This window comes from Vibrio sp. 10N.261.51.F11 (assembly GCF_041471665.1).
Lineage (GTDB): Bacteria > Pseudomonadota > Gammaproteobacteria > Enterobacterales > Vibrionaceae > Vibrio > Vibrio crassostreae_C.
Window position 1 is genome coordinate 1 of record NZ_JBFROW010000006.1, and the last position, 57,671, is coordinate 57,671.

At 45.8% G+C, this 57,671-nt stretch carries 55 protein-coding genes (1 of these 55 running past the window's edge); 16 read left to right on the plus strand and 39 right to left on the minus strand.

Annotated elements, in window-relative coordinates; genetic code table 11:
• The 9 genes from AB4351_RS03110 to fkpA all read right to left on the minus strand — a co-directional run.
• The coding region (locus tag AB4351_RS03110; RefSeq protein WP_240698606.1) for a GTP-binding protein at positions 1 to 233 on the minus strand (233 nt) is incomplete at its 3' end.
• 147 nt (positions 234 to 380) lie between these two features.
• Complete coding sequence (fusA, locus tag AB4351_RS03115) at positions 381 to 2,477, minus strand: elongation factor G (protein ID WP_017061101.1); 2,097 nt, start codon at positions 2,475 to 2,477, stop codon at positions 381 to 383.
• 166 nt (positions 2,478 to 2,643) lie between these two features.
• On the minus strand, positions 2,644 to 3,114 hold the full coding sequence (gene rpsG, locus AB4351_RS03120; RefSeq protein ID WP_010435163.1) for a 30S ribosomal protein S7: 471 nt from the start codon (positions 3,112 to 3,114) through the stop codon (positions 2,644 to 2,646).
• 107 nt (positions 3,115 to 3,221) lie between these two features.
• Positions 3,222 to 3,596: a 30S ribosomal protein S12 gene (gene rpsL / locus AB4351_RS03125; RefSeq protein WP_004737194.1), complete on the minus strand. Its 375-nt coding sequence runs from the start codon at positions 3,594 to 3,596 to the stop codon at positions 3,222 to 3,224.
• A 182-nt stretch (positions 3,597 to 3,778) separates the two neighbouring features.
• On the minus strand, positions 3,779 to 4,054 hold the full coding sequence (tusB, locus tag AB4351_RS03130; protein WP_372125044.1) for a sulfurtransferase complex subunit TusB: 276 nt from the start codon (positions 4,052 to 4,054) through the stop codon (positions 3,779 to 3,781).
• 8 nt (positions 4,055 to 4,062) lie between these two features.
• Positions 4,063 to 4,419, minus strand: coding sequence for a sulfurtransferase complex subunit TusC (gene tusC, locus AB4351_RS03135; RefSeq protein ID WP_017063710.1), 357 nt, complete (start codon positions 4,417 to 4,419; stop codon positions 4,063 to 4,065).
• Positions 4,416 to 4,805: a sulfurtransferase complex subunit TusD gene (gene tusD / locus AB4351_RS03140; RefSeq protein WP_017063709.1), complete on the minus strand. Its 390-nt coding sequence runs from the start codon at positions 4,803 to 4,805 to the stop codon at positions 4,416 to 4,418. Before tusD ends, tusC begins: the two co-directional genes overlap by 4 nt.
• Positions 4,799 to 5,524 carry a transcriptional regulator gene (locus AB4351_RS03145; RefSeq protein WP_004729851.1) on the minus strand — a complete coding sequence of 242 codons (726 nt, stop codon included), beginning with the start codon at positions 5,522 to 5,524 and terminating at the stop codon, positions 4,799 to 4,801. The genes tusD and AB4351_RS03145 overlap by 7 nt, the downstream gene beginning before the upstream one ends.
• A gap of 205 nt (positions 5,525 to 5,729) precedes the next feature.
• Entirely contained in the window at positions 5,730 to 6,506 is a 777-nt protein-coding gene (fkpA, locus tag AB4351_RS03150) for an FKBP-type peptidyl-prolyl cis-trans isomerase (RefSeq protein ID WP_102393029.1), read from the minus strand.
• Positions 6,507 to 6,637: 131 nt separating this feature from the next.
• On the opposite strand from fkpA, the gene AB4351_RS03155 reads away from it, so the two are divergent.
• Together AB4351_RS03155 and AB4351_RS03160 are read left to right on the plus strand one after the other, a co-directional pair.
• A complete protein-coding gene (locus AB4351_RS03155) occupies positions 6,638 to 7,615 on the plus strand; it encodes a WD40 repeat domain-containing protein (protein WP_372125092.1) in 978 nt (325 codons plus the stop codon).
• A gap of 5 nt (positions 7,616 to 7,620) precedes the next feature.
• Positions 7,621 to 7,848, plus strand: a complete 228-nt coding sequence (locus tag AB4351_RS03160) for a SlyX family protein (RefSeq protein WP_009848930.1) — start codon at positions 7,621 to 7,623, stop codon at positions 7,846 to 7,848.
• Between the two features lie 180 nt (positions 7,849 to 8,028).
• On the opposite strand, the gene AB4351_RS03165 is transcribed toward AB4351_RS03160, so the two are convergent.
• From AB4351_RS03165 to kefG, 5 genes are all read right to left on the minus strand, one after another.
• Positions 8,029 to 8,994, minus strand: coding sequence for an isoaspartyl peptidase/L-asparaginase family protein (locus AB4351_RS03165; RefSeq protein ID WP_372125046.1), 966 nt, complete (start codon positions 8,992 to 8,994; stop codon positions 8,029 to 8,031).
• Between the two features lie 217 nt (positions 8,995 to 9,211).
• Complete coding sequence (gene slyD, locus AB4351_RS03170; RefSeq protein ID WP_017061108.1) at positions 9,212 to 9,802, minus strand: peptidylprolyl isomerase; 591 nt, start codon at positions 9,800 to 9,802, stop codon at positions 9,212 to 9,214.
• A 94-nt stretch (positions 9,803 to 9,896) separates the two neighbouring features.
• Positions 9,897 to 10,097 carry a YheV family putative zinc ribbon protein gene (locus AB4351_RS03175; RefSeq protein WP_029235422.1) on the minus strand — a complete coding sequence of 67 codons (201 nt, stop codon included), beginning with the start codon at positions 10,095 to 10,097 and terminating at the stop codon, positions 9,897 to 9,899.
• A gap of 156 nt (positions 10,098 to 10,253) precedes the next feature.
• Positions 10,254 to 12,050, minus strand: a complete 1,797-nt coding sequence (gene kefB / locus AB4351_RS03180; protein WP_372125048.1) for a glutathione-regulated potassium-efflux system protein KefB — start codon at positions 12,048 to 12,050, stop codon at positions 10,254 to 10,256.
• Entirely contained in the window at positions 12,037 to 12,621 is a 585-nt protein-coding gene (gene kefG, locus AB4351_RS03185; protein WP_010435196.1) for a glutathione-regulated potassium-efflux system ancillary protein KefG, read from the minus strand. The genes kefB and kefG overlap by 14 nt, the downstream gene beginning before the upstream one ends.
• Before the next feature lie 173 nt (positions 12,622 to 12,794).
• Here kefG and AB4351_RS03190 point away from each other — a divergent pair, with 173 nt between their 5' ends.
• The 6 genes from AB4351_RS03190 to crp all read left to right on the plus strand — a co-directional run bounded on the left by AB4351_RS03190 (position 12,795) and on the right by crp (position 18,529).
• Entirely contained in the window at positions 12,795 to 14,717 is a 1,923-nt protein-coding gene (locus AB4351_RS03190; RefSeq protein ID WP_017061112.1) for an ABC transporter ATP-binding protein, read from the plus strand.
• Positions 14,714 to 15,184, plus strand: coding sequence for a TIGR02444 family protein (locus AB4351_RS03195; RefSeq protein WP_017066206.1), 471 nt, complete (start codon positions 14,714 to 14,716; stop codon positions 15,182 to 15,184). The genes AB4351_RS03190 and AB4351_RS03195 overlap by 4 nt, the downstream gene beginning before the upstream one ends.
• 207 nt (positions 15,185 to 15,391) lie before the next feature.
• Positions 15,392 to 16,399, plus strand: a complete 1,008-nt coding sequence (locus AB4351_RS03200) for a hydrolase (RefSeq protein WP_016783703.1) — start codon at positions 15,392 to 15,394, stop codon at positions 16,397 to 16,399.
• A 98-nt stretch (positions 16,400 to 16,497) separates the two neighbouring features.
• Positions 16,498 to 16,710, plus strand: coding sequence for a YheU family protein (locus tag AB4351_RS03205; RefSeq protein ID WP_010435208.1), 213 nt, complete (start codon positions 16,498 to 16,500; stop codon positions 16,708 to 16,710).
• Positions 16,711 to 16,787: 77 nt separating this feature from the next.
• Positions 16,788 to 17,657 carry a phosphoribulokinase gene (locus tag AB4351_RS03210; protein WP_010435210.1) on the plus strand — a complete coding sequence of 290 codons (870 nt, stop codon included), beginning with the start codon at positions 16,788 to 16,790 and terminating at the stop codon, positions 17,655 to 17,657.
• A 239-nt stretch (positions 17,658 to 17,896) separates the two neighbouring features.
• Positions 17,897 to 18,529: a cAMP-activated global transcriptional regulator CRP gene (crp, locus tag AB4351_RS03215; RefSeq protein WP_004729651.1), complete on the plus strand. Its 633-nt coding sequence runs from the start codon at positions 17,897 to 17,899 to the stop codon at positions 18,527 to 18,529.
• Between the two features lie 177 nt (positions 18,530 to 18,706).
• Here the strand turns inward: crp and AB4351_RS03220 are convergent, their stop codons facing one another.
• The 18 genes from AB4351_RS03220 to pilM form a co-directional block, all read right to left on the minus strand.
• Positions 18,707 to 19,498 carry a DUF1338 domain-containing protein gene (locus AB4351_RS03220; RefSeq protein WP_102398323.1) on the minus strand — a complete coding sequence of 264 codons (792 nt, stop codon included), beginning with the start codon at positions 19,496 to 19,498 and terminating at the stop codon, positions 18,707 to 18,709.
• A 211-nt stretch (positions 19,499 to 19,709) separates the two neighbouring features.
• The gene (gene astD / locus AB4351_RS03225; protein WP_102319996.1) at positions 19,710 to 21,167 is read right to left on the minus strand and encodes a succinylglutamate-semialdehyde dehydrogenase; all 1,458 of its coding nucleotides are present in this window, start codon (positions 21,165 to 21,167) and stop codon (positions 19,710 to 19,712) included.
• A 39-nt stretch (positions 21,168 to 21,206) separates the two neighbouring features.
• Positions 21,207 to 22,226, minus strand: coding sequence for an arginine N-succinyltransferase (gene astA / locus AB4351_RS03230; protein ID WP_372125051.1), 1,020 nt, complete (start codon positions 22,224 to 22,226; stop codon positions 21,207 to 21,209).
• Between the two features lie 107 nt (positions 22,227 to 22,333).
• Positions 22,334 to 23,545, minus strand: coding sequence for an aspartate aminotransferase family protein (locus AB4351_RS03235; RefSeq protein WP_065207400.1), 1,212 nt, complete (start codon positions 23,543 to 23,545; stop codon positions 22,334 to 22,336).
• 465 nt (positions 23,546 to 24,010) lie between these two features.
• A complete protein-coding gene (locus AB4351_RS03240; RefSeq protein WP_009848915.1) occupies positions 24,011 to 24,589 on the minus strand; it encodes an aminodeoxychorismate/anthranilate synthase component II in 579 nt (192 codons plus the stop codon).
• Between the two features lie 200 nt (positions 24,590 to 24,789).
• Positions 24,790 to 27,384: an ExeM/NucH family extracellular endonuclease gene (locus AB4351_RS03245; protein WP_102319997.1), complete on the minus strand. Its 2,595-nt coding sequence runs from the start codon at positions 27,382 to 27,384 to the stop codon at positions 24,790 to 24,792.
• A gap of 385 nt (positions 27,385 to 27,769) precedes the next feature.
• Positions 27,770 to 28,786 (minus strand): tryptophan--tRNA ligase, encoded by a 1,017-nt coding sequence (gene trpS / locus AB4351_RS03250; protein ID WP_016796005.1) that lies wholly within the window; start codon positions 28,784 to 28,786, stop codon positions 27,770 to 27,772.
• 150 nt (positions 28,787 to 28,936) lie between these two features.
• Entirely contained in the window at positions 28,937 to 29,623 is a 687-nt protein-coding gene (locus tag AB4351_RS03255; protein ID WP_017061120.1) for a phosphoglycolate phosphatase, read from the minus strand.
• A gap of 102 nt (positions 29,624 to 29,725) precedes the next feature.
• The gene (gene rpe / locus AB4351_RS03260; RefSeq protein ID WP_010435263.1) at positions 29,726 to 30,400 is read right to left on the minus strand and encodes a ribulose-phosphate 3-epimerase; all 675 of its coding nucleotides are present in this window, start codon (positions 30,398 to 30,400) and stop codon (positions 29,726 to 29,728) included.
• 200 nt (positions 30,401 to 30,600) lie between these two features.
• Positions 30,601 to 31,449 carry a Dam family site-specific DNA-(adenine-N6)-methyltransferase gene (locus AB4351_RS03265; protein ID WP_017061122.1) on the minus strand — a complete coding sequence of 283 codons (849 nt, stop codon included), beginning with the start codon at positions 31,447 to 31,449 and terminating at the stop codon, positions 30,601 to 30,603.
• Between the two features lie 69 nt (positions 31,450 to 31,518).
• Positions 31,519 to 33,036, minus strand: a complete 1,518-nt coding sequence (locus AB4351_RS03270) for an SPOR domain-containing protein (RefSeq protein WP_017063695.1) — start codon at positions 33,034 to 33,036, stop codon at positions 31,519 to 31,521.
• 79 nt (positions 33,037 to 33,115) lie between these two features.
• The gene (gene aroB, locus AB4351_RS03275) at positions 33,116 to 34,204 is read right to left on the minus strand and encodes a 3-dehydroquinate synthase (protein ID WP_017061124.1); all 1,089 of its coding nucleotides are present in this window, start codon (positions 34,202 to 34,204) and stop codon (positions 33,116 to 33,118) included.
• Positions 34,205 to 34,229: 25 nt separating this feature from the next.
• Positions 34,230 to 34,748 carry a shikimate kinase AroK gene (gene aroK / locus AB4351_RS03280; protein ID WP_017061125.1) on the minus strand — a complete coding sequence of 173 codons (519 nt, stop codon included), beginning with the start codon at positions 34,746 to 34,748 and terminating at the stop codon, positions 34,230 to 34,232.
• Between the two features lie 176 nt (positions 34,749 to 34,924).
• Positions 34,925 to 36,643, minus strand: coding sequence for a type IV pilus secretin PilQ (locus AB4351_RS03285; RefSeq protein ID WP_372125054.1), 1,719 nt, complete (start codon positions 36,641 to 36,643; stop codon positions 34,925 to 34,927).
• Between the two features lie 35 nt (positions 36,644 to 36,678).
• On the minus strand, positions 36,679 to 37,197 hold the full coding sequence (locus AB4351_RS03290; RefSeq protein ID WP_017063694.1) for a pilus assembly protein PilP: 519 nt from the start codon (positions 37,195 to 37,197) through the stop codon (positions 36,679 to 36,681).
• A complete protein-coding gene (locus AB4351_RS03295) occupies positions 37,184 to 37,813 on the minus strand; it encodes a type 4a pilus biogenesis protein PilO (RefSeq protein WP_017061128.1) in 630 nt (209 codons plus the stop codon). Before AB4351_RS03295 ends, AB4351_RS03290 begins: the two co-directional genes overlap by 14 nt.
• A complete protein-coding gene (locus AB4351_RS03300) occupies positions 37,806 to 38,405 on the minus strand; it encodes a PilN domain-containing protein (RefSeq protein ID WP_372125056.1) in 600 nt (199 codons plus the stop codon). The genes AB4351_RS03295 and AB4351_RS03300 overlap by 8 nt, the downstream gene beginning before the upstream one ends.
• Positions 38,389 to 39,414, minus strand: a complete 1,026-nt coding sequence (gene pilM / locus AB4351_RS03305; RefSeq protein ID WP_017061130.1) for a type IV pilus assembly protein PilM — start codon at positions 39,412 to 39,414, stop codon at positions 38,389 to 38,391. The genes AB4351_RS03300 and pilM overlap by 17 nt, the downstream gene beginning before the upstream one ends.
• A 151-nt stretch (positions 39,415 to 39,565) precedes the next feature.
• Here pilM and AB4351_RS03310 point away from each other — a divergent pair, with 151 nt between their 5' ends.
• Positions 39,566 to 42,127, plus strand: coding sequence for a penicillin-binding protein 1A (locus tag AB4351_RS03310; RefSeq protein ID WP_032546261.1), 2,562 nt, complete (start codon positions 39,566 to 39,568; stop codon positions 42,125 to 42,127).
• 111 nt (positions 42,128 to 42,238) lie between these two features.
• Here the strand turns inward: AB4351_RS03310 and oxyR are convergent, their stop codons facing one another.
• On the minus strand, positions 42,239 to 43,132 hold the full coding sequence (gene oxyR, locus AB4351_RS03315) for a DNA-binding transcriptional regulator OxyR (RefSeq protein WP_102433305.1): 894 nt from the start codon (positions 43,130 to 43,132) through the stop codon (positions 42,239 to 42,241).
• On the opposite strand from oxyR, the gene AB4351_RS03320 reads away from it, so the two are divergent.
• The 3 genes from AB4351_RS03320 (at position 43,131) to AB4351_RS03330 (ending at position 45,823) form a co-directional block, all read left to right on the plus strand.
• The gene (locus tag AB4351_RS03320) at positions 43,131 to 43,310 is read left to right on the plus strand and encodes a hypothetical protein (protein WP_048659170.1); all 180 of its coding nucleotides are present in this window, start codon (positions 43,131 to 43,133) and stop codon (positions 43,308 to 43,310) included. The two genes, oxyR and AB4351_RS03320, sit on opposite strands and share 2 nt — an antisense overlap.
• Positions 43,311 to 43,354: 44 nt before the next feature.
• A complete protein-coding gene (locus AB4351_RS03325) occupies positions 43,355 to 44,083 on the plus strand; it encodes a glutathione peroxidase (RefSeq protein ID WP_017061133.1) in 729 nt (242 codons plus the stop codon).
• Positions 44,084 to 44,356: 273 nt separating this feature from the next.
• Complete coding sequence (locus AB4351_RS03330; protein WP_102370803.1) at positions 44,357 to 45,823, plus strand: dihydrolipoyl dehydrogenase; 1,467 nt, start codon at positions 44,357 to 44,359, stop codon at positions 45,821 to 45,823.
• A 323-nt stretch (positions 45,824 to 46,146) separates the two neighbouring features.
• Here the strand turns inward: AB4351_RS03330 and AB4351_RS03335 are convergent, their stop codons facing one another.
• Positions 46,147 to 46,494: a RidA family protein gene (locus AB4351_RS03335; RefSeq protein WP_004729674.1), complete on the minus strand. Its 348-nt coding sequence runs from the start codon at positions 46,492 to 46,494 to the stop codon at positions 46,147 to 46,149.
• 120 nt (positions 46,495 to 46,614) lie between these two features.
• Between AB4351_RS03335 and AB4351_RS03340 the strand changes: the two genes are divergently transcribed.
• On the plus strand, positions 46,615 to 46,830 hold the full coding sequence (locus AB4351_RS03340; RefSeq protein ID WP_372103632.1) for a DUF3624 domain-containing protein: 216 nt from the start codon (positions 46,615 to 46,617) through the stop codon (positions 46,828 to 46,830).
• Positions 46,831 to 47,073: 243 nt separating this feature from the next.
• Here the strand turns inward: AB4351_RS03340 and argH are convergent, their stop codons facing one another.
• The 4 genes from argH to argC form a co-directional block, all read right to left on the minus strand.
• The gene (gene argH / locus AB4351_RS03345) at positions 47,074 to 48,948 is read right to left on the minus strand and encodes an argininosuccinate lyase (RefSeq protein ID WP_017061136.1); all 1,875 of its coding nucleotides are present in this window, start codon (positions 48,946 to 48,948) and stop codon (positions 47,074 to 47,076) included.
• A 347-nt stretch (positions 48,949 to 49,295) separates the two neighbouring features.
• Positions 49,296 to 50,507, minus strand: coding sequence for an argininosuccinate synthase (locus AB4351_RS03350; protein ID WP_017061137.1), 1,212 nt, complete (start codon positions 50,505 to 50,507; stop codon positions 49,296 to 49,298).
• A gap of 113 nt (positions 50,508 to 50,620) precedes the next feature.
• Positions 50,621 to 51,409 (minus strand): acetylglutamate kinase, encoded by a 789-nt coding sequence (gene argB / locus AB4351_RS03355; protein ID WP_017061138.1) that lies wholly within the window; start codon positions 51,407 to 51,409, stop codon positions 50,621 to 50,623.
• Between the two features lie 12 nt (positions 51,410 to 51,421).
• Complete coding sequence (gene argC / locus AB4351_RS03360; RefSeq protein ID WP_017061139.1) at positions 51,422 to 52,426, minus strand: N-acetyl-gamma-glutamyl-phosphate reductase; 1,005 nt, start codon at positions 52,424 to 52,426, stop codon at positions 51,422 to 51,424.
• 153 nt (positions 52,427 to 52,579) lie between these two features.
• Between argC and argE the strand changes: the two genes are divergently transcribed.
• The 3 genes from argE to AB4351_RS03375 all read left to right on the plus strand — a co-directional run bounded on the left by argE (position 52,580) and on the right by AB4351_RS03375 (position 57,492).
• Positions 52,580 to 53,716 carry an acetylornithine deacetylase gene (gene argE / locus AB4351_RS03365; RefSeq protein ID WP_004729680.1) on the plus strand — a complete coding sequence of 379 codons (1,137 nt, stop codon included), beginning with the start codon at positions 52,580 to 52,582 and terminating at the stop codon, positions 53,714 to 53,716.
• 251 nt (positions 53,717 to 53,967) lie between these two features.
• The gene (gene ppc / locus AB4351_RS03370) at positions 53,968 to 56,604 is read left to right on the plus strand and encodes a phosphoenolpyruvate carboxylase (protein WP_017061140.1); all 2,637 of its coding nucleotides are present in this window, start codon (positions 53,968 to 53,970) and stop codon (positions 56,602 to 56,604) included.
• A 348-nt stretch (positions 56,605 to 56,952) separates the two neighbouring features.
• Entirely contained in the window at positions 56,953 to 57,492 is a 540-nt protein-coding gene (locus AB4351_RS03375; RefSeq protein WP_017061141.1) for a PadR family transcriptional regulator, read from the plus strand.
• Positions 57,493 to 57,616: 124 nt separating this feature from the next.
• Here AB4351_RS03375 and metF read toward each other — a convergent pair whose 3' ends face one another.
• Positions 57,617 to 57,671: the 3' portion of a methylenetetrahydrofolate reductase gene (gene metF / locus AB4351_RS03380; protein ID WP_004729683.1), read on the minus strand. 845 nt of this gene lie beyond the right edge of the window; only the last 55 of its 900 coding nucleotides appear in the window; its start codon lies beyond the right edge, outside the window — the gene reads right to left on this strand; it ends in the stop codon at positions 57,617 to 57,619.

Below are 57,671 nucleotides of genomic sequence, written 5' to 3' on the forward strand. Positions count from 1 at the left end.
GCGTAGTGACGTGCTGGAGTGTCGTACTCAACGTGAGAAGTTGCGATTGTGATACCGCGCTCACGCTCTTCTGGAGCGTTATCGATAGATGCGAAATCTTTAGCAACACCGCCGTATACTTTTGCAAGAGTAGTACAGATAGCAGCAGTTAGAGTTGTTTTACCGTGGTCAACGTGGCCGATAGTACCAACGTTTACGTGCGGTTTCGTACGTTCAAATTTTTCTTTAGACACAATCGTGTTCCTTCCTAGTTATGATTCGCCACGTTCATTATTGAGCGAGACGCGCCAGAAATTGCTATTTTATGCGCCAACTCTCGTTAGCGCAATATTTGGACGCATTGTTCTTTCAAAAAATGAAAAAAAATGCCTTCCTTTTGTTTAACCACGCTCTGCAATGATTGCTTTTGCAACATTGTTAGGCACTTCAGCGTACTCACTAAACTCCATAGAGTAAGAAGCACGACCTTGTGTCGCAGAACGTAAATCAGTTGCGTAACCGAACATGACAGACAACGGAACTTGTGCACGAATTATCTTCAGGCCAGCTGTCCCCTCGTCCATACCTTCGATGATGCCGCGACGACGGTTAATATCGCCAACAACGTCACCCATCCAGTCTTCTGGAGTAGTTACTTCAACTTTCATCATAGGCTCAAGCAGAACCGGTTGCGCTTCAAGTGCACCCGTTCTGAAAGCCATAGAGGCAGCGATTGTAAACGCCATCTCACTTGAATCTGTTTCATGGTAAGAACCATCATATAGTGTAGCTTTGATATCCAAAACTGGATAGCCAGCAAGCACACCATTGTTCATCTGCTCTTCAACGCCTTTAGCAACTGAAGCGATAAACTCTTTCGGTACGATACCATTGGCAATTTCATCCACAAAGACAAAGCCTTCGCCAGCTTCTGATGGTTCTAGTTTCAGCCATACGTGACCGTACTGACCTTTACCACCATGTTCACGGATAAATTTACCTTCCGCTTTCGCTGTACCACGAATAGTCTCACGGTAAGCCACTTGCGGGTTACCAACGTTGCAGTTCACGCTAAATTCGCGCTTCATACGGTCAACGATGATATCTAAGTGTAGTTCACCCATACCAGAAATCAGAGTCTGGCCAGTTTCCGCATCCATATCAACGCGGAACGATGGGTCTTCCGCTGCTAGTTTACCTAGAGCGATAGTCATTTTATCTTGATCAGCTTGAGAGCTTGGCTCTACAACGATCTGAATAACTGGGTCTGGGAACTCCATGCGCTCAAGAACAATCTTATGGTTCTGGTCACAAAGGGTTTCACCAGTAGTCACATCTTTCAGGCCAATGATGGCTGCGATGTCACCTGCTCGTACTTCTTTTACTTCTTCTCGCTTGTTTGAGTGCATTTGAACAATGCGACCTAAGCGTTCACGTTGTTTCTTCACAGAGTTATAAGCTGTTTTACCGCTTTCAACAACACCAGAGTAAACACGGATGAAAGTTAAAGTACCAACGAATGGGTCTGTTGCAATCTTAAATGCTAGCGCTGAGAACGGTTCTTTGTCGTCTGCGTGACGCTCTGCTTCGTTCTCATCTTCATCGATACCTTTAATTGCAGGTACATCGACTGGAGAAGGAAGGAAATCAACAACTGCATCTAGAACAGCTTGTACACCTTTGTTTTTGAATGCACTACCACAAGTAGCAAGTACGATTTCATTATTAAGGGTACGAGTACGAAGACCTTGTTTGATTTCAGCTTCTGTTAGTTCACCTTCTTCAAGGTACTTATCCATCAGCTCTTCATTTGCTTCTGCAGCAGCTTCAACAAGTTCTGTACGATATTCTTCAGCCATTTCTTGCATGTCTGCAGGAATATCTTCGTATGTGAAAGTCATGCCTTGGTCAGCTTCATTCCAGTTAATTGCCTTCATCTTGATAAGATCGACAACGCCTTGGAAGTTTTCTTCAGCACCAATGTTCAGTTGAATTGGAACAGGAGTTGCGCCTAAGCGGTCCTTGATCTGTTCAACTACGCGCAAGAAGTCAGCGCCGGTACGGTCCATTTTATTAACGAAAACCATACGTGGAACTTGGTACTTATCAGCTTGACGCCATACTGTCTCTGACTGAGGTTCAACACCAGATGAGCCACAGAACACAACAACTGCACCATCAAGCACACGCAGAGAACGTTCTACTTCGATTGTGAAGTCAACGTGTCCAGGAGTGTCGATGATGTTAATACGGTGGTCCGAGAACTGAGCTTCCATACCACGCCAAAACGTAGTGGTTGCTGCTGAAGTGATCGTAATACCGCGCTCTTGCTCTTGCTCCATCCAGTCCATGGTTGCTGCACCATCGTGAACTTCGCCGATTTTGTGAGAAAGACCGGTATAGAACAGAATACGTTCACTTGTGGTTGTTTTGCCTGCATCTACGTGAGCAACGATACCGATATTACGGTATTGCTCTATAGGAGTTTTACGAGCCACGGTTGAATCCTCTTATTAGAGACTTAGGGACTATTGCTATGCCTAGATTATGCGTTAAAAGCGATGCTTCGCTAAAAATTGCTTGCCCTAGAAATAGCAATAGTTCCTAGCATAAGCATAGGAACTAAAGAAGTGCTGCAAGGAACCTTGCAGCACTAAAAAGGTATTACCAACGGTAATGTGCGAACGCTTTGTTTGCGTCAGCCATGCGGTGAACGTCTTCACGTTTCTTAACCGCAGTACCTTTGTTCTCAGACGCGTCTAGCATTTCAGCAGCTAGGCGTTGAGCCATAGATTTTTCACCACGCTTACGCGCAGCTTCAACTACCCAACGCATAGCAAGAGCGTTACGGCGAACCGGACGAACTTCTACAGGTACTTGGTAAGTTGAACCACCTACACGGCGAGATTTAACTTCTACCGCTGGGCGAACATTTTCAAGAGCTTCTTCAAATACAGCTAAGTGGTCTTTACCAGACTTCTCAGCCATTGAATCTAGTGCAGTGTAAACGATTTTTTCTGCAGTAGATTTCTTTCCGTCAACCATAAGGATGTTAACGAATTTTGCCAGCAATTCAGATTTGAACTTAGGATCTGGAAGGATCTTACGCTGACCTATTACGCGACGACGTGGCATGGATATTCTCCGTTGTCTTCTTCAGGTTTTTTCCAAAACTTTTCAGAATAATAAATAAAATAGTGTTTGGCCTTACTTAACGATTTCTTTTTAAAAAAGAGAATCAATTAAGACTTAGGACGTTTCACACCGTACTTAGAACGACCTTGTTTACGGTCGTTAACGCCAGCACAGTCAAGTGCGCCGCGAACAGTGTGGTAACGAACACCCGGAAGGTCTTTTACACGACCGCCACGGATTAGTACAACACTGTGCTCTTGTAGGTTGTGGCCTTCACCGCCGATGTACGAAGTTACTTCGAAACCGTTAGTTAGACGTACACGACATACTTTACGTAGTGCCGAGTTAGGTTTTTTAGGTGTAGTAGTGTAAACACGAGTACATACACCACGTTTTTGTGGGCACGCTTCTAGTGCAGGCACGTTGCTTTTAACAACTTGCTTTACACGAGGTTTGCGAACCAACTGGTTAATAGTTGCCATTAACTAGCTCCTGAAATTTACTTGAAAGTAAGCTTTGTGAAAAATCTATCCCTAATCACAAGTCGTAATTAGGGACGCAAAATTCTATTCAGCAGTGGGAGGTGTGTCAAGAAATATACAGATCTTTTTTAGCCGTCTAGAGCTCAGGATGGTCTACTTTTAACCAAACTGATAAAACACAGCTACCAAGTGACTGATTTGTTGTTCAAAACCGTCAGTTTAACGAAGCCATCGAAGTCAACTTGATCAATGGTACTTGAGACAAGTAGTTGTAAACCTCGGCTATCGAGATCTGGTTTTAACACCGACACCTGCTCTACTGCGCAGATTTGAGTGAATAACTCATGATTGGGAAGGCAAACATACACCGCATCTTCCACCAAAAGATACTGATCTTGTGGCTGAGAATAGGTCAATGCGAGTTTAAGTTTGTCGACTGATTTTACAATATGAAGCATAGCGTCCCCTAGAAAGTCAGTATCTGTTGGCACTGAGCTAACTTCTGCGTTAACTCGTCGGCTTCAACGGTGGTCACATCGATCAGCAGGTTGTCTGCTGAAAGACCAAACTGACTCAGACTACGCTGACACACATACACCTGTTCGATGTCGTACAGGTCCATAAGTTTGAATGCAGAGATGTAGTCACGCGATAGTGTTTCGTCGGGCTGCTGCGCTTTGAGAAGCTGTGTCACGCCATCGCCAACAAAGAACACGGCAATGTCTTCACTATATGCGGACGCAGCAAGCAGGGCGTCTAACCCCTCTCTACCCGCAGCGGTCGTATGAGGGAAACTGTTAAATATAAAGGCTAACTTTCTCAAAACTGCACAACCCTATCTTGCGTTAGTAGCGCTTCCGATAAGCTTCCTAATCCGGCTTGAGTAAATCCAGTGGCTAGGTTAGAGGCACTTAGTTGATGTTGCTCTGCTTCTTCAGAGCTAATCACTCCGCGTCTTAGCGCAGCTGCCACACAGGTTTCAAGGCTAACATCGTGTTCATCAGCCAGCTTTTGCCAAGCAGAAGCTAAATCAAATTCATCGTTAGCCGGTACGGTAAGGTCTGAGCCGTTACTGACGCCATCTTGATAGAAGAACACACTGTGAAGTTTGTGGCCCTGTTTAATCAGAGCCACGGCAAACTGGTAGGCACTTCTTGCTGACTGTGAGCCATAGACTGGCCCATTCACTAGGAGTGTATAGCTTAGCAACCCTCTTCATCCTCTGTTTTACGTTGGCGGATGTATAGGTACACGGTGTGCTTAGAGATGTTCAGTCGCTCAGCAACGCGGTTGATCGCGTCTTTAATATCGAAAATACCTTTGTCGTACAGCTCCATCACGATCTGACGGTTCTTAGTATTGTTCGATACCGATTTGTCAGCGTTAATTTCTTCAATGGTGCGTTCAACCGTTTGGTCGACAAGTTCTTCAACGTCACTAGCGAAGTTAACCGATGATGCGGCTTCGTCTGCGTCTTGTGTAGGCATGAACGATTGCAGCACTTGTGAGAATGGCGCGTCTAGATTCACGTTAATACACAGTAGGCCAATCACTCGGTCTTCACCGTTGCGGATAGCAACCGTGATCGACTTCATCAACACTCCGCCTTTAGCGCGAGTGAAGTATGAACGTGAGAAGTTACGCTTAGAACCTTCAATATCTTTTAGCATCTTCAATGCAAGATCGGTAATCGGCGAGCCAACCTGACGACCTGTATTTTCGCCGTTGGCAATTTTAATCGCAGAAGTATTGAGGTCTTCTAAAGAGTGCAAAACGATTTCACAAAACGGACCAATAAGGCTCGCAATACCGTCAACAACGGCCTCATAAGATCTTAGAATGATTTTATCGTGTTCACTGAATGGCATAACGTGGACTGATTCCATTTCAAGTAACACATCTGCATTGACTGTTTCTGTAGTAGTCACTTATTCCTTACCTTCGTGTGAAAAATCAACAAATTTATGTAAGTTTATCAGAAAATTTTAATTGCACACCTAGCTAACATTGCAACTAGTGATTTAGAACAAGTTTAAAAATCAAATACTCATCTTCAAATCATAAAAAAAGCCTAACTCAAAGTTAGGCTTTTTATTCAATCAACGTATTTTAGTACGAGGCTTTTAACCGATATTACTGTGCAGGAGCTGCTTCAGCGTTATCGATGTTTAGTAGTTCTACTTCGAATACTAGCGTTGAGTTAGCAGGGATAGTCGGTGTGTCTTGCTCACCGTATGCTAGCTCTGGCGGGATAACGAACTTGTACTTAGAACCAACTTGCATCAGTTGTACTCCTTCAGTCCAGCCTGGGATTACGCGGTTAAGTGGGAATGTTGCTGGTTCACCACGGTCGTAAGAGCTGTCGAACTGAGTACCGTCTGTTAGCGTACCTTTGTAGTGAACTTGAACAGTATCAGTGTCTTTTGGAGAAGCGCCTTCGCCAGCTGTCATTACTTGGTAAAGTAGGCCAGATTCAGTTTGCTTAACGCCTTCAGTTTTAGCGAACTCAGCGCGGAAGTCATCACCGGCTTTCTTAGTTTCAGCTGATTTCTCTGCCGCTTGTGCTTGCATCGTTTCAGCAACACGCTTGTCTAGAGCTTCAAGAGCTGCGCGAGTTTCTTCTTCGTTAAGTGCTGTTTTCTCTGCGAATACGTCTTCGATACCTTGAAGAACCATATCTTTGTCTAGGTTGATACCTAGCTCGCTTGGCTTATCAATGCTTGTGCTTAGGTAGTTAGCGAAAGATACACCGATTGCGTAAGCCGCTTTGTCATCTTCTGTTTTAAAGTTTACTGCTTCAACTTTAACTTCTTCTACCTGTGGAGCTTCTGCCTTTGGTTCTTCTTTCTGACAACCAACTGCTAGCATAACCGTTGCGGCAAGCAGTGATACTTTTAAAACTGATTTCATTGAATTCTCCAATTAATGGCCAAGCCATTGGTTATTGTGCACAAATCTAATGATTAGATTGGTGTGAATACGTTAGTTATAACAATATACTAGTCATATGTCTTTCGACACAAACCGGATTATTAGATGTGATGCGAATATTTTTCCACTCATTGCTATGTACAATTGTCATCACCTTGTTAAATGGTTGCTTTTTCTTCCAAGATGATGAGCAGCGTTGGGAAATTGAGCCCAATGGTGCCACCAGCTTTGCACTCAGCAGAGATGGACGCTTCGCCCTGCTCTACTCTCAGCAAAAGCAACTGCTCCTTTGGGACCTCGCCGAAGACCAAGAGTTGGCTCAGCTTGGTCTACAAGACCAGTTAGAAAACCAAGTATCGCGTATCCGTATCTCGGACAATGGCCGTTTTGCCATTACCGCTAGCCAGATGAACTTCGCCGTTTGGGACTTATCTTGGACTCAAGCACAAGGGCTCTGGTCTATCTCCGACGGCTTGATTCGCGATGTCGATATCTCTAGCAATGGTGAAAAAGTACTGCTTGGCCTTTCTAATGGAAAAGCCATCTATGTGGACTTAGTCACCGGACGCCGTCTGGAGTTCCTTGCTCACCGAGAAAAAGTGAATTCAGTCTCCCTCTCTTCTAATGGCCGCTACGCATTATCAGGCGGCAACGACTACAAAGCTTACCTTTGGGATACCGAGTCGGGCTTGGTGTTGCGCACCTTTGAGCATGAACAAAGAGTAGTACGAGTCGCGCTACAACGCGATGGTGAACTGGCTTTTACCTCTGATGGCGGCAATCAAGCGATGATTTGGGATCTTGAAACGGGCGAACCTCAAGCGCAATTGCAAAGCTGGTCTCGACAGTTGATTTTTTCGAGTGCTCGTTTTTCTGATGACGGCAGCATGTTGGTGACGGGCACGCCATCCAGCCAAGTGAGTGTGTGGAATACTCAGGATGGCAAACGAATTTCTCGCCACGATGCTGAGCCACTAAAAGATGCTCGCCCTCCTCGTGCGGTAGTGTATGATGCAGCCTTTGATGATAAGAACCGTGTGATATCGGGCACCTCTGCGGGCATTGCCCAAGCTTGGAATGTGGATTAAGAACGATGACAGAAAAGCGAGTTGAACAACTAGAAAGCCGCGTAAATGACCTAGAGTGTCAGCTAGCTTTCCAAGAACAGACCATTGAAGAACTCAATGAAGCGCTTAGCCAACAACAAATGTTAATCACGAGAATGCAAGATCAGATGAAGTTCGTGGTTGGCAAAGTAAAAAATATGGATGGCTCTAATCTAGCTGACGCATCAGAAGAGACGCCACCTCCACACTATTAAGTGCGGTTCAAAATAACCAATTAAATCTAACGACGCATATCGTTAGTTTCTCGTCCTCAATGTGTAAACACATTTCAGGACGGGACATAGAAAACTAAAAGGGCGACAGATACTTATCTGTCGCCCTTTTGTTTATTTCATCTCAGTGAATAAGCTAAAGCCAATTAAGCCGATACCAACTTAGTCGTCGGCATAAATCTTCACTTCAACACGACCTTGAGTATCAACGCTTGCACGATACATTCCTGAGCTGTTCATACCAAAATGTATATCGCCTTGGCCATCGATAGCGATCAAGCCACCTTCTCCACCCATGGTTTTCAATTCACCTTGAATGATCGTTTCACAAGCGGTGTGCACATCTTCTTTCATATAACGCATTCGTGCTGCGACATCACTGGCGACCATTTTACGTAGGAAGAACTCACCCATCCCGGTTGTTGAGACGGCAACATTGCCATTTTCAGCGATGGTTCCTGCACCAATGATCGGAGAGTCACCCACACGACCGTATTTCTTATTGGTCACGCCACCGGTACTGGTTGCTGCCGCTAAGTTACCCGCTTGGTCTAATGCGACCGCACCAACCGTGCCGTACTTTTTATCGTCAGGGTATTTCTCAGCTTGCTGCTGATCATATTTCGCTTCAGACAGAGCAAAGATGCCTTTCTCTTTCATCGACTGAAGTTGGTCATAGCGGCGCTCAGTAAAGAAGTAGTCTTGCTCGGTAAAGGTGTAGTCATGCTCAAACGCAAACTTCTCGGCACCTTCACCAATCAGCAACACATGGTCGCTTTTCCGCATCACATCACGTGCAAGCTCAATTGGGTTTTTGATATGGCGAACGCCTGCAATAGCACCTGCATCCATTTCGCGGCCATGCATCACAGAAGCGTCCATCTCAACAAATTCATCATGCGTTAAAACAGAGCCCCTACCGGCATTAAAGTGCGGGCTGTCTTCCATCACCTTAACCGATGCCACTACCGCATCCAGAGCATCACCACCCGATTGCAATATTTGATAACCAGCCAAAACCGATTTTTCCAAAGCCTCGGTAATACCCGCTTTTAATTCATAGCTCATTTGCTCGCGCAAGATGGTTCCTGCACCACCATGAATGGCAATTGAAAAAGGCTGTGACATACAAACTCTCCACTGACGTCGTCTTATAATGTTGTGCTATCAATACCACATCCATGGTTCGATGTCTGATAACGAAAACCAAACTTTTACGAATGCTTAGATTTGCGGACACTTAGTTTGGTAGAGAAAAGCGAGGTCAAAAAGCGAGACTCCTAAACGCAAAAAGCCTCCACAAGGGAGGCTTTCAAGATTCTTAAACTAAACCGTTAATTCGGTATTAGTGAGAACCACAGCTACCGCCGCCGCAGCAGCCGTCTTTTTTCTCTTCACCGTGGTCATGGCCTTCGCCACCACAGCAACCGCCTTCGTGGTCATGATCGTGGTCGTGACCGCCACAGCCGCCTTCTTGGTGTACGTGACCGTGTTGAACTTCTTCTTCAGTCGCTTCACGAACCGCTACAACTTCAACGTCAAACGTTAGAGTTTGGCCAGCTAGCATGTGGTTACCATCAACAACAACTTCGTCGCCATCTACTTCAGTAACTTCAACTGGGATTGGACCTTGGTCAGTATCCGCTAGGAAACGCATGCCAACTTCGATTTGCTCAACACCTTGGAATACGTCAGCAGGAACACGTTGAACTAGTGCGTCGTTGTGTTCGCCGTATGCGTCTTCTGGAGTAACAGTTGCAGAGAACTTGTCGCCAGCTACTTTGCCTTCAAGCTCTTTTTCAAGACCTGTAATTAGGTTGTTGTGACCGTGAAGGTAATCTAGTGGAGCTTCTGCAGTTGATTGGTCAACTACTACGCCATCTTCAAGTTTCACTTGATATGCAACACTAACCACTACGTTCTTTTCAATTTTCATGAGAGCTCCAAGGAGGTTTGGACTAAGCTCGAACAGTTGAGCTTAGGAAAAATTCTGTACCGGGATATTATGGGGATCAATTAACGAAACTCAATCATTCTGGCTTAAAAATACCGATCATTTCTTGATTCGCGTGTTCAGATTTCTCTACAGTTTTCGGTTTACGCTGTTCTGTGAAGTCACAATCGACACATTCCACCAGCTCGATATTATTTTCAATCCACCAACGGAGTGTGTCTTGAGTGTTGCAACTTGGGCAGCTTGCCCCTGCGATAAAGCGTTTTTTCTGTTTCACGTTCATATCCTTTACTACTCTGGATTCGCGGTTCTTCCCACTCACTTTATTGATAAGTTAAGCAGAGACCGCGTTTATTATTAGGTTAGTTCTATAGTCTGTTATTTCTATGCCCAAGCTCTATTTCTAAGCTCAAGCATGAGTTATCACTTCAAGCTACTGCCAATAGTTTCGAGATTGGTGATCGTTTTCCATCTCGTGTCCAAAGATCTCTTCAAGTTCTTTACGAGCCTCTTTCGCTCTTTGGGCTAACTCGGCATCTTCGTTATGCTGAGGCAGCAACTCTTTCAGCATACCATTATCCAACTTTCTAAAGTGTGCTTCTGCTCGCTTCGCTTTATATGGATGCATGCCAAGTTCAGTCAATGTTTGACGACCTAAATCCAATGCTCCAAGGAAGGTTTCACGCGAATAGTTACTCACACCGTGGTTAAGTAGTTGATACGCTTCAACACGGCTTCGTGCACGCGCCAAGATCTTTAAGCGTGGGAAGTGCTGCTTACATAAATCGACGGTTTTCATGATTTCATCTGGGGAGTCAGTACACAACACAATCGCCTCTGCTTTATCAGCACCGGCTGCGCGTAATAGCTCTAGGTGAGTCGAGTCTCCGTAAAAGACTTTGTAGCCAAACTTTCTAAGGATATGGATTTGGCTGGCATCACTCTCAAGAACGGTAATACGAATCTTATTAGCGTACATCAAGCGACCGATGATCTGACCGAAGCGACCAAAGCCAGCAATGATCACTCGAGGGCTGCGATCAACCACATCCGAAGACATCGCACTTTCGCTGATTTGGTTCAGTTGACGAGCAAAGAACTTATCTTGCAGCTTAAGCATTAGTGGCGTGGTCACCATAGACAGGCTCACTACTACCAGTAAGAACGACACCTGTTCGCCACTTAAGATGCCCTGCGCACTCGCCGCGGTAAAAATAACGAAAGCAAACTCACCACCTTGGCTAAGAATCATCGCCATTCGGCTACGCGCTTTTGCCTGTGTTCCAAAGATACGAGCTAGCGCGTACAGCACTAAACCTTTCAACACCACGAGGGCCATTACAGCTATTAGTATTGCGAATGGGCTTTCTGCCAATAAACCTAGATTTACCGCCATGCCAACCGAGATAAAGAACAGGCCGAGCAGTAACCCTTTGAATGGGTCAATCGCAATTTCAAGCTCGTGTCGGTATTCACTTTCAGCCAGAAGCACGCCCGCAAGGAAGGTACCTAATGCCATCGATAAGCCAATCTGTTGCATGATCACGGCAATACCAATCACAAGTAACAGCGCTGCAACGGTGAATAACTCACGCACACCACTCATCACTACGTATCGGAAAAGTGGTCTCAACAAGAAGTGGCCACCGACCAGTAGGCCAATCACGCCACCCAGCATCCACAGCATGTCAGCCCAGCTACCGCCGGTATTACCCGCAAGTAGAGGCAACATTGCTAGCATTGGAATAACAGCGATATCTTGGAAAAGCAGTACTGCAAAGCCCGACTGCCCGGCTTCTTTGCCGCCGAGCTCTCGCTCTTCAATAACACGCAAGGCAATCGCAGTCGAAGACAGCGCCAAACCCATACCTATCACGAGACTGGTTTGCCAGGTTAATCCAAATAGACAGGCGATGGCGGTAATAATCAAGGTGGTGATCAACACTTGCGCCCCCCCTAAGCCGAGAATAGGCGCCCGCATCTGCCACAGTTTTTTGGGGTTAAGCTCTAAACCAATAAGGAAGAGCAGCAGCACCACCCCGAACTCTGAGAAATGTAGAATGGCCTCTACGTCACTGATTAGGCCAAGCCCCCATGGACCAATAGCGACACCCGCTAATAAGTAACCTAATACTGAACCTAAGCCTGCTCGCTGCGCGATAGGAACCGCAACCACAGCCGCCGCTAAAAATATAGCGCTACTTTGTAGGAAATCATTAGTCAGAGCCATCATTCGCTCCTATATCTTGTAGCGGATCTCGCAACCAATTTCGATATTCTTCAGCGTGTTGGTAACGCGTCATATCCGAGACATTTCTAGCCCAATGTAAAACTAAAGGTGACATCCAGTGCATCTGGCACAAAGCGGCAGTTAGCTCAAACGGTTGCAAGATCTCTTGTAAGGGATACTTATTATAGCCTGCAGCACCAAATGCCTCTTCTTTACCACCCGTGGTGATAACACTGCGCCAATGCTTACCCTTAAGTGCACTTTGCTCACCAAACGCAAAGCCCTTGCCTAATACTCGATCAAACCACTCCTTCAATAACGAAGGACAAGAATACATAAACAGAGGATGCTGGAACACAATCACATCGTACTGCAGAAGCAGTTCATGCTCATAAGGCACATCAATAAAGAAGTCAGGATAGAGGGCATAAAGATCGTGGATTTTAACATTCCCAAGCGACTCTATCTTTTTAACCATGATCTGGTTAGCGATAGAGGTTTGCGGCTCTGGGTGCGCATAGATCACTAATACCTTTGGCACGGGTTTGTCTATCGAGGGAGTAATACTCATTCCTTTGAAACATTCCTTTAAGGGCTAAACGGTGGCAAGGCCACTAGAATTTAAATAAAAGTTATTAATATGTTATTGGCATCATAACGCAAATTGCATTGTGATCGACTTTTATCTGGATTCAGCCTACTATGCAGGCGTCTGTTCACCTCTAATTTCTATGCTACCTCTATATGATTACTTTCTCTGATATTCAATTGCTACGCGGCGGTAAGCCACTCCTCGACCAAGCATCTGCGACTTTTCACCCTGGCGACAAGATCGGTTTGGTTGGTAAAAACGGCTGTGGTAAATCTACGCTATTCGCCTTAATTAAGGACGAACTGTCTATTGATGCGGGCTCATTCAGCAAACCTGCCCATTGGGAAATGGCTTGGGTTGCTCAAGAAACCCCTGCATTAGAAAGAACAGCAATTGAATACGTGATTGATGGTGACCGTGAATACCGCGGCCTTGAAGATCAACTAGAGAAAGCTGAACAAGCCGACAATGGCACATTGGTAGCAGAGATCCACGGCAAGATTGAAACCATTGGTGGTTACAGCATAAAGGCACGTGCTGCCGAGTTACTGGATGGCCTAGGCTTTAGCCAAGAACAAATGACATGGAACCTGACTCAATTCTCAGGAGGTTGGCGTATGCGTTTGAACCTAGCGCAAGCCCTACTGTGTCGCAGTGACCTACTGCTACTCGATGAGCCTACCAACCACTTGGATTTAGACGCAGTAATGTGGCTAGAGCGTTGGTTACAAAGCTACCCTGGCACGCTAGTGCTTATCTCGCACGATAGAGACTTCTTAGACCCTATCGTCAACCGCATCGTGCACGTTGAAAACCAACAGCTCAATGAGTACACGGGTAACTACTCATCGTTCGAAACCCAACGAGCGCAAAAACTGATTCTGCAACAAGCGATGTACCAAAAGCAGCAGAAACAGATGTCTCACATGCAGAGCTACATTGACCGTTTCCGTTACAAAGCTTCAAAGGCTCGCCAAGCGCAAAGCCGTATTAAAGCGCTAGAGAAAATGGAACAAGTGCTGCCTGCTCAGTTTGATAACCCATTCAGCTTTGAATTTAGAGAACCAGACGCACTACCAAACCCAATCATGATGATGGATGAAGTATCAGCGGGCTATGATGACAATCTGATTCTAGAAAAGATTCGCTTGAACCTAGTACCGGGCAGTCGTATTGGTTTGCTTGGCCGAAATGGCGCTGGTAAATCAACACTGATTAAACTGCTTTCTGGCGAACTGAAACAGCAAGGCGGTGAACTGAGTTATTCGCAAGGCGTTAAGATTGGTTACTTTGCACAGCACCAGTTAGAAACGTTGCACCCAGAAGAAACACCGCTGCAGCACATGATGCAGATTGCCCCTAAACACACCGAGCAACAATTGCGTGATTACCTAGGTAGCTTCGGTTTCCAAGGTGAAAAAGCACTTGATAAAGTAGCACCCTTCTCAGGTGGTGAAAAAGCGCGTTTAGTATTAGCGCTACTGGTATGGCAAAAACCAAACCTGTTGCTACTCGATGAACCAACCAACCACTTGGATCTCGACATGCGTCAAGCGCTGACTTTTGCCCTGCAGACATTTGAAGGCGCAATGGTTATCGTATCGCACGACCGTTACCTACTGCGTGCGACTACCGATGATTTATACCTTGTACACGACCGCCAAGTAGCACCGTTTGATGGTGACTTAAGCGATTACTACAAGTGGCTAACCGAACAGCAGAAAGTTGAGCGCAAAGAAGCACAAGCATTGGCACCAGCAAAAGACGGCGCCAACAGTGCAGCAGCGAAAAAAGAGCAGAAACGAAAAGAAGCCGAGTTCCGTAAACTGACGGCACCACTTCGTAAAAAGCTCACTCAATTTGAAAAGCAGATGGATAAATTAACGCAGGCTCTTGAAGAAGCCGAACAAGAATTATCCGACACTTCACTGTATGAAGCTGAAAATAAGGCTAAACTGAATAAAGTACTCGCTCTCCAAGCGAGCAGTAAGTCACAGCTAGAAGAAGTTGAAATGGATTGGATGTCCACTCAAGAAGAGCTTGAGCAGATGGAACAGGATATGGATAGCTTATGAGTCCAGAGCACGCCCCAATATCACTAACACTGGAACGACTATGGCAATTTAGCCTTCAGTATTACAGTGTGCGCGGTGTAAAGGATGCGTGCCTAGCTTTGCAAAACCAGTTCCACGGCAACGTCAATCTACTGCTGCTTCTCAAATGGCTTGATGAGCAGCAATTGTCTTTTGCTGAAGAGGAGTGGCACAAGGTTCAACAGTGCTTGAGCCGCTCTGAAACCCTGCTTCATAGCTATCGAGAGCTACGTAAACATCTCAAAGCACACGTTGTCGACTCTCTATACCGTGAAGCGCTAAAGTTTGAGTTACAGCTTGAAAAGCAACAACAGTCCGATCTGGTCGACTGTATAAACTCCCTACAACTGTACGCTAACCAGCAATCACCGCTCACTTTTCAGTACTGTCGTTTATTAGGGGCTGAAAACCTCTGCGACGCTTTTTCTGAACCAGCACCACAGCCCTAGCTCGTTCTCTTTCCCTTTTATTCAATCAAGATCCAAGCTTAACCTTGATATTATTCAAACGGTTACCCATAGTCTGTTTTTGTATCTCGTATAAGTGAAGCCTTGCGCTTATGCCGAGAATCAACCAAGCTCAAATAAAAACGTGGGCGTTTCGTTACAAACTCAACACGTTATCAAAACCCGTATAAAGAAGCATGGATCGTTTTTATGACAATATTTACCGCAGCGGCTGGTCTCTCTAATCCGCACTTACAAACCTTAGTGCCACGGTTTATTAGAAAGCAGGCGTTATTTGATCCTCAATGGCAAACCTTAGAAACTCCCGACGGTGATTTCCTCGACCTTGCATGGAGCGAGGACCCGAAGGGAGATAGCCCCAATAGTGATAATAAAAGCAGAGGAGATGCGAATAATAAGCCCATTTTCGTTCTATTCCACGGTTTGGAAGGCAGCTTTGAAAGCCCTTACGCCAATGGACTGATGAATGCGTTTGCTAAAGATGGTTGGTTATCCGTGATGATGCACTTTAGAGGATGCAGCGGAAAACCGAATCGCTTGGCTCGCGCGTACCATTCAGGAGAAGTAGAAGATGCTCGTTTCTTTCTACGACACTTACACGCGCAATTTCCCAATAACCCAAAGGTTGCGGTTGGTATATCTCTAGGCGGAAACATGCTGGCGAACTACTTGGCTGAGTATGCGGACGACCCATTACTGTCGGCGGCAACGATAGTTTCTGCTCCTTTTGATTTAGCTTGCTGCTCCAGTCGTATTGAAAGAGGCTTCTCTAGGCTCTATAAAAAATACCTGCTCAACTCACTCAAATCGAATGCCTTGAAAAAGGTTAAGCTGTTACAAGAAAAAATAGGTATCTCCGCTGAAACCATCAAAAAAATAGACAAACTGTATGAGTTTGATGAAAGGATCACTGCGCCTCTGCATGGATTTAAGAATGCTCAAGACTACTATGCTCAATGTTCAGCGCTTCCAAAACTGAATAAGATTAAGCTACCGACTCAGATCATTCATGCTAAAGACGATCCTTTCATGACTGATGATGTTATTCCAAAATTCGTACTACCAGACAATATTGATTATCGCTTGTTTCAGAAAGGTGGCCATGTGGGGTTCATTACCGGTAGCACGCTCAAGCCCAGGTTTTGGCTAGAAGAAGCATTGCCAGCCTACTATGAAAGTATCCAAGATTCGGCATAATGACCGAGCCTTTTTAAGGACTGAGTGGTAGACGTCACTAGACGCAGTAATCAACACATCAATAAACCTATTTATGAACATAAAAGAGAGAAGTATTTATGATCATCCCATGGCAAGACATTGCACCAGAAACACTGGAAAACCTCATCAAAGAGTTCGTGCTGCGTGAAGGTACAGACTACGGCGACGTAGAGGTTTCATTGCAAAACAAGATTGACCAAGTGAAACATCAATTAGCCTCAGGAGAAGTCAGTATCGTATTTTCTGAGCTGCATGAAACCGTTGATATTCAAGTCACAAAACGCTTCTAGGCTGCGCTCATAAAGGAGCCGTGTTATAGTGGTAAACGATTGCTAACAAGTAAGTTACTCAAAAGACAAGGGTTGTCATGTCCGCTAAACATCCAATTATTGCGGTGACGGGTTCATCTGGAGCCGGCACCACCACCACCTCAGAAGCCTTCCGTAAAATGTTCAATATGATGGACGTGAAGGCCGCTTGGGTTGAAGGGGATAGTTTCCATCGCTTCACTCGCCCAGAGATGGATGTCGAGATCCGTAAAGCGCGCGAGCAAGGTAAGCACATCAGCTACTTTGGTCCTCAAGCCAACGACTTTGGTGCGCTAGAAGAGTTCTTCCGTAAATACGGTAACGAAGGTACAGGTAAAGTAAGAAGCTACCTACACACCTTCGATGAAGCCGTGCCTTACAATCAAATGCCGGGCACCTTCACGCCATGGCAAGAGATCCCTGAAAACTCCGATGTGATGTTTTACGAAGGCCTGCACGGCGGTGTGGTTGATGGCGACATTAACGTTTCTCAACACGTCGATTTGCTGATTGGCATGGTACCTATCGTAAACCTAGAGTGGATTCAAAAATTCGTTCGTGACACCCGCGATCGTGGCCACTCACGCGAAGCCGTAATGGATTCCATTGTTCGTTCGATGGATGATTACCTTAACTACATTACCCCGCAATTTTCGCGCACTCACATCAACTTTCAGCGTGTTCCAACCGTAGATACATCTAACCCTCTCAACGCCAAAGGGATTCCAAGTTTAGACGAAAGCTTCGTAGTTATACGTTTGCGTGGCATCAAAAACGTCGATTTCCCTTACCTTTTAGCTATGATTGATGGCTCATTTATGTCTCGCCACAACACGCTTGTGGTACCAGGAGGGAAGATGAGTTTTGCTATGGAGCTCATTGTAAGGCCGATCCTACAACAACTCATCGAAACCGGAAAAATTGGTTAACAGAGCACCATTCTGGTTGATTACTTTTCATACCGTGATCATGTGCACAATTTTGCGTAAAAAATCGTAGCTTGGTCACGATTAAAATCAAGAAATAGTACCTGAAAAAGGATACTATTCTTAAACGAAACACAAGATAGCTTGCAGCGCTCAACGAGTGCTCTTATCCTACAAGTCAATCCAGGCTTAGCTAAAATACGGAAAGCGGCAAGCATACCCTGCAGAGGAAGTGAGATATTATGGTTCTAGGTAAACCTCAAACCGATCCAACATTAGAGTGGTTCCTTTCACACTGTCATATTCATAAGTACCCATCAAAAAGTACTTTGATTCATGCTGGTGAAAAGGCAGAAACCTTGTACTACATTGTTAAAGGTTCTGTGGCAGTTCTTATCAAAGACGAAGAAGGTAAGGAAATGATTCTTTCTTACCTAAACCAAGGCGACTTCATCGGTGAGCTAGGCTTATTCGAAGAAGACCAAGAGCGTACAGCTTGGGTTCGTGCAAAATCTCCTTGTGAAGTAGCTGAAATTTCTTTCAAGAAATTCCGTCAACTTATCCAAGTGAACCCAGACATCCTAATGCGTCTATCAGCGCAAATGGCAAACCGTCTACAAGTAACTAGCCAAAAAGTTGGTGACTTAGCGTTCCTTGACGTAACTGGTCGTATCGCACAAACGCTACTAAACCTAGCAAAACAACCAGATGCAATGACTCACCCTGACGGCATGCAAATCAAGATCACTCGCCAAGAGATTGGCCAGATTGTTGGTTGTTCTCGTGAGACAGTTGGTCGTATCTTGAAAATGCTAGAAGAGCAGAACCTAATTTCTGCACACGGTAAAACTATCGTGGTATATGGCACTCGTTAATCTCGATTAACTGAGCCTAAAATTTGAAAGCCACCAAATGCAAATTTGGTGGCTTTTTTGTTTTCTAAAGATCTACAAAGAAAATACGAATGAAACACCTACAGCTTCGAAGCGCAAACACTCTCGAAGCGAAGCCTATCTGCATCTTTAGGGTAAAGTCCGTTCTCGTATCTTTCTTTAACCGTTAGTGCTTTCGAAGATCTTGTCAGCCGATGCTGCCACAAAACCGGTATAAAGCTCACCATTAGCCATCGCATAACGCTTAGCGAACTCATAGAAGCCTCCAGGAATCATCTCATTGCCCTCAACAAATGAAACTGGGACTTTATCTGCCATTGTTGATGATTGCTCTAATAAGACCTCTGGAGAGCCTTTAACCTGGCCACCAGATGCATTGATCGTGAAGCCTGATTCGCTCAAACAATCATTCACTGCCTGCACTTCATCAAAAGCATCGAGTTGATTAACGCTCACTGTAAAGTGGTTGGCACCGTAACCATGAGCTGCGAGCCAAGACGCGTATTCACTTTCTTTTGCAAGCACTTGGAAATCTGCGAAGCTCAAGTCCCATAGACGACCACCAAACAAGAATTCATGGCCTTGAAGCTTGCTTACGTCGACTTGCTCAACCAATTTAGCAACGATCTGTTGTAAGTCACTTGAACACTCTTCGACCTTCAACTCACTAATGAACACTTTAGGTTGATTTGGATCTGGGTGCTCGTAATGCTTCGCGACTAGCTTCTTACTCTCAAACAAGTAATCGCCACACGCTTTATAACCTAGCTCAAGGAAAGGCTTAGCCAATGTTTCAATACCTAGCGGAGCAACATTGAAAGTACGCAGTGCAATGTGATCATTAATCAGAGCTTCGTCTTCTTTCAGCAAGTGATGTACTTTCTCAGCCGATGGACAAAGCCTGTGAATGTAATCGTCCCAAAGTGATTTAAAGAGTAGATCGGGCGTCATTGTGACTCCTTGTCAGAGGTTCTAGCAAGCTAGTAATTTGGATTAGAAAGGGAGAGGCTGAGACACAGAGTCAGCAGCCATCAGCCTGTGACATACTTTTCTATTATTATCTACCGCCCAATCTAGGTGTTGGGCGTGATGGAAAAAGGAAGCGATACCACCGCTTCCTATTTCAAACTTAACGCATAAGCCTAAGACTCATTAGCCTAAATTAAAGCTCAATACCTGGGCTAAACGTTGCCGGAAGTTGAGTTTCGCCACCTTCCATTGAAGCCATAGGGTAAGCACAGTAGTCAGCCGCGTAGTAAGCACTTGGGCGTAAGTTGCCCGAAGCACCTGGACCACCAAATGGAGCATCGCCACTTGCGCCTGTTAGCTGGCGGTTACGGTTAACAATGCCCGCACGGATATGGTCAACAAAGTATTCCCATTCAGAATCATCTGTTGATACTAAGCCAGCAGATAAACCAAAGCGTGTGTCGTTAGCTAGCTCAACCGCTTGCTCTAGCGATTGATAACGGACCACTTGTAGCAATGGACCAAAGTACTCTTCATCCGGCAGTTCAGCAATGTTGGTTGCGTCGATAATACCAGGAGAAACAAACGCCGCCTGACCCGCTTTTGCTTCTACTAGACTTACACCGCCTAACGATTGCAGATTCGCTTGTGCGTCCAGAATGAACTTAGCCGCAGCTTCAGAGATCTGTGGGCCCATGAAGGGTGCTGGCTCAGCGAATGGCTGATCGACACGAATTTTCAAGGTCGCAGCAACGAGCTTATCCAGTAGTTGATCGCCCTTATCTCCTATTGGAACATACAAGCGACGTGCACATGTACAACGTTGACCCGCACTGATGAAAGCTGATTGGATGATAGTGTATACCGTTGCGTCTGCATCACCGTATTGGTCGCTGATCACCATAGGGTTGTTGCCGCCCATTTCTAGTGCCAGCATCTTGCCCGGTTGGCCCGCGAATTGACGATGCAGGATATGACCGGTATTGGCACTACCTGTGAACAGCACGCCATCAAGGCCTTTAGCATCAGCCAGTGCGATACCTGTCTCTTTGGCACCTTGTACTAGGTTAATTACGCCAGCAGGAAGGCCAGCTTCTTGCCATAGTTTCATCGCAAACTCACCCGTCCAAGGTGTCTGCTCTGACGGCTTAAATACCACGGTATTACCCGATAGCAGTGCTGGAACAATATGACCGTTAGGTAGATGACCAGGGAAGTTATAAGGACCAAATACTGCCATTACGCCTAATGGACGATGACGCAGTACAATTTGGTTGCCTGCAGCTTCACGTGAAGCTTCACCAGTACGTTCATGGTAAGCACGAATTGAAATAGCAATCTTGCCCGCCATTGCGCCCGCTTCAGTGCGAGTTTCCCAAATCGGTTTGCCCGTCTCTTTCGCGATGATTTGCGCGATTTCTTCGCTGTTCTCTTTAACTTTCTCAGCAAAGTTCAACACGATCGCTTCACGCTCTGCAAAGCTCAGTTTTTTCCAAACCAAGAAGGCTTCACGAGCTGCTGCTACTGCAGATTCAACCTGTGCTGGTGTCGCGCTATCACCCTGCCACACTACTTCATTGTTGTATGGACTTACTGATGTCATGGCGTCACCTTGACCTGCCACCCACTGTCCTGCTATCCACTGAGTCATACTTCTATCCTTAAAATCTTCGACAGATAATCGCCGCTCTTATTGAGCCAACATGCGAACGAATTCGCCTTCTTTTACTTCAAGAGCGCTTGCTACTTCAGATGATAAAATCACTGTGTCGCTTGCTTGGTCATACGCACCTTTCGCGGCTACTGCGCGGAAGTTCTCAAATGAGGTATTACCAATTAGGAAGTCTTTAGAGCTAGAGTGCTCTGCAATTTGAACCTGTGCTCGAATAGAGTGACGTACAGATTCGATGTTTCTTAAATCACACTCGACCGTTGGTCCCGCATCAAAGATGTCGACATAACCACGGTTGGTGAAACCTTCACGTTCCAACAGTTTCAATGCTGGGCGGGTGTTATCGTGCACTTGACCAATCACCGCCTGAGCTTCTTCACTCAATAGGTTTACATAGATTGGCAGTTTCGGCATAAGGTCTGCGATGAAGCCTTTCTTACCAATACCGGTTAGGTAATCGGCTAGTGTGAAATCAATCGAGAAGAAGTGCTCTTGCAACCACTTCCAGAATGGCGAGTTGCCTTCTGCATCTGATACACCACGCATCTCAGCAAAGATCGTTTTTGAGAAACGCTCTGGGTGCTCAGCCATCAGTAGGAAACGACACTTAGACATCAGTCGACCGTTTAAGCCTTTGCGGTAATCAGGACGTAAGAACAGCGTACAAATTTCGCTGCAGCCTGTGTAGTTATTACCAAACGTCAACAGCTTAACCACGTTATTCACTTTAAGGCGCTGTGAAGAGTGAACCACTTTACTGATGTGGTACGAGTAAAAAGGCACATCCCAGCCAATGGAAGCTTCGATACCCGTTGTACCAGCAACTTCGCCAGTTTCAGTGTCGAAGCCAACCATTAGGTAGCCTTCATCACCAGGTTCAGTCACGTCTTGTTTAGCAAAGCTGTATTCAGAATGAGTAATTCGGTTGGTTAACAGTTCTTCGTTAACCGGAAGAGATGTGAATCCGTGACCAGACTCAACCGCGCAGGTATGCAACGCATCGTAATCAGATAATTTTATTGGGCGAACAACTAGCATCAATATTCCCTCCAGATGCAAAACAGGCCCAAAACGAGAATCTTGGGCCTTTAGCAGTACGTCATGGGATCGCTCTAATGGCGATCATTCCTATGACGCCGCTCAGGCTAAACTAGCGTAGCGATTGCTTTGTCTAGTTTTGATAAACCTTCTTCAATTTCTTGTGTAGTGATAACCAGTGATGGCGTGAAACGAACCACATTTGCACCCGCAACCAGTACCATCAAGCCTTGTTCGCCTGCTGCTACTAATACATCACGAGCACGACCTTGCCACGCTTCATTAAGTGCAGCACCTAGCAATAGGCCTTTACCGCGAACTTCACTGAATATTTGGTATTTGTCGTTAATCTTAGCTAAACCGTCACGAAACAGCGCTTCACGCTCTTTTACGCCAGCTAAGGTTTCTGGTTGGCTAACGACGTCAACAACCGCTTCAGCAACGGCACACGCTAGTGGGTTACCGCCGTATGTTGAACCGTGCGTACCGACTTTTAGGTGTGTCGCGAGTTCAGTCGTTGTTAGCATCGCGCCGATAGGGAAACCACCACCGAGTGATTTTGCTGTACTTAAGATATCAGGTGTCACACCTAGGCCTTGATACGCATAAAAATTGCCCGTACGGCCATTACCTGTTTGCACTTCATCAAAAATAAGCAGCGCATTGTGCTTGTCACACAGCTCACGAACCGTGTTCACAAACTCAGAGGTTGGAGAGATGATGCCACCCTCACCTTGCAGAGGTTCCATCATGATTGCACATGTGCGATCAGAGATGTGCGCTTCTAGCGCGGCAATATCATTGTAAGGCAGGTGAGTTACATCGCCCGGTTTAGGACCGAAGCCGTCAGAATAAGCTTCTTGACCACCTACAGTTACAGTAAAGAAAGTACGACCATGGAAACCTTGTTTGAATGCAATGATTTCAGATTTCTCAGGACCGTGAACATCCGCAGCCCAACGACGAGCTAGCTTAAGTGCTGCTTCGTTCGCTTCTGCACCAGAGTTCGCAAAGAATACTTTTTCTGCAAAACATACGTCAGTTAGCTTCTTCGCTAGACGCAGTGCAGGTTCGTTAGTCATTACATTACTTAGGTGCCAAATCTTGTTTGCTTGCTCGGTAACAGCATTCACCATTGCTGGGTGACAGTGACCCAAACAGCTCACAGCGATACCACCAGCAAAGTCGATATACTCTCGGCCTTGTTGGTCCCAAACGCGTGCGCCTTCCCCTTTTACCGGGATCATTTCCATTGGGTTATAACAAGGCACCATCACCTCATTAAACAGACTACGTTCTACTTTTTTTTCCACTGTCATCGTACATTCCTTTTCGATACCGCAAGCTTCGCAAATAAGCGTACTGGTTCATAAGTGAGACAAAGATATTTTCTCTCGCCATAATCCCGCTGCAGCATTATATTTACATTTAATTAACGTTTTCAATAGTAGATTATTCTTTAGCTATCCCTAACAACCAGCTAAACGTCACTACCTATGACTATTTATGCATCAATTAATCTGTTTTATGAAGCTTTTTTTACCTAAACGTATAACCTGCAACGGCAAAGCCTTACTGGCATTGCGGTATATTGGGTTCGAGACGAAATAAGGCGAATAATTTTGCATAGGCTAAAAACTTAGCCTTAAGAGGGAGAAATGTTATAAAAAGTGATCAGCGTCAGAGGAGTAAGAGACGCGTAGCGCCCGAATTTAAACGCTTAACGAATGGACTAACAGGTTTAACTGGCTTATTTAGGCGGAGAAAGGGTCAAATTTAAACACTCAACGCGCTAAGAAGTTAGCAAGAAGCTGGTGTCCTTGCTCTGTTTTAATCGATTCAGGGTGAAATTGGACGGCATCAATCGGCAAGGTTTTGTGTTGATAACCCATGATCTCATCCATACTGCCATCTTCAAATTCTGTCCAAGAAGTGAGTTCAAAGCAGTCAGGGAGCGTACCATTTTTCACCACTAAAGAGTGGTAACGAGTCACAGTCAGAGGATTATTGAGACCTTGAAAAACGCTCTTACCGTTATGACGGATCGGAGAGGTTTTACCATGCATCACTTGTCTGGCTCTCACCACTTCACCACCAAAGACTTGAGCAATGGCTTGATGACCAAGACACACACCTAAGATCGGCAGCTTACCAACGAAGTGTTCAATCACCTGCAGCGAAATTCCCGCATCATCGGGCGTACATGGGCCCGGCGAGATAACAAGATGGCTAGGATTTAGCGCTTCGATGCCCGCAATATCAATCTCATCGTTGCGAACAACTTTTACAGTTACCCCTAACTCACAGAAATACTGATACAAGTTATAGGTAAAAGAGTCGTAGTTATCGATGATAAGTAACATGGGTCGAAATCGTTTGCTAAATACTAAAGGATTGGGAGATATAGGGGCGGTATTGTGCAATACCCATAGCGAAAGGCAAGTGGAAACTGCATTTCGCCAATAATTAAGGCCAACCTAAGTTGACCTTAATTGTTTACAGATAGCGTTAAGTTATCTGAATTGGCTTACTTGTATGGCAAGCCAATCTATTTGTGATTGAGCTACTTACGACGACGCCACATTGCTAAGCCAAATAGTGACATAAGAGCACCGAAGCCAAATGAACCGCCTACTCTTAGCTCAAGAACGGCAGGATCATGATCCGATGAACGGAAGTGATCTTGGTACTTAGGTAGGTCACCTTTGTACTCTTCGTTGTAGTCAAACAACGTCGACTCACCACCATTGATGTGCCAATCGGTAGCATCGACAACCCTATCTTTCAGGCTTTCGCTGATCAGCAGGTGGTCTAGAGCGCCAACTTCATCATTGTATGAGTAGCTCCAGCTGTCTGGGTGCTTTTGAGCCACAGCATTGATATAACCGTAGTTCTTCGTAATCACCGCACCGCTATCACCAAACTGCTCAACACCATCAATGTAGGTATTACGAGCTGCTTTGATCTGCTTGCCGTATTTCTCTTCCGAGTAATCGGTTAGCACCAGCATTGGATCTTCCATGCCGTACGAGTTCATATCACCCAGGATCACTTTGTGACCTTTGATGCCATCGAGCGCTTCACCTAATGCAACCGCCGCAGCAACACGGAAGTTCTCACATGAACCTTGCTTATCGGCATCAACGCCGCCTTGGCCGCCCTGCTCAATCGGAGCAGCATCTTCCCAACACTTAGAGCCTTTCGATTTAAAGTGGTTGATCGCTACGGTGAGTTTCTCTTTGGTGCCTTTAACTTTAAAGGTTGGCGCCAATGAGTCACGTTGGTAGTTCTTACCGTCTTCAATCACCTTGCCTGAATCGTCTAACACCTCTGGTGCTTGTTGGCTTGGCATCGCGATAACACGGCTGTCTTTAAGCTTAACCACCTTCTTACGGTAGATAACACCCGTTGTGATAACGTCAGTACCAATAGAGTCCATCTCGTCGGTTACGCCGTCTTCGTTCGAGTCGACAGCCACAAAGGTATAACGGTCTTTCTTACGCTCAATGCGATCATTCAGTTGGTTTACAAGTTGCTGAATGGCAGAGCCTTCACCAAAGCCATTGTTCTCAATTTCCATCAAGCCAATGATGTCTGCATCTAAGCGAAGAATCGCGTTCACAATCTTCTCTTGCTGCATCTCAAACTCAGTGATGGTGTTCGCGCCACGGTTATTGCCGTGCTGATTCGCGTCGCCACCAAATGGAGAGTTGAAGTAGTTCAATACGTTGAAGGTCGCAATACGTAGGTCGCCTTCATCCATGTCTGGTTTGTCGGTACGCGGATCGTTACGCACATAGTTTTCAGCCGAGATCTGGTTAGTCGCAATTAAACGGTACTCACCGTAGCTGTAAGTCAGCACGCCTTCTAGGCCAACAATGGTGTCATCAATGCGGATGTAATCTTCTGTTGAACCATCTTGGTCGATATCAGTGCGGCCAAAATCTGGGTAGAAAGGGACTTGTCCATCAGCCGCTTTTTGATCGGTTTCAACGAAAAGACGGCGGTCTGCGTTGTCTTCAGTTTGCTGCTTCGCTTCGTCAGATCCCGCGGCGAAAAGCTGGTTCGGCTGCATGTTAATACGCTCATGCGCCAGTACCATGTTGTTACGACGACCTGCGTAGTCATAACCAAAGGCACGCGTCACACGCATATCAAGCGCTTCGGTTGTTTTCACCAACATGCCTTCGTAGCGTTCAAGCGTTGCAGCGAAGTTCTCGTCACTGTCTAGCACTTCAATCGCCGTCGCTTCAGGTGCCTGCTGCTCGCCCTGTTTTAGCCATTGGTTGTTTTCTACTTTCAGCTGAGTGTGGCTGTAGTATTCTTGAACCTTGCCTTTCACACACACTACATCACCGGCTACTAGCTCTGAGCTCGACTGGTTGGTATGAATAAATAGACCCTCAGAAGTGCTTGAGTTGAAATCATCCTCAAGTGCTTGCAGGTAGAAGCCTTTAGTTAGGCCTGTTGTTACCGCACTTACCACACCTTTTACGAAATATTCATCGTCGGTGATGTACGGGTAGCCATCGATGAATGGCGATGTAGCGCCCTCACCTTGGATTTCTTGAATGGTGGTGAATACTGGGTCAGAGCCATCTTGTGTACAAGTGAACGCTTCTGGCAGTTCAACGCTGTCTAGTGAACCTAGGCCTTCAATGCTGTCTTTTGGTAGCGATACCCATTGTGAAGCATCAAACGTCGCAGAAGGTGTTTGTGTCGCACGAACCAAAGTAACATCTTTGCCCCAGTCCACATCGCCCATCAAACCAACAACATCATGTACCGAGCCGTCTGAATTCAAGATAGCCAGCGGGTCGTCACCATTATGATTGGCGATAGAGGCATTAATGATGTCAGCTTGAGCTTTAATCTCATCACTCGCACTAGAATGTGCGACCACGAGTACTTCACCGGGTGCTAAAACGTGTCCATCTAAAGGTAAAGTGGCACCCCATGATCCGTTGCCATTGGCAGATTTCGCCAATGAGTAACCATCTAAACTAATGCTGCTATCGCCACTATTGGCAATCTCAACCGCTTTGTTATAGCTGCCGCCTTCCACATATTGTGAAATAAACAAATCAGCGTGTGCGCTTGTAGTTAACAAGCTACCAATTGCCACTGCTAGCAATGAAGGTTTGTGTAAAAGAGCCATCCGTTTCACCTGAGTTCATCGAGTTATAGTCACTGCCATCTATGGGCAGTCATGTATTTTGTGGTAACTATCAGGTTTATTTATGAAAGGAATAAGTCAGTTGGCAAGAAAATGAGGAACTTATCACTTTGGAATCATCAATTGTTTGGCACGTTATATATTTCCAACATATATAGAAACGAGTGTGATTTTATAAAGCTTGAGGGTACCAAATAAGATCATCTGCACAGCATTACAGCGATGGATATGCTAGCTAAATACTGGGTAAATTATCAATTCAAACAAGGGGGTTTCGAGGAAGGCAAATGGAATGGGCATGAAAAAGCCCAAAGTAAACAACAGCTACTTTGGGCTCAAATTCTCAAGCGAGTTGTGTTAGTTCACCCTATGGGCGAGTAACAAAACCTACTGCTTCGTATGCTTTTTTCAGTGTCACTGCAGCACGTTCAGAGGCTTTTTCAGCACCGGCTTTCATTACTGCGTCCATGTAGGCACGGTCAGCACGGATACGGTGATATTCAGCTTGAATCGGCTCAAGCATCTCAACCAATGCTGCGCCTACGTCTTTCTTGAACGGACCGTACATTTCAACGCCTTGGTACTGCGCTTCGATCTCTTCGAACGTTTTACCCGTCGCTGCAGAGTACAGACCCATTAGGTTAGAGATACCCGCTTTGTTTTCCCAATCGTGAGCAATGCGTGGTGGTGTTTCTGCATCGGTTTGCGCTTTGTTGATCTTCTTGATGATCGACTTAGGCTCTTCTAGCAGAGTAATCACGTTCTTACGGTTGTCGTCCGACTTAGACATCTTCTTCGTCGCGTCTTGCAGGCTCATTACACGTGCATTCACTGTTGGAATGTAAGGTTCTGGTACTTGGAAGATTGGCGTTTCAGGACCGTAGATGTTATTGAAGCGAGTTGCGATATCACGCGCTAGCTCTAGGTGTTGTTTCTGGTCGCTACCTACAGGTACTTGGTGAGCACCGTAAAGCAGGATGTCTGCAGCCATCAACACTGGGTAGTCGTATAGGCCTACGTTTACGTCGTTTGAGTGACGTGCAGACTTATCTTTAAACTGAGTCATACGGCTCAGTTCACCCATTTGTGTGTAACAGTTAAGAAGCCAACCAAGTTGAGCATGCTCTGGTACGTGTGACTGAACAAATAGCGTGCTCTTCTTTGGATCAACACCGACAGCAAGACAGATTGCTAGTGCGTCTAGAGTCGCTTCATGCAGTGCTTTCGGATCTTGGCGAACCGTAATTGCGTGAAGGTCTACAACACAGTATTGGCAATCGTAATCATCTTGCATCTGTTGCCATTGACGTAGAGCACCCAAGTAGTTACCGATACTTAGTTCACCAGATGGTTGAACACCACTCAATACGATGGGCTTGCTCATGGTTTTAATTCCTTTGCTTATTCGCTAAGTTTATTGAACGCTTAGCTTCTTAACTTAAATATAGAAAAGCCGCACAGCTCTTCTGTACGGCTCATCCAGTGTACTCATTGATAAGTATTTTGCTAGTAGGTTAGCTAACTTTTGTCCGCTTTATGCTGAAACTAGAACGACATCTAGTAATTGCGCGACGTTATCCGCGACATAGTCAGGGTTTGATGCTGAAATCGGCTCGCCGTGGTTATAACCGTAAGTCAGACCAAACGAGTGACAACCTGCATTCTTAGCCGCTTTAATGTCGTTGCTTGAATCACCAACCATCAACATCTCTTCCGCTTTTACATTGTGCTTTTCTAGCAACCAGTTCAGAGCGACTGGGTTCGGTTTTTTCTCTGGGAAAGAGTCGCCACCCAACACATCAACAAAGTACTTATCAATACCGTGTTGCGCCAGTACGTCTGGTACAAACTTCGATGGCTTGTTGGTAACCAGCGCCATAGTGAAGCCGGCTTTATCCAGCTCAGCCAGCGTCTCTTTAACCGATGGGTAAAGGTGACTTAGCTTGTGACCACCCTGCTCATAGAAATCATCAAACAGGATGCGTGCTTTTTTCAGTAGCTCTGGCTCTAGGCTTGGGTCAACCGTCAAGTTACGGCTGAGTGAACGTCCGATAAGAACATCAGCACCATTACCTACGTAGTCGCGAACTTGTTCTTCGCTCACTGAAGGGAAACCCAACTCCTGACAAGCTTGGTCAGCAGCAACGGCCAAATCAGGCACGCTGTCTAACAAGGTTCCATCCAAATCAAAGGCGATCAGTTTTATTGAGCTTAATGACATCTTACTTTCCTATTTATTATGTTCGTCTTATGAGTTGAGCTATAAGACGTAAAAAAGGGGCAAATTAGCCCCTTAATATTCAATCTATCTTTAGTTTTACGATTATGCGTTTACTTTTGCAAGCTCTGCACGCATCTCATCAATCACTTCTTTGTAATCTGGTTGATTGAAGATAGCTGAACCCGCAACGAACATATCTGCGCCCGCTTCTGCGATTTCACGGATGTTATCAACCTTCACGCCGCCATCAATCTCAAGGCGAATGTCACGGCCTGACTCATCAATCAGCTTACGAACAGCACGTAGTTTATCTAGCGTGTGCGGAATGAAAGATTGACCGCCGAAGCCTGGGTTCACAGACATCAGTAGAATCATGTCTACTTTGTCTAGGATGTAATCTAAGCAAGAAAGCGGCGTTGCAGGGTTAAGAACCACACCCGCTTTACAGCCGTGCTCTTTGATTAGCTGTAGAGTGCGATCGATGTGCTCTGAAGCTTCAACGTGGAAGGTAATCATTGATGCGCCGGCTTTAGCAAACTCAGGCACGATGCTGTCTACTGGCTTAACCATAAGGTGAACATCGATAGGAGCCGTAATACCGTAGTCGCGCAGCGCTTTACAGATAGGCGCGCCAAAAGTCAGGTTAGGTACGTAGTGATTGTCCATCACATCGAAGTGCACAACATCAGCACCAGCTGCGAGTACTTTTTCTACGTCTTCACCAAGACGAGCAAAATCTGCAGACAAAATCGATGGAGCGATTAGAAAATCTTTCATACCAAACCTCTTAAGAGTGAGTAAATTGCGAATATCACCGCCTTGTGACATCTCATATACAAATACAAGACTCAATTCCAAGACTATTTGGTGTGCAATTCTACCTAAGCAACTAAGCAGATCCTAGCAGTTCGAAAGATTAGTTTATGAAAGTACCCGTTGGTCACTCAATTTAATGAGTTCGAGGGTTATGTTGGCCGCTACAATTCTTCTGAAGCGTGTTGCTGGTTTTTCTCTTTATGAAAAAGTGCCAGTAACTCATCGACTTTATTGCGCCCTGCGCCATTACGGCTAATGGTGCGCTTAACCTTGACCACGTTCAGTTCTGCACCATGGTATAAACGGCGCGTTAAGGTGGTGTCATGGTTTGAGATCAAGACAGGGATGCCTCGTTCCATCGCTGCTTTTTCAGCAACATCCGCCAGTGCAGCTTGGTCATCTAAGCTAAAGCCATTACCTGCGTAAGAGGTAAAGTTTGCCGTGTTCGACAGTGGTGCGTATGGAGGATCGCAGTAAACCACACAGCCTTTGCGCGCGCGGCTAAAGGTTTCATGGTATCCCTCACAGACGAAGGTGGCTTTTTTCGCTTTCTCGGCAAAAAATTCCAGCTCAGCTTCTGGGAAGTAAGGTTTTTTATAAGAACCAAATGGAACGTTAAAACCGCCCTTCTTGTTGTAACGACATAGGCCATTGAAGCCAAATCGGTTCATATACAAGAAAGCCAATGAACGATACATGACGTTATCTGTACCATTGAACTCAGCGCGAATATCTAAGAAGGCTTCTTTACGGTTGTTCTCAGGACAGAACCAGCGCTTCGCTTCCGTGATATAAGTTTCAGGATCGGTTTTAAGCAGGTTGTACAGGTTGATAAGATCGGGATTGATATCTGCAAGCAGGTACTGTTCAAAGTCAGTATTCAGAAATACTGAGCCGGCACCGACAAACGGTTCTACCAATTTACGAGCAGGTGGCAGGTGACGTTGGATGTCTTCAACTAGGCCATATTTACCACCAGCCCATTTTAGAAAGGCACGCTGCTTTTTCATTTACTGCTCTATCTATCAACTCAAAAATAAGGCTGCGGAATGTAACATATTTTGAGGCTAAGCTCAGGGTTATTTCGCACGTTCTATCTCTCGATGCACTTGATTCATCGATTTTGCCCAAGGTTCCAACTGTTGAAGGGGTTTTGATAACGCACTTACCGCGTCTCTCGCCACTTGAATCGTTGGGTAATCTTGATAAGTGATAATAAACCACTTGGTGTCGTTGCGAAGTGTTGGGTAAATACGAACCTTGTTCTCAAGGTCATACTCTTCAATGAAAGACTGTACGTCGTCCAATGAGGTCATCGCACTCAACTGCAAAGTATAAGCTCGCGGAGAGATAGCTTGTAACTCTTCGCGAGAAAATGAGAATGTAATTTTCTTAGTCGGTGGCGTGGACTGTGTTAGGTCTGTTGCTTCATCGGCTGAAGGCTGTGACTCCACTTTGTCTGCATCTGATTGCGAACTCACCGCGGCACCTGTGTTTTCTTCAACAGCAGCATCAATCGCACTGGTATCGGCACTTTCAGGTTTATCATCAAGCAAGGCATCAACCACATCAGAGGTGATTACGACACGCTGCTGATCTTGTTCGACTTCTCCAACACTCGCGGTATCTTCAACGACAGTCGGTGGCAAAGATGAGCTGTCGTCATCAGCACCTTGATAACTCATGTCAGCTTCGGCTTCAGAATCGTCCATTCCGTCGATTCCAGCTTGCTCGGTACCACTTTCCACTTCAAAAGTTGGGATAGCTGTCTGTTCAATCGGAGCGATAAGAGATTGCGCTTTATCGTCAGGGGTTGGTTGACTGAACATCCACCAATAACCACCACCAATTAAAATCAACAGCAAGGCCACCACAATCGCGATATTGATGGGTGAGCCAATAATTGAGCGAATAATAATCCTTTTTTCCACTTTCAATTCTCCTAAAGCCATTAACTCACCGGGCAGAGGTTGCGCTTTATTAAACGCACGTCGCACGCGAGTTTCAGACTCATCATCAACATATCGAATCACCAGTGATTCAAAGAAATGTTCAGCTTCTGGTTGCGAAAGGTCATCGATCTCAAGATCGATAGGTTTGTGTTGTTGACCGTAACTCAAACGCGTTAATAACGTATCTAAGTGGCCAGGTTCCGAGAAGAGAACGATATTGATCGTCCATTGAGTGTTTGATTGAGCTTCCAGTACCAACATCCATAATTCGGATACCAATAGCTCAGAAAGTCGTTGGGCATCATCAACGACGACAACCACATTACACGGTTCTCCATCCAGTAACCTTGTTAGGCTATCCGATAAAGAATCATGTTGATTAAACAGGGGATCAGAAACAATTTGGCTAAGAATAAGCGCGCGGCGTTGTTGATCGTCTTGGCTTGGATGACAAAGCAGTAAACACTGATTTTTTTCTGTCGACCATGCTTCAAGATAACGCTGAGCCAACCAAGATCGGCCAGAGCCAGCTTTGCCAGCAACCGTCACAAGGTTTGAACCAAAGTTAGTCAAAAGCTGTAAGCGCTCTAGCAGCTCAACTTGAGATTCTAACTCTAATACTCTTAATTCATGAGCCAAACTCATTGGGGATCCCTACTGATAAGATCGATCAGTAAAACGCTTCAGTTGCCTAGAGTTTAGCTAGGCAACCTCACAACCAAATTTAAAGAGTACGGCAGAAATCGATCGCTTGTTTAATGATGTCTTGAGGCACATCAGCAACCACTTCAGCAGTACCAATACTTGTTGGTAATACCAAACGCAACTGACCAGACAGCACTTTTTTATCGCGCATCATGTGCTTCATAAAGTCTTCAAAAGACATGCTTTCTGGCGTATGGATTGGTAGTTTCGCATTCTTGAGTATAGAAATAATTCGCTCAAGTTGCTGCTGAGAGATCAGTCCCTGTAATTGAGCTGTTTTAGCTGCCATTACAGTGCCTGACGACACAGCTTCACCATGTAGCCAATTACCATAGCCTAGTTCTGCTTCAATCGCATGACCAAATGTATGACCTAGGTTCAATAACGCTCTGATTCCTGACTCTTTTTCATCTAGAGCCACCACTTCAGCCTTAATTGCACAACAACGAGCAATCGCGGTAATCAGTGCTTCTTCATCAAGTTGATAAAGTTTCTCTAGATTCTGCTCCAACCAATCAAAGAAGGCTTCATCGTAAATGATGCCGTATTTGATCACCTCAGCAATGCCCGCTGCAAACTCACGCTCTGGAAGCGTTGATAAACAGTTGGTATCGATGATCACAGATTTCGGTTGGTAAAAAGCGCCGATCATATTCTTACCAAGAGGATGGTTTACTGCGGTTTTACCACCAACAGAAGAGTCCACTTGAGAAAGAAGGGTCGTCGGGATTTGAATGAAATCAATACCGCGCTGGTAACAAGAGGCAGCAAAACCGACCAAGTCACCGATAACACCACCTCCTAAAGCAATCACCACCACATCGCGGCTGTAATTTCCTTCAAGCATATAGCTCATCACTGAATTGAACGTTTCAAGGGTTTTGTACTGTTCACCGTCTGGCAGCTCGAGAAGAGATGTCTGACAGCCGACTTGATCCAATAGCGATAAAATTTTATCAGCATAAAGAGGCGCTACTGTCACATTACTGATAACAACAACTTTCTGCTTACCTGATAAAAAAGAAAGGTACGCCGGGTCTTCAAATAACCCGGCGCCAATAGAGATAGGGTAGCTACGCTCAGCTAGATTGACCGTAATCCGTTCCATGGGTTTGCTCTCCGAAAAAATGAACTTAACGTTCTTCTAGCATTTTTACGATCTGGTTGGCTACCACTTTTGCACTTTGGTCGTCAGTACGAACTGTGTAGTCCGCCACTTCTTCGTATAGTGCGTTGCGAGATACAGCTAGATCTTCTAGCACATCACGCGGGTTGTCTGTTTGAAGTAGAGGGCGTTTCTTGTCGCGGTTAGTGCGAGCAAGTTGCTTTTCAATTGTTGTCTCTAGGTATACAACAATGCCTCGTGCAGATAGACGGTTACGGTTTTCTTTGCTCAACACTGAACCACCACCTGTCGCAAGAACAATACCTTGTTCTTCTGTCAGATCATTGATTACAGATTCTTCGCGCTTACGGAAACCTTCTTCGCCCTCAACATCAAAAACCCATGCGATGTCTGCGCCAGTGCGCTCTTCGATCACAGTGTCAGAGTCTAGAAACTCCATATGAAGTTGGGAAGCTAGGTGTCTACCAATTGTACTTTTGCCGGCGCCCATTGGGCCAACAAGAAAAATATTGCGTTTCTCAGCCATGTTTTTAGCAGTAATTTACAACGTTAATTCAATGACATCGCCACAAGGTAGGTCAGTACAAGTACTGAAATTAAAAGGCCCGTGGCACCGATTCCTCACAGATAATTCGTGATAAGACCCGAAATTATCAAGGTTAGGTGCCACTAATGCAACTTTATTTTTAATCTAATTGTTCATTACTGAATCACAACTTTGGGTGTGACAAAAATAAGTAGTTCACTTTTACCCACATTTTCATAGCTGCGACGGAACAATGCGCCCAAAACTGGCAGGTCCCCCAACAGAGGAACTTTATCCACTGTACTGCTCACGCTGTGCTGAAATATCCCGCCAAGCACGACAGTTTCACTATTATTAACAAGCACTTGCGTACCTATTCTTTGCGTATCAATGGCGACCGCTTCACCGGTTCCAGTTTTTACCACTTGCCCTGGCCTATCTTGAGTCACGCTCAAATCCAATACCAAACGATTATCGGGCGTGATCTGCGGTGTCACCTTAAGACTCAACACGGCTTTCTTAAATGCAACCGACGTAGCGCCACTTGAAGATGACTCTAAGTAAGGAATTTCAGTACCTTGCTCAATATAAGCCGGCTTTTTATTGGTGGTGATTAAGCGTGGACTAGAAATGATTTCAGCTTTTGACTCTTGTTGCAGTGCCGACAGTTCAAGATCGAGTAAGGTATCTGAACCCAGTTTGGCCACCTGAAACGCAATACTCGAGGCGTTCGGCGATGTTGCCCCTAAATTGACGTTGAGATAGTCATCAATCACGCTGCTGCCGCTATCGTCGTCATACGGCGTAATCGCTGATGGGTGGTTACCTTCGATTGAGCCACCAACGGTGAAGCTTCCGTTGGTTGAGGAAACGCCCCAGCGCACGCCAAGCTCATCAAGATTACCCTCAGTAACCGTGACAATACGCGCCTCTATCTGTACCTGCTTCACGGGAATGTCTAACGATTCAATGATGCCTCGGATCACGGCAATGTTTTCTTCCAATTCACGAATGAGCAGTGAGTTGGTGCGCTCATCAATGGTAATCGAACCACGATCGGACAACATGCTGACCGCACCTTCACCTCCAATCATGTCAGCGATGTCGGTGGCTTTAGCAAAGTTAATCTTGATGATTTCCGATTTAAGCTCCCCTAACTCCTCTTCTAAGCGCGATTTCTCTAACGCTTGTTGCTCTCGAAGGTCGAGCTCCGCTTTCGGCGCGACCAAGATAACATTGCCATCAACACGCTTATCCAAGCCTTTAACTTGCAAGATAATGTCGAGAACTTGCTGCCAAGGTACGCCATCTAAGCGTAACGTCAGGTTTCCGGCTACCGAATCAGACACCACGAGATTGAAGTCGTTGTAATCGGCAATCAGTTGCAGGACATTTCGTACCGGGATATCCTGGAAGTTAATCGATATCAGCTTGCCCTCTTTCTCTAGAACGCTTTTTTCTTTGGTCGCTTCATCGAGCACCGGTTTGCTGATCACCACCTCAATAAAGCGCCCCTTTAGGTTGTATTCATACTGATAGTCATTGCTAATCGTCGCTAGAAGCCGAGTGCTTGGTGTCTCTTTATAGACTTCAATGCCTTCAACCAAGGTAGCGAAATCCTTCACATCCAGCAGGTAGAGCTTGTCATCATCAACTTGAGTATTGATTAGCTCGATACTTAACCCTTCCTGAGCTCGTTGAACATCCACCACTGCTGTGCTGGTCGCCAGCTCAATAATGATGACGGCGTCTTTATCCTTATTGACCCTAAAATCAATATTCTCCAATTTGTTCGGTAAGCTCTCGGCATGGCTGAGCACGCTAACAACCAACATCACAGACACAGCAAAACCTTGTAGAGCCTTGCTCACTAATCCACTTATTCCTTTAATCATATTTACATCTCATATCCACATCATGTGACATTGGTTTACTTCAGAGCCAGCCTAACGTTGCGCTTATGCCAACAACCTAAGCCATCTGGAAGAGTTTCATTAATCTGAACGTATTGGCTCGTCACCTTAGTAACTCGGCCATTGTTTAAGCCGATAAACTGGCCTTTCTTGACGTTTACCACGTTGCCTTTGGGTGTTTGCACTAAGCCAAACACGCTTGAGCCACTGCCCATCACGCCTCTTAAACGAAGCTTACTCAGCGGGTACTTCTCTAACTTGCCATTACGAGAACGGGCGCTGGGTTGCCAACAGTCTTTCTTAACCAAGGGTTGGTTTTGCACAATGGCTTCTTTAGGCAGTTCAAAGGGAGGACGCAAAGATCGGCGCTGATAAGTCGCCGCCGTGAATTCAGTTGCTGGGACAAGTTGCTCGACATCTTTTCTCGCCTTGGCTTCAACCTGCGCCACAAAATCTTGCAGTGAGTCTTGATTAGCTTTGCAGCCTGACAACGCAAGCATCAATACGATTGAGTAAAACGCGCTATTGGGTTTCATCATTAACCTCCGATTTAAACTGGTAGGTATAAGCTCGAACCCTAAAGTGCAGCGTGCTACTTTCTTGACTGACTCGCTGCCAATTCACATCATCAAAGCTAATAATACGCGGCAGCTTGGCGATGGCAGCAGAGAAGTCACCAATCTCGTGATAGTCACCTGTCAGCTCTATATTGAGAGGCAATCGATAGAGAAACTCCTTATTCTGCTTTTGCCCCCAATCGATTCGTGTGAAGGTCAGCGAGTTATCCAAGCCGAGCTCATTCACGGAGGCCAACATGCTCGCTAACTCCTTTTGAACGGGCAGCTGCTCTAATAGATAATCGTAGCGACTAGTTAGCTCATCCAACTGGCTCTGCAACTTAGGCAAGGCTGCAACCTTATTCGCCTTTATCCTCAAGGTCGTTTTTAAGGTCTGCTCCTGTTGCTTCATCTGTTTCAGTTCCTCGTCGAGCGGCAGCAGATACAGCCAAGTGCCAACACCTTGGATTAACACCATCAACACCAGAATCACGAGAAGCTGAGGCAACAATGGCCATTCGGTGATCTCATCAACATCGAGATCTTGCAAGCTCATCCTGTTTTGCCTACTAATCCTATTTTGAAGGTTAGCCATGATGCGCCCCCTTATCTTTTCTGCTCGCGGTTGTGTTTTCTAAAGACGCAGGGCTAAACACAAAAGAGACCTTGAAGGTCTGAAACTCTTTATTGAAGCGCTTGCGGTTATGAACGATAGAGTGCATCTCGACCCCTTTCAAAGAATCTGAACGTTCGAGGTTGTCCAACATGGTGGCGAGACGAGCAGTGCTGTCGCTGATGCCCGACATTTCAATCTCCTGACCATTCATCTTTATCTTGTCGACATAGACACCCTCTGGAATCAGCTCCGGCATCAAGTTCATGAAGTCGGTGGTCTTATTACGGCCAAGCTGCAGCGACTCAACCACATCAAGTCGAGTCAGAATGGCTTTGTGTTCTTGCTCTGCGACTTTTAACGACTGAATTTGTCGGTCGAGCTCAGCAATGTACTGATTGAGGTAATTGAGGCGAGCTTGCTGCTTGGCTTGTTGATCGTGAAAATAGTGACCAACCGCCCATTGCCCTATAAGCGCAATGATGACGCCAAGAATGACCAGATGGATAAAACGCTTCTTGTGCTGAGCACGAATCTCATCACGCCACGGCAGCAGGTTAATTTGATGCAACATGCTTCTCTCCCTGCCACTTGAGCCCACTCATCGCCATACCCGCCGCGATACCAAAGTGTTGCCAGTCAATCGGCAGTCGGCGTCTCTTGGCGACCTTATTCTCAAATAAAGACAAAGGATTCAATGACTCGCAGCTCAACTGAAAATGGCGTTCTAGCTCTTCGGTTACCATAGGGATGCTGGCGCCCTCGCCCATCAACCAAATCCCTGAGATAGGTTGCTGCGCATTTCCCGATGAATAGAGCTGCAATTGACGCTTGAGCTTCTCAATCAGGTTAACAATGAATTGATGTGTCTCTTCCATAGTACCGAACACGCTCTCGATATCACTCGGGTCATCTGAGCTGCGAAGATCTTGAGTGCCAAAGGCGATGTCTTTATAGAAAGGCGCCGAATTCTGCGGGATAACCCCTAGCGAGGTTTGGTCGATTCCAACATCCACTAGCAACCAGTTTTTCTTATCGGGATACAGGCGCGAGGCCAATTGCCAGATATTAAGTAGCCCATGCGCCTGTGTATCCACCACCACAGGTTTGAAGCCAGCCTTGGTTAATGCATCCGCTCGGCTATCCACAACTTCTTTACGAGTGGCGTATACCTGATAACTGCTTGTCGAACCTTTACCAAATCGTTTGTCTTCCAGCTTTACAAAATCTAAACTCAGCTCCTCGATAGGAAAGGGAGATTGATGGGCGAAGGTTTGATAGATAGAAAACTCTTTTTCTCTGTCTTCTAACTCACTCTCTATTTGCAGTACTTTGCTGATCACCGTGTTATCAGGTACCGAAATGGCGACGTTGCGACAGCCAAAAGGCAGTCCTTTCCTAAGTTCTTTAAGTTTCTTAACAGTTTTCTGATACTCCAAAGTATGGTTAGCTGTAAAAATGTCGTCCGAAATCGGCAGCTCTTTGTATCCCACTAGGGCATACAACTCCCCCACGGGTTTTAGTACCACGGCTTTGATGCTGTGATGATTTATATCTATACCTGTAATTAATGATGAACCCATGTGACCTAGCTCCTGAAGTGCCAAGCATTTCGTTGATTATCTAGGGGTTGTGATTATTAGTTAAATAAGCGTTAATAAACGAAAGCTAAGTTTTTAGCCTAGAGTACAAGGGTTTGCTGCTTATCAGCCTTAACTAATCAGGGATTATCCGGTGAAGTTCATAAAGCGATTATTCATATTTACATTGATTTGCATGATTCTTGGAGTCAGTACAATTTTCGGGTTTTATTTTTACGTAAAACCAGAGTTGCCTGATGTTGCCACTTTGCGCGACGTAGAACTCCAAACGCCGATGCAAGTCTTCAGTCAAGACGGTAAGCTGATCTCTCAATTTGGTGAAAAGCGTCGTAATCCAGTCACTTATGACGAGATTCCTCGCCACTTAGTTGAGGCTCTGATTGCCACCGAAGATAGCCGTTTCTATGAACACCCAGGTATTGACCCAATCGGTATCACACGTGCAGCACTCGTGGTTGCAATGTCGGGTTCAGCCAAACAAGGTGCTAGTACCATTACTCAGCAGCTTGCGCGTAACTTCTTCTTATCTAATGAGAAAAAGATCATGCGTAAGATCAAAGAGATCTTCATTGCGATCCACATTGAGCAACTTCTTAGTAAAGAAGAGATCATGGAGCTTTACGTCAACAAGATCTTCCTTGGTCACCGTTCGTATGGTTTTGGCGCGGCAGCACGTGTTTACTTCGGTAAAGATCTTCCTGATCTCACGCTGAGTGAAATTGCGACCCTTGCGGGTATGCCAAAGGCACCTTCGACAATGAACCCTATTTACTCTGTTGAGCGCGCGACTAACCGTCGTAACGTTGTATTGCGTCGTATGTTAGACGAGAAATACATCACTCAAGCAGAGTTCGATGACGCTCGTAGCGAAGAGCTTATCTCGAAATACCACGGTGCAGAGATCGAACTGAGCGCGCCATATGTTGCTGAAGTTGCACGTGCTTGGATGGTGGAACGCTATGGTGAAGAAGCTTATACATCAGGCATGAAGGTCTACACGACCGTTGATTCGAAACTGCAAAAAGCAGCGAACCAAGCCGCAATTAAGAACCTACTTGGCTACGATGAGCGTCACGGCTACCGTGGTGCTGAAAAAGTATTGTGGCAGACTGCGCAATCAGCGTGGGATCAAGAACAAATCGTTAAACACCTTAAGTCTCAACCAACCTATGGTGACCTAGTCCCTGCTGTTGTTACCGCGGTTGATTCGAAAAGTGCTCAAATTTGGGTTAAGAACCAAGGTGAAGGCACTATCGAATGGCAAGGCATGAACTGGGCGCGTAAATTCCTAACGGATAACCGCCAAGGACCAGCGCCTTCTCAAGCGAAAGAAATTCTGGCGGTTGGTGAACAAATCTGGGTTCGCCATGAAGCCGTTACCGGCGATGAAGTCTCTGAAGAGCCGACAGAAGAGTCAGCGACTGCAGAATCAGAAACACCGATTGTATGGCGACTAAGCCAAGTACCGAATGCGAACACAGCATTTGTTGCAATGAACCCGAACAACGGCGCGGTATTGTCGATGGTCGGTGGCTTTAACTTTGTCCACAACAAGTTCAACCGTGCAACGCAATCTATTCGTCAGGTGGGTTCTGGTATCAAACCCTTTATCTACTCAGCAGCGATTGAGAAAGGCTTAACGCTAGCCTCACTGATCAACGATGCACCGATTAACCAATGGGATAAGAGCCAAGGTACCGCATGGCGACCAAAGAACTCGCCACCGACTTACGTGGGTCCAACTCGTTTACGTATTGGCTTAGCTCAGTCTAAAAACGTAATGGCGGTACGTGTACTGCGCGAAGTAGGTCTAGATGATACTCGTAACTACCTAACTCGATTTGGCTTTGATATTGATGAAGTTCCGCGCTCTGAAACCATTGCTCTGGGTGCGGGTAGCTTAACGCCAATGAAAGTAGCTCAAGGTTACTCAGTATTCGCTAATGGCGGCTACTACGTTGAACCTTTCTACATCAGCCGCATTGAGACACCATTTGGTGAGACTGAATTTGAAGCGACACCAAAAGTGGTTTGTAAAGACGATTGCCAACAGCAAATGACCTCAGACCCAATGGCTGATGAGTTTGCAGAGCAAGATGTGGATGCCAAAGTACAATACGCACCTCAAGTTATCTCTGAACAGAACGCATTCCTTGTTCGTGAAATGATGTACAGCAACATCTGGGGTGGCGGTGATTGGAGCGCAGGTACGGGTTGGAACGGTACAGGTTGGCGTGCACAGCCGTTGAAGCGTCGTGACATTGGCGGTAAAACCGGTACCACCAACGATTCGAAAGATACTTGGTACAGCGGTTACGGCCCTGGCATGGTTGCAACGGTATGGGTTGGTTTTGATAACCACAACCGCAACCTAGGCAGAACCAAAGCGAACTCAAATCTTGGTAAGAACCAAATTACGGGTGCAGAAGCTGGCGCGAAAACAGCAGAACCTGCATGGGTTGATTTCATGGGTACGGCGTTAGCGGGTGTTCCTGCTGAGCGTAAAGAGATTCCTGAGAACATCGTCCGTGTTCGTATCGACCGTGAAACTGGCTTACTGACCAACAAGTTCGATAGCTCATCAATGTTCGAGTACTTCGAGAAAGGCACAGAGCCAACCGAGTACATCACTGAACGTTTCAATGATGACATCTACTCAACCTCATCAGGTGAAGCAGTAGAAGAACTGTTCTAACTAAGGTTTGTAGAACCTAGTAACATGAACCAACAAAAAGGGTTGATATGCATTCATATCAACCCTTTTTTTATATCTATATCTGACCAGACTAGGCTCTAAATTCAAGCGCTAAGCCGTCTTCTCCAGTTGAGTTCGAATCGTCTCAGCCAGTTGCTCGAAACGTCCCTTCAATGGAGAGCCCGGACGATAAGCCACGACAATTCGACGTGAAGGTGTTGGATTCACCGCAGGTACGTAACACACACCATCTTTCTGCTTTTCCTTTGGCACCGACAATTGAGGTAACAAGGTAATACCCGCCCCCGCCGCGACCATGTTACGCAGCGTTTCTAAGCTGGTTGCCTTAAAGCGCTCATCATCTTTGGCACCCGCAGCAAAACAGAAACCCAAGGCTTGGTCTCTTAAACAGTGACCGTCACCTAGCGCCAGTACGGTTTGTCCATTTAGCTGCAGCATATCGATCGTGTCTTGCTGAGCCCACTCATGGTCACACGGAACGGCGACACTTAATGGCTCGTCATACACATCAATCTCTTTGAACACCGCGGTTTCATCAACCGCAGCCAATACCAAGCAATCGAGCTTGCCATCTTCAAGCTGACTCACTAGCTGATGGGTCTGAGCTTCATGCAAGTAAAGCTCAAGATCTGGGAAGCTCTCTTTAAGATGAGGAACAATCTTAGGCAAGATGTAAGGACCCACGGTTGGAATGAAACCAATGTGCATTGGCCCCGTCATCGCCTCACCGTGGCCACTCGCCATATCTTTAAAGGTTTTCACTTCATTGAGAATACGCTTGGCTTGTTCAACAAGTTGTAACCCTGATTCTGTAAATATCACCTTCCTTGGACTACGCTCGGTTAACTGAAGTCCAATTTCATCTTCCAGCTTGCGTATTTGACCGCTTAGTGTCGGCTGACTGACAAAGCACGCTTCTGCCGCTTTTCGGAAGTGTTTATGCTCTGCGAGCGCCACCAAGTATTCAAAGTCACGAATGTTCATGATCAGTCTCTTACCTCAGGTTTTAATAAGAACAAGGGTTCTAACAGAAACATTTAAAAGAAAAATGCTCTTGATAGAATTTACCTATCAAAACCATAACATCAAACGATTAGAGCTATCAAAGGATTTATCTAATAATGGGCTCAACGAAACGAAACAGAGCGAAGAAAAACGTTAAGCTCTGATAGAACAAAATTAAAAATACTATTTAAGGAAATCAATATGTTTGCATCTAAAGAAGGTCAATCAATCCCTCAAGTAACATTCCCAACTCGCCAAGGTGATGCATGGGTTAACGTAACGACTGAAGAGCTTTTCAAAGACAAGACAGTTATCGTATTCAGCCTACCAGGTGCGTTTACTCCAACATGCTCTTCAAGCCACCTACCTCGTTACAACGAACTACATTCAGTGTTCAAAGAAAACGGCGTTGATGACATCCTTTGTGTTTCTGTAAACGACACGTTCGTAATGAACGCATGGAAAGCAGACCAAGAAGCGGAAAACATCACATTCATCCCTGATGGTAACGGTGATTTCACAGACGGCATGGGTATGCTAGTTGAGAAAAACGACATCGGCTTCGGCAAACGTTCATGGCGCTACAGCATGCTGGTTAAAAACGGCGTGGTAGAAAAAATGTTCATCGAAGAAGACGTACCAGGCGACCCGTTCAAGGTTTCTGATGCAGATACTATGCTTAACTACCTTGCTCCTGAGCACAAAGAGCAAGAGTCAATCACAGTATTCACTAAGCCAGGCTGTCCTTTCTGTATGAAAGCAAAACAGAACCTAATCGACAAAGGTCTGAACTACGAAGAAGTGGTTCTAGGTAAAGATGCAACAACAGTAAGCCTACGTGCAATCTCTGGTCGCACTACCGTTCCTCAAGTATTCATCGGTGGCAAACACATCGGTGGTAGTGAAGAACTAGAAACTTTCCTAGGCTAATCGCTTCATCGCCGATATAGGCTTAGAAGTATCAGCTAACCCACCCTCTTGTGGGTTAGCTATTCCAAACACTCTTATCTGAGTTTTGGGAAAAGAATATAGCTGGTGACTCGCCTGTCTTTTACTAACCTATAGTTAGCAATAAAAGCAGAGTCACAAGCTAAATCTAATAAAACAGAATCACAAAACTGACCCGCAATCCTGACTCTCAAAAAATCATCAGAGTTGGAGGGGTTCGTTCAAACCAAATTTAGCCATTGCGAGAAAATTATTATGAAACAAGTCAATGTAGATGTAGCAGTTATCGGGGGCGGTACGGCAGGTCTAGGTTCTTACCGCGCTGCAAAAGCACACACTGACAGTGTCGTGATGATTGAAGGCGGCCCTTACGGTACTACCTGTGCTCGCGTTGGTTGTATGCCATCTAAACTGCTTATTGCAGCTGCAGAAAGCGTACACCAAATCGAGAAAGCTCCGGCTTTTGGCGTTCACCCACAAGGCGATATCGTGATTAACGGTCGTGAAGTGATGGAGCGAGTGAAGTTTGAGCGTGACCGTTTTGTTGGTTTTGTTTTAGAAGGCGTTGATGAAATCCCAGAGCAAGACAAGATCTCTGGTTACGCAAAATTCTTAGACGATAACACGCTACAAATTGATGACCACACGGTTGTCACCGCTAAACGTATTGTTATCGCGACCGGCTCTCGCCCTGCATACCCTGCCGTTTGGAATGAACTTGGTGACCGCCTGATCATTAACGACGACGTGTTCAGCTGGGATGATTTACCAGAATCGGTTGCGGTATTTGGCCCTGGTGTTATTGGTCTTGAGCTTGGTCAGTCACTGCACCGCTTAGGTGTGAAGACCAAACTGTTCGGTTTGGGTGGTCAAGTTGGCCCAGTAACTGATCCAGAGATCATGGCTTATGCAGATAAAGCTTTCAATGAAGAGTTCTATCTCGATGCCGACGTGAAAATCGAAAGCATGAAGCGCATTACCACTGAATCGGGTGAGCCACGTGTCGAAATCCAGTTCATCAATAAACAAGGTGAATTAGAAACTAACGTCGTTGAATACGTACTAGCAGCAACAGGTCGTCGCCCTAACACTGACAAGCTTGGCTTAGAGAATACCTCTCTAGAGCTTGATGAACGTGGTGTGCCAATCGCAGACCACTACACGCTACAAACATCACTACCATCAATATTTATCGCTGGTGATGCGAGTAACCAACTGCCTCTACTGCATGAAGCAGCAGACCAAGCTCGTATTGCGGGTGACAATGCAGGTCGCTTCCCAGAGATTCGTGCAGGCCTACGCCGCTCTAAAATCTCGGCAGTATTCTCTGACCCGCAAATCGCGATGGTTGGTGAAACCTACAAAGAGATCACCACACGCTTAGGCACATGTGGCTGTTTCGCAACGGGTGAAGTGTCTTTCGAAAACCAAGGTCGTTCACGAGTGATGCTTCGCAACAAAGGTATTCTGCACGTATACGGCGAGCAAGGCACAGGCCGCTTCCTTGGTGCTGAGATGATGGGACCAAACGCAGAACACTTGGCTCACTTATTAGCATGGGCACACCAGAACAAGATGACGGTTTCTGAGATGCTAGACATGCCGTTCTACCACCCAGTAATCGAAGAGGGTGTACGAACTGCCCTACGCGACCTGAATGCGAAACTGCACCTAGGTCCAGAGATGGTGAAACACTGTCTGGATTGTGGCCCGGGCTGTTAATCTCAGACTAGCGCCAGTCAATTAGCAGTTAACAAACGTTAGATACTAAAAAGGAAAGCCATTGGCTTTCCTTTTTGTTTTTGGCAACGAGCAAACTATAGATTCCCGATTCGCTCCTTCGTCGCTAACGGGAATGACGTAACTTTTAACGCACATCTGAGCCGAAGCCAATCAGTGTGATGGTCGTTTTAAAAACGCATCTAAGCTGAAGCAGACCAAAGTGACGCATCAGCTAAACCAAAACTAAACTCGTCATTCCAGAACCGAGGGACGAGGTATCTGGAATTTCTTGAAGCCATTGCGTCACTAAAAGCTTTAAGCAATTACTTCTCAGCAGCAATCACAGAGATCTCAACAAGTAGCGCTTCGCGAGCCATGTCGCCAGTCACACATGCGCGAGCTGGAGCGTGGCCTTCTGGAACCCATGCATCCCAAACTGCGTTCATTTCTTGGAAGTCTTTCATGTCTTTCAAGTAAATCGTTGCTGACAGCATGTGCTCTTTGTCGCTGCCTGCTTGCTCAAGTAGGGCTTCCACTTTATCCAGCATCGTCTGTGTTTGCTCAGTGATGTCTTTGGTTGCATCAGCACACACTTGGCCACATAGGTAGATAGTGCCGTTGTGTTTCACAATACGGCTCATGCGTTGTTTGGTTTCTTGGCGCTCAATCATCGACTTTCTCTCTCTGTGTCACCGTGATCCAATATCTTGTGACGTGTTATTATCAGGGCAACAAGCATAACGCGAATCAAACCCAAGGTGACATGCATTCATTGCAATAAAAGTGAAAAAATCCGTAACAAGCTCGGTCGTTGCCAGCGTTGCATGAATCAGCTGATGGTGTTGTCGATTTTGAGTTGGGGAGTATGGTGGCTATTTTTCAGAGAAGACCCAAAAACCATCAATGCCATCGCTTTGATGATGGCCGCTTTCGCATTCAGTGGCTTGTTGTCGTTGCATTGGATAATGAAGTTTGTCGTGCTGCCTTTAAGGAACAAAAAGCGTTAACAGAGAGACTTTGCTAGATAAGTGATAAAGGCTAGATGTCCAATTAAATGACTCGCCTTAGCAAGCCGTCATCATTTCCCAAACAGCAGATAGAAAAAAGCCCCAGAACCAATCGATTCTAGGGCTTTCTTAGAAAATTCTAAGAAAAAGCAGTGGTACTTTAATAGACCGGGCTTTTCTTAGTTTGTTCCCAAAAAAGATCAGATTTTTGATCTTTTTTTTAGGAGCTATAAAATCAATGCCTTATGCAACATTAACCTTAGCAATTATCTGCTCTACCAAGTTCACTTCCAATGCCACTTCATCACACGCATGTTGACGAGGACACTGGTCACAATCTTTCAGTACCTTCTCAGGCAACAGAGATTTCGATGTCGGTAAGAAATCATGCTTCATGAAGAACTCAGGTGTACGAGTCAGCACAAACACCTTCTTGATGGCCATTTGTCGCGCTTTCTCAACCAAGTGCTGCACAATTGCGGTACCCTGCCCTTGACCTTGCCAGCCAGCTTCGACACCCAGTGAACGGATTTCCGCTAGGCCAGAGTCATACACATAGAGTGATGCACAACCTGTCACCTCACCATGATGCTCTGCGACCGCAAACGAGCCAATATCACGCACCAGTTCATTACGAGAACGAGGTAGGTTTTCACCCATGTTCGCCCAGTAAGCGACCATACCTTCCAACGCTTCAATATCGGTCAGACGAGCAGGACGAACCTTGACGATGGACGTATCACGCTGTGATAAACGTTTCTCAGCTTGGTCAACCGCGTAAGCCACTTGCTGTGGAGATACACCGCCTAGCGCGCTACGTTTTTCAAGACACGATTCAATGGTCAGGATGTCATACACATCTTCCTCAATCACCTCAGAGAACTCTTTCATCTCTGCGATGGTTAATTCTTCTAATGCACAGCCTTTAGCAATCGCCGCCACTACCGTCACACCAACAATATGGTGAGCTTCACGGAAAGGAATCCCTTTCGCTACTAGGTAATCAGCCAATTCAGTTGAGTTCGCGTAGCCTTGTTTCGCGGCTTCAAGTGTACGTTCGCCGTTCACTTTAATGCCGTCAAAACAGAGTGCTGCCATTTCCATACAATCATTCCAAGTATCTAAAGCGTCGAACAGACCTTCTTTATCTTCTTGCATGTCTTTGTTGTACGCCAAAGGCAGAGCTTTTACTGTCATCATCATTGCCGCTAATGAACCGTAAACACGGCCAGTTTTGCCACGGATAAGCTCTAGCGCATCTGGGTTTTTCTTTTGTGGCATCAGAGATGAACCTGACGTCACGGTATCCGCTAACTCGATGAAGTTTGATTCACCTGAGTTGTAGAAAATCATATCTTCTGCAAGACGCGAAAGGTGAAGCATAGAGATAGAAGCAATCGACATTAGCTCCATCACATGGTCGCGGTCAGAAACTGAATCTAGAGAGTTGCGCGTTGCACGACGGAAACCTAAGTTGTGAGCTAACTCTTCACGGTCCATCGGGTAAGCTGTTCCAGCAAGGGCACCAGAACCCAGCGGACATGTGTCTAGACGCTTAATCGCATCATTCAAACGTGAATAATCACGCTCAAGCATTTCAACGTAAGCCAAGCACCAGTGAGCAAAAGTTACCGGCTGAGCACGTTGTAAGTGAGTGTAGCCAGGAAGCACGGTTTCTTGATGCTGAGAAGCAACGTTCACCATTTGGCTTTGTAGGCGATCCAATGCCAGTAGCAGTTGGTTACCTTGCTGACGACACCATAGTTTCAGGTCTGTCGCCACTTGGTCGTTACGAGAACGGCCAGTGTGAAGTTTTTTGCCCAAGTCACCGACTTTGCCGATAAGTTGCTGCTCAACCCAGCTGTGAATATCTTCTGCATCAGAACGTAGAATCTGTTCAGGATCTTCCATCACCTCAAGTTTTAGCTCATTCAGCGCTAACTCAAGCTTCTGTTGCTCTTCTTCTGTTAATACGTTGACCGACAGTAGAGCTTTAGACCAGGCAATTGAGCCCACAATGTCTTGCTCAGCCAATCGGTAATCAAAACGAAGAGAATCGTTAAAATCTTTGAACCGGGTGTCTGCTGCTTGGGTAAATCTACCGCCCCATAATGCCATTGTGTATCTCCTAATTGCACAGTGCTCACTGTTTTTGCAAATGATAATTCTGATTAAGATTCAGTATTTTTCTGATGGTTTAAACTTACGGCAATTCAAAATGAAAATAAAGTATTAATTCATTATTTTCACATATTTATTCACCAACAGTTCAATCCATTGATTATTTTTAGCGTGGAGCGCGAATTATATGCCATCCGATAGGAAAAACCGAAGCTGATTTATTAGGCAAATAGAAAGTAAAAAGCCCACTCACTAATCAATAGTGAATGGGCTTTGCATAATAATGTCTGTTTACTAACCTTCAATCTTTCATCAAAGGCTAGCTCACTAACTCATTGTTAGGATTACTTTTGGCTATTCAAAGCACGGATACGGCTTGATAGCGAGTAAAGGCGGATGAAGCCTTCAGCATGGCTTTGGTCGTAAACTTCATCTTCACCAAAGGTTGCAAACTCTTCTGAGTACAGGCTGTTGTCAGAACGCTTCTGAGTCACCGTTGCATGGCCTTTGTAAAGCTTGATAACCACTTCACCATTCACGTCTTGTGCTAGCTCTTCTGTCGCGGCAAGGATTGACTTACATAGTGGAGTGAACCAACGACCATCGTATACAAGGTGAGAAGCCTTAACACCGAGCTCTTCACGGAATTCGAATGCCGCTTTATCAAGAACCAGTTGCTCTACTGCACGCAGTGCTTCCATCATGATTGTGCCACCCGGAGTTTCGTAACAACCACGAGACTTCATGCCAACAAGACGGTTCTCTACGATATCGATACGACCAACACCGTGCTTAGCGCCTTTCTCGTTTAGGTAAACCAGTGCGTTGTATGGCGTCATTGTTTCGCCATCAACCGCAACCACTTCGCCTTTTTCAACTTTAAGCGTCACTGTTTCAGATTCGTTTGGCGCTTGCTCAGGGTCTACAGTCCAAGCCCAGCAATCTTCGTTAGGTGCATTCCATGTGTTTTCTAGAACGCCGCCTTCTGTTGAGATGTGCCATGCGTTTGCATCACGCGAGTAAATCTTAGTAAGAGAAGCCGTACAAGGGATGTTACGCTCAGCCAGGTAATCTAGACACTCTTCACGACTCACTAGATCCCATTCACGCCATGGTGCAATTACGTGTAGATCAGGTGCTAGTGCAGCAAATGCGCCTTCAAAACGAACTTGGTCATTACCTTTACCAGTACAGCCGTGACACAGTGCGTCTGCACCTACTTTACGTGCGACTTCAACCTGTGCTTTCGCGATGATTGGACGCGCCATCGACGTACCTAGTAGGTATTTACCTTCGTAGTAAGCGCCCGTTTTCAGCGTTGGGTAGATGTAGTCAGCAACCATCTCTTCTTTAAGGTCTGCGATGTAACACTCAGATGCACCAGAAGCTTTTGCTTTCTCTTCGATACCAATCAACTCTTCGTCGCCTTGACCAACATCCGCAACAAACGCAACCACTTCACAGTCATAGTTCTCTTTCAACCATGGAATGATTACTGATGTGTCTAGACCGCCAGAGTAGGCTACTACAACTTTCTTTACGTTAACTTTGCTCATTTTCTTTCTCCTAGTTTCCATACTGCACATGGCGGTCAGCGTTGGAAATGACTTCATAATTATATGTTTATTTAATTTGTCTAAATTCTTTAAGTAGTGACTCGTTGTGAAACCTACTGAGGTAAAAACTGTGTTCCTATGCTTTTACCTGAAAACAGTTGTGTTAGCTTTTCTGGGTATCGCCAAGTGGCAACTTCGATTGGTCGTCCAAGGTCGTTAGCGGCTTCTAGTGCGGCTTGAACCTTAACGATCATGCCGTCGGTAATCACTTTGCCTGTAATAAGGTCATCAGCTTGTTGTTGATTAAGGCTTGGAATGAGGTGACCTTTGCCATCCAACACACCACTTACATCAGAAAGCAGTACCAGTTCAGCATCAAGTGCGCCTGCAACGGCAACCGCAGCTTGGTCGGCATTGACGTTCATCAGTTGGCCTTGCTCAGTCAGACCAATCGAGCTAATGATAGGCAGTGCGCCCGCATTAAGAATCGCTTGCAGAACGGTTGAGTCGCCCGGCTCCGCTTTTCCTACCGCCCCCAGTTCAGGGTTCAGTTCGCTCACTTTGCATAAACCACCGTCTGCTAGGCTTAAACCAACGGCATTGATACCGTCTTTAATCGCCTGACCTTGAAGTAATTTATTCGCCGTGCCCGCTAATGCACCAGCGATCACTGGGATCTGATCATAAGGAGTAACACGTAGCCCTTCTTTCTTAACGGTTTCGAGGTTCAACTTATTCATCAAATCATCAACAAGGTAACCGCCGCCGTGAACAATCACGATTGGTCGTTGTGCCTGTTGTTGGTAAGCAGAGATAGCACCAAATAACTTGCTAAGTGTTTCACCACAAGATAGCGCAGCGCCACCTAACTTTATGATTAATGGTTGATTATTAAGGCTCATATCTAGATTTCCTTACACTAACGCAGTTAATGGCGCAAAACCATAACGTAAATTCAAACACTGCATCGCTTGGCTAGATGCACCCTTTAATAAGTTATCAATCGCTGAAACAACGATGATGTGATGACCTTGAACCTTCCAACCTAAGTCGCAGAAAGGCGTCTGCTCTACATCTTGAATTCTTGGCAATGTCTCTTCGAGTAATCTCACCGCAGGTTTACCTTGGTAAGCTTGCTCGAAGGCATCTTGTATCTGTTGTTCTGTCACGCCTTCAGCCAATTTCATGGTAATGGTTGCCAAAATGCCACGCTTAAAGTTGCCGAGGTGCGGGGTAAAAATCACATCACATCCTAAATGTGCAGCCATTTCAGGTTGATGACGGTGATTGAATACACCATAAGCTTGCAAGCTCACTTCGCAGAAGCTGTTGACCATCGTCGCCTTGCGGCCTGCACCAGTCACACCGCTGGTTGCGTTAATCACTGGCCATTGGTTTTCATCCAGTAACTTGGCTTCAACCAAAGGCTTAATCGCCAGTTGTGATGCGGTTGGGTAACAACCCGCGACAGCGACAAGCTGAGCTTCTTTAATTTCTTGTTCGTTCCACTCAGCTAAACCGTAAGCCGCTTTGTCTAGCCATTGTTCGTGTTGATGTTCAAAACCGTAAAACTCTTGATAGAAGTTTTCGCCTTTAACTCTGAATGCACCCGATAGGTCGAAGACTTGGCAATCGTTCTCTAGAAAAATTGGCGCTAGGTCGTGACTAACCTCGTGTGCCGTTGCTAAGAAAATCACATCAGATTGTTTAGCCACTTCTTCCGGATTTGTTAAAGGTTGTACTGGCATATCAATCAAGCCAGCTAACTTACCGTGCAGTGCCGCAATAGGTTTACCTGCGTCTACACTATTGGCTGAGACATATAAACCTGATAGCGTGAGCTCAGGGTGTCTGTTTATCATTAGAGCCAGTTCTGCTCCTGTGTAGCCGCTTGCGCCAATGATCGTGGTTTTCAACATCTCAACACATCCATTTTTGAGGTAAGTTACATTTCAAATTTGACTATTCATACTTAATTTTTAGCTTTATTTGATTTCTTATGCATTAAATATGATTTAATATGTGTTTTACCGACTTATGGTTTTCCTGTCAATAGTAGAAGTGAAGTTATTATGCAATTACCGAGTTTTCTTGAGGTCTACAAAGGCCTAATTTCCACAGACTCTATTAGCTCGACCGATCCAAGCTGGGATCATGGCAACGAGAAAGTGATCGAAAAAATGGCTCAATGGTTTAAAGACGTAGGCTTTAGCGTTGAAGTCGTGGAAGTCGAACCCGGCAAGCATAATATGGTCGCTAAGATGGGATCGGGCGAAGGTGGCTTGCTACTCGCAGGACACAGCGACACAGTGCCATTTGATGAAGGACGTTGGAACTTCGACCCTCACGCACTAACAGAGCACAACAATCGCTTCTATGGGTTAGGCACGGCCGATATGAAAGGCTTTTTCGCTTTCGTTTATGAAGCGGCAAAGAAGATGGATTGGAGCAAACAGACCAAGCCGCTATATGTATTGGCAACCTGTGACGAAGAGACCACCATGCTGGGTGCGCGTCATTTCACTGAAAATGCACCGTTTAAACCGGATTACTGCATTATTGGTGAGCCAACCAGCCTTGTGCCGATTCGTGGCCATAAAGGCCATGTTGCTAACGCTGTGCGAGTAACGGGTAAATCAGGTCACTCTTCTGATCCTGCATTAGGTGTCAACGCCATCGAGATCATGCATGAAGTGTTGTTCGCTTTAATGCAACTGCGTGACAAGCTAGTCAAAGAGTATCACCACCCGGGTTTCGCAATTCCAAGCCCCACTCTAAACCTTGGCCATATCCACGGTGGCGACAGTGCCAACCGTATCTGTGGTTGCTGTGAGCTGCACTATGATGTGCGTCCTTTGCCAGGTATCAGCCTAGATGGCTTGGATAACATGCTGCGCAGCGCACTTAAAGAAGTGGAAGCAAAATGGCCGGGCAGAATCGAGATTACGCCACTGCACGAACCTATCCCAGGTTATGAGTGCCAACACGACCATCCATTTATTGGTGGCATGGAATCCGTTTGTGAGATTGAATCGCAAACCGTCAACTACTGCACTGAGGCACCTTTCCTTCAAGAACTTTGCCCAACCTTAGTGCTGGGGCCGGGCTCTATCGACCAAGCTCACCAACCAGATGAGTTCCTAAGCTTCGATTTTATCGATCCAACGATTGATGTTCTGAGTAAATCTATTCGTAAATATTGTTTCTAGTTATTGCTACCCTTGCGATACTTTTTATAAAAGCTGCCCTAAAAGGTGGCTTTTATTCTGTTATCCCAGACACAGCCTGATCTTGTAATTAAATTTCACTTTAATTCCGAACTATTGGGAAATTTACTTCTCCCGCATTTCGAAAACTAATAATTGCAAACTTAGAATGCTTTATTTGACTAGATACAGCACTTTTCGCTAGATTGTGTACTTAACAAGGAACAATGGATGTAATTTTTTTACGAGGCAGGATGACAATGAACGAGAAATACGCCGCTCTCAAGAGTAACGTAAGCATGCTGGGACGCTTGCTAGGTAACACAATCCAAGATGCACATGGTGACGTTATCTTAGAGAAAGTGGAGACTATCCGTAAACTTTCCAAATCCGCCCGCGCAGGCAACAAAGCTGACCGTGACAGCCTAGTTGAAGAAATCAAAAACCTGCCGAACGAACAACTCACTCCTGTTGCTCGTGCATTTAACCAATTTCTCAACCTCACCAACATGGCAGAGCAGTACCACACCATCTCTCGCCACTGTGAGGAGCATGTTTGCGAACCAGACGTGCTGCAATCTCTATTTTCCAAATTAAACCAGAATGACATCAGCAAGCTAGATGCGGCTCAAGCCGTTCGCGACCTGAACATTGAACTCGTTCTGACTGCACACCCAACAGAAATCACTCGTCGCACCATGATCAACAAATTGGTTAAGATCAACGAGTGTCTGTCTAAATTAGAATTAAGCGACCTATCACACAAAGAGCGCGTGAAAACAGAACGTCGCCTAGAGCAACTTATCGCTCAAGGTTGGCACTCAGATGTGATTCGTCAGCAACGCCCTACGCCACTTGATGAAGCGAAATGGGGCTTTGCGGTTGTTGAAAACTCACTTTGGGAAGCTGTACCAGATTTCCTACGTGAAATGGACGGCCGACTAAAAGGCTACCTTGGTGAAGGTCTACCAATTGATGCGCGCCCGGTACACTTCTCATCTTGGATGGGCGGTGATCGCGATGGTAACCCATTCGTAACGCACACCATCACCAAAGAAGTACTGCGCCTATCTCGCTGGAAAGCCGCTGACCTTTACCTAGGTGACGTAAACGAGCTGATTACCGAACTATCGATGACTAAGTGTAATGATGCCGTTCGTGAACTAGCGGGTGATGAGCATGAAGCTTACCGAGCAATCCTAAAGAGCCTACGTACTCTGCTGAACAACACGTTAGAAGTGCTGGATGCAAAACTGCATGATGCTGAAGTACCGAAGAAAGAAACACTACAGAACATCGAGCAACTTTGGACACCGCTTTACGCATGTTACCAATCGCTGCACGAATGTGGCATGGGCGTAATCGCAGACGGTTCTCTGCTTGATACTCTGCGCCGCCTAAAAGCGTTCGGTGTACACCTAGTTCGTCTCGATGTTCGTCAAGAAAGTACTCGTCACTCAGATGTACTGTCTGAACTGACTCGCTACCTAGGCATTGGCGACTACGACCAATGGAACGAGCAAGACAAGATTGCTTTCTTAACCAATGAATTAAGCTCTAAGCGTCCGCTTCTTCCTCGCGATTGGGAGCCATCTGAACAGGTTAAAGAGGTTTTAGACACCTGCAAGGTTATTGCTGCTCAACCTCGTGAAGCCTTCGGTGCTTACGTAATTTCTATGGCTCGTACTGCATCAGATGTACTGGCTGTTCACTTACTACTGCAAGAATGTGGCTGCCCATACCGCATGGACGTATGTCCGCTGTTCGAAACGCTAGACGACTTGAACAACTCAGAAGCAGTAATGAAACAGCTAATGAGCATCGACTTGTACCGTGGCTTTATCCAGAACCACCAAATGGTGATGATCGGATACTCTGACTCAGCGAAAGATGCGGGCGTAATGTCTGCAGGTTGGGCTCAATATGATGCAATGGACAAACTGGTTAAGGTTTGTGATGAAGAAGGCATTGAACTGACTCTATTCCACGGTCGTGGCGGTACGGTTGGTCGTGGTGGTGCTCCGGCGCACGCTGCTCTTCTTTCTCAGCCACCTAAGAGCTTGAAAGGCGGTTTACGTGTAACAGAGCAAGGCGAAATGATCCGCTTTAAACTTGGCTTACCAGACGTTGCTGTAAACAGCTTCAACCTTTACGCAAGCGCGATTCTAGAGGCGAACCTTCTGCCGCCACCTGAGCCAAAACAAGAGTGGCGCGACCTAATGGAAGTGCTATCTCAAGTATCTTGTGAGGCTTACCGCAACGTGGTTCGTGGCGAAGAGAAATTCGTACCTTACTTCCGTCAAGCGACACCTGAACTGGAGCTAGGTAAACTGCCTCTTGGTTCTCGCCCTGCGAAGCGTAACCCGAATGGCGGCGTAGAAAGCCTACGTGCAATTCCATGGATCTTCTCTTGGAGCCAAAACCGTTTGGTACTGCCTGCATGGTTAGGCGCTGGTGAAGCGATTCAGTACTCTGTAGATCAAGGCCATCAAGCCCTGCTCGAAGAGATGTGTCGCGAGTGGCCGTTCTTCTCTACCCGTCTCGGTATGTTGGAAATGGTATACTCGAAGTGCAACATGGAAATCGCTAAGTACTACGACCAACGCCTTGTTGACGAAGAGCTATTACCACTAGGTGAGTTACTGCGTGAACAGCTGCAAAAAGACATCAAAGCCGTGCTAAATGTTGAGAACAACGAGAACCTAATGCAGAGCGACCCTTGGGGACTTGAGTCAATCCGCCTACGTAACATCTACGTTGAGCCACTAAACATGCTTCAAGCTGAACTGCTTTACCGTACTCGTAAGTGTGAAACACCACCAGCAGAGCTTGAAGAAGCGCTAATGGTGACGATTGCAGGCATTGCAGCAGGCATGCGAAACACTGGTTAATTAGTGATTCCTACCATTCAACAGACAAAAGGTCGCCTAGTGCGACCTTTTTATTTCACAAAATAAGCAATACTGAGTTTTTTGTCAGTTTTTTGGGTTATTTTGTCCATGTATTCTACTTTATGCTTATTATTTAGATATACTACTGCTCCGCTGCGGAAACACTCCAAAAAATAATCTGCAGCATCTTGACCAATAAACTGGTCAACCTAGGTGATAAACGGCTTTGTAAGGTGACATAACCAACCGATGAGTTGGTGCTACTTAGACATAACCAATATAACGTGCCATTAGAAGCACACTTGTTGTTTAAGTATTTGTTTACTGTTTACCATTTGGATTTCAGACATGTCATTACCACACGTAATTCTAACCGTTTTAAGTACACGCGATGCTACTGGTTACGATATCACAAAAGAATTCTCCGCAAGCATTGGTTACTTCTGGAAAGCTAGCCATCAACAAGTTTACCGCGAGCTAAATAAAATGGCTCAGAACGACCAGGTAACTTGCGTGCTTGAGCCTCAAGAAGGCAAACCTGATCGTAAAGTTTACTCTATCACTGATGCTGGCCGTGGCGCGCTAGGTGAATGGTTTGAACAACCAACTGCACACCCAACCGTTCGTGACGAGTTCTCAGCTAAGCTAATGGCTTGTGCTGTACAACCTTCTGACGCTTACCGTGTACAACTTGCTGAGCTAGTAGAAGAGTCTCGCAAACTGGTTTCTCACTACCGTGAAATCGAAGCAGCTTACTACGCAACGCCATCGACACTAGACAAGCAAGCACGCCTTGAGCGTCTAACACTTCGTCGTAACCTACTTATCCGTGAAGCATGGATTGTATGGGCTGAAGAAGTACTGCTTGAACTTGGCGCTCTAGCTTAAGTTAAGCTAGAAAAGCAAAAGGCTTGAACTCTATGAGTCCAAGCCTTTTTTGTATCTATAGGATTTGAAATGTTACTGCCAGAGGCTTTTTACAAGTGCTTAGGCTTTACTTCTTAGACTTTTCTTACAGCGCAGCGACTTGCGGACGAACACCTAGCGTATGGCAAAGTGCATAAGTC

Coding starts and splice junctions, on each gene's coding strand:
- slyD (WP_017061108.1), bottom strand. CDS start 9,802: ATGAAAATTGAAAAGAACGTAGTGGTTAGTGTTGCATATCAAGTGAAA.
- AB4351_RS03330 (WP_102370803.1), top strand. CDS start 44,357: ATGAAACAAGTCAATGTAGATGTAGCAGTTATCGGGGGCGGTACGGCA.
- AB4351_RS03210 (WP_010435210.1), top strand. CDS start 16,788: ATGTCCGCTAAACATCCAATTATTGCGGTGACGGGTTCATCTGGAGCC.
- fkpA (WP_102393029.1), bottom strand. CDS start 6,506: ATGAAATCAGTTTTAAAAGTATCACTGCTTGCCGCAACGGTTATGCTA.
- crp (WP_004729651.1), top strand. CDS start 17,897: ATGGTTCTAGGTAAACCTCAAACCGATCCAACATTAGAGTGGTTCCTT.
- argC (WP_017061139.1), bottom strand. CDS start 52,426: ATGTTGAAAACCACGATCATTGGCGCAAGCGGCTACACAGGAGCAGAA.
- AB4351_RS03205 (WP_010435208.1), top strand. CDS start 16,498: ATGATCATCCCATGGCAAGACATTGCACCAGAAACACTGGAAAACCTC.
- oxyR (WP_102433305.1), bottom strand. CDS start 43,132: ATGAACATTCGTGACTTTGAATACTTGGTGGCGCTCGCAGAGCATAAA.
- AB4351_RS03325 (WP_017061133.1), top strand. CDS start 43,355: ATGTTTGCATCTAAAGAAGGTCAATCAATCCCTCAAGTAACATTCCCA.
- AB4351_RS03270 (WP_017063695.1), bottom strand. CDS start 33,036: ATGAGTTTGGCTCATGAATTAAGAGTATTAGAGTTAGAATCTCAAGTT.
- AB4351_RS03220 (WP_102398323.1), bottom strand. CDS start 19,498: ATGACGCCCGATCTACTCTTTAAATCACTTTGGGACGATTACATTCAC.
- AB4351_RS03335 (WP_004729674.1), bottom strand. CDS start 46,494: ATGATTGAGCGCCAAGAAACCAAACAACGCATGAGCCGTATTGTGAAA.
- AB4351_RS03190 (WP_017061112.1), top strand. CDS start 12,795: ATGATTACTTTCTCTGATATTCAATTGCTACGCGGCGGTAAGCCACTC.
- AB4351_RS03300 (WP_372125056.1), bottom strand. CDS start 38,405: ATGTTGCATCAAATTAACCTGCTGCCGTGGCGTGATGAGATTCGTGCT.
- AB4351_RS03350 (WP_017061137.1), bottom strand. CDS start 50,507: ATGAGCAAAGTTAACGTAAAGAAAGTTGTAGTAGCCTACTCTGGCGGT.
- AB4351_RS03255 (WP_017061120.1), bottom strand. CDS start 29,623: ATGTCATTAAGCTCAATAAAACTGATCGCCTTTGATTTGGATGGAACC.
- trpS (WP_016796005.1), bottom strand. CDS start 28,786: ATGAGCAAGCCCATCGTATTGAGTGGTGTTCAACCATCTGGTGAACTA.
- AB4351_RS03295 (WP_017061128.1), bottom strand. CDS start 37,813: ATGGCTAACCTTCAAAATAGGATTAGTAGGCAAAACAGGATGAGCTTG.
- argH (WP_017061136.1), bottom strand. CDS start 48,948: ATGGCATTATGGGGCGGTAGATTTACCCAAGCAGCAGACACCCGGTTC.
- AB4351_RS03375 (WP_017061141.1), top strand. CDS start 56,953: ATGTCATTACCACACGTAATTCTAACCGTTTTAAGTACACGCGATGCT.
- AB4351_RS03245 (WP_102319997.1), bottom strand. CDS start 27,384: ATGGCTCTTTTACACAAACCTTCATTGCTAGCAGTGGCAATTGGTAGC.
- rpsG (WP_010435163.1), bottom strand. CDS start 3,114: ATGCCACGTCGTCGCGTAATAGGTCAGCGTAAGATCCTTCCAGATCCT.
- rpsL (WP_004737194.1), bottom strand. CDS start 3,596: ATGGCAACTATTAACCAGTTGGTTCGCAAACCTCGTGTAAAGCAAGTT.
- astD (WP_102319996.1), bottom strand. CDS start 21,167: ATGACTCAGTGGATAGCAGGACAGTGGGTGGCAGGTCAAGGTGACGCC.
- rpe (WP_010435263.1), bottom strand. CDS start 30,400: ATGAAAGATTTTCTAATCGCTCCATCGATTTTGTCTGCAGATTTTGCT.
- argE (WP_004729680.1), top strand. CDS start 52,580: ATGCAATTACCGAGTTTTCTTGAGGTCTACAAAGGCCTAATTTCCACA.
- AB4351_RS03160 (WP_009848930.1), top strand. CDS start 7,621: ATGACAGAAAAGCGAGTTGAACAACTAGAAAGCCGCGTAAATGACCTA.
- AB4351_RS03320 (WP_048659170.1), top strand. CDS start 43,131: ATGATCAGTCTCTTACCTCAGGTTTTAATAAGAACAAGGGTTCTAACA.
- AB4351_RS03195 (WP_017066206.1), top strand. CDS start 14,714: ATGAGTCCAGAGCACGCCCCAATATCACTAACACTGGAACGACTATGG.
- kefG (WP_010435196.1), bottom strand. CDS start 12,621: ATGAGTATTACTCCCTCGATAGACAAACCCGTGCCAAAGGTATTAGTG.
- tusB (WP_372125044.1), bottom strand. CDS start 4,054: ATGCTTCATATTGTAAAATCAGTCGACAAACTTAAACTCGCATTGACC.
- AB4351_RS03240 (WP_009848915.1), bottom strand. CDS start 24,589: ATGTTACTTATCATCGATAACTACGACTCTTTTACCTATAACTTGTAT.
- AB4351_RS03285 (WP_372125054.1), bottom strand. CDS start 36,643: ATGATTAAAGGAATAAGTGGATTAGTGAGCAAGGCTCTACAAGGTTTT.
- AB4351_RS03290 (WP_017063694.1), bottom strand. CDS start 37,197: ATGAAACCCAATAGCGCGTTTTACTCAATCGTATTGATGCTTGCGTTG.
- AB4351_RS03200 (WP_016783703.1), top strand. CDS start 15,392: ATGACAATATTTACCGCAGCGGCTGGTCTCTCTAATCCGCACTTACAA.
- ppc (WP_017061140.1), top strand. CDS start 53,968: ATGACAATGAACGAGAAATACGCCGCTCTCAAGAGTAACGTAAGCATG.
- aroB (WP_017061124.1), bottom strand. CDS start 34,204: ATGGAACGGATTACGGTCAATCTAGCTGAGCGTAGCTACCCTATCTCT.
- aroK (WP_017061125.1), bottom strand. CDS start 34,748: ATGGCTGAGAAACGCAATATTTTTCTTGTTGGCCCAATGGGCGCCGGC.
- astA (WP_372125051.1), bottom strand. CDS start 22,226: ATGCTAGTTGTTCGCCCAATAAAATTATCTGATTACGATGCGTTGCAT.
- argB (WP_017061138.1), bottom strand. CDS start 51,409: ATGAGCCTTAATAATCAACCATTAATCATAAAGTTAGGTGGCGCTGCG.
- AB4351_RS03265 (WP_017061122.1), bottom strand. CDS start 31,449: ATGAAAAAGCAGCGTGCCTTTCTAAAATGGGCTGGTGGTAAATATGGC.
- AB4351_RS03165 (WP_372125046.1), bottom strand. CDS start 8,994: ATGTCACAGCCTTTTTCAATTGCCATTCATGGTGGTGCAGGAACCATC.
- AB4351_RS03235 (WP_065207400.1), bottom strand. CDS start 23,545: ATGACAGTGGAAAAAAAAGTAGAACGTAGTCTGTTTAATGAGGTGATG.
- kefB (WP_372125048.1), bottom strand. CDS start 12,050: ATGGCTCTGACTAATGATTTCCTACAAAGTAGCGCTATATTTTTAGCG.
- AB4351_RS03155 (WP_372125092.1), top strand. CDS start 6,638: ATGCGAATATTTTTCCACTCATTGCTATGTACAATTGTCATCACCTTG.
- pilM (WP_017061130.1), bottom strand. CDS start 39,414: ATGGGTTCATCATTAATTACAGGTATAGATATAAATCATCACAGCATC.